Annotated in this window: 54 protein-coding genes (2 of these 54 cut by a window edge); 32 read left to right on the top strand and 22 right to left on the bottom strand. The window is 70.8% G+C overall.

The features are described 5' to 3' along the window. Positions 1-2,104: the 5' portion of a sigma-70 family RNA polymerase sigma factor gene (locus B0I32_RS61115; RefSeq protein WP_106247594.1), read on the bottom strand. The gene continues 263 nt to the left of window position 1, outside the view; the window shows 2,104 of its 2,367 coding nt (coding positions 1-2,104); its start codon is at positions 2,102-2,104; its stop codon lies off the left edge, out of view. 163 nt (positions 2,105-2,267) lie between these two features. Between B0I32_RS61115 and pyrE the strand changes: the two genes are divergently transcribed. Continuing rightward, positions 2,268-2,801 carry an orotate phosphoribosyltransferase gene (gene pyrE, locus B0I32_RS36720; RefSeq protein WP_106247592.1) on the top strand — a complete coding sequence of 178 codons (534 nt, stop codon included), beginning with the start codon at positions 2,268-2,270 and terminating at the stop codon, positions 2,799-2,801. A 106-nt stretch (positions 2,802-2,907) separates the two neighbouring features. Here pyrE and B0I32_RS36715 read toward each other — a convergent pair whose 3' ends face one another. The 3 genes from B0I32_RS36715 to B0I32_RS36705 all read right to left on the bottom strand — a co-directional run bounded on the left by B0I32_RS36715 (position 2,908) and on the right by B0I32_RS36705 (position 5,427). Beyond that, positions 2,908-3,393 carry a hypothetical protein gene (locus B0I32_RS36715; protein WP_146178452.1) on the bottom strand — a complete coding sequence of 162 codons (486 nt, stop codon included), beginning with the start codon at positions 3,391-3,393 and terminating at the stop codon, positions 2,908-2,910. A gap of 53 nt (positions 3,394-3,446) precedes the next feature. Beyond that, a complete protein-coding gene (locus B0I32_RS36710; RefSeq protein ID WP_245956243.1) occupies positions 3,447-4,160 on the bottom strand; it encodes a DedA family protein in 714 nt (237 codons plus the stop codon). A gap of 67 nt (positions 4,161-4,227) precedes the next feature. After that, positions 4,228-5,427, bottom strand: a complete 1,200-nt coding sequence (locus B0I32_RS36705) for an RNA-guided endonuclease InsQ/TnpB family protein (RefSeq protein WP_106247589.1) — start codon at positions 5,425-5,427, stop codon at positions 4,228-4,230. A gap of 91 nt (positions 5,428-5,518) precedes the next feature. On the opposite strand from B0I32_RS36705, the gene B0I32_RS36700 reads away from it, so the two are divergent. The 4 genes from B0I32_RS36700 to B0I32_RS36685 all read left to right on the top strand — a co-directional run bounded on the left by B0I32_RS36700 (position 5,519) and on the right by B0I32_RS36685 (position 8,767). Beyond that, positions 5,519-5,695: a hypothetical protein gene (locus tag B0I32_RS36700; RefSeq protein ID WP_425438127.1), complete on the top strand. Its 177-nt coding sequence runs from the start codon at positions 5,519-5,521 to the stop codon at positions 5,693-5,695. A gap of 221 nt (positions 5,696-5,916) precedes the next feature. Then, positions 5,917-6,939 (top strand): class II fructose-bisphosphate aldolase, encoded by a 1,023-nt coding sequence (fbaA, locus tag B0I32_RS36695; protein WP_106247585.1) that lies wholly within the window; start codon positions 5,917-5,919, stop codon positions 6,937-6,939. 34 nt (positions 6,940-6,973) lie between these two features. After that, positions 6,974-7,384: a DUF3151 domain-containing protein gene (locus tag B0I32_RS36690; protein WP_219912189.1), complete on the top strand. Its 411-nt coding sequence runs from the start codon at positions 6,974-6,976 to the stop codon at positions 7,382-7,384. 99 nt (positions 7,385-7,483) lie between these two features. After that, positions 7,484-8,767, top strand: a complete 1,284-nt coding sequence (locus tag B0I32_RS36685) for an adenylosuccinate synthase (RefSeq protein WP_106247582.1) — start codon at positions 7,484-7,486, stop codon at positions 8,765-8,767. Between the two features lie 43 nt (positions 8,768-8,810). Here B0I32_RS36685 and B0I32_RS36680 read toward each other — a convergent pair whose 3' ends face one another. Further along, a complete protein-coding gene (locus B0I32_RS36680) occupies positions 8,811-9,455 on the bottom strand; it encodes a GNAT family N-acetyltransferase (RefSeq protein WP_146178451.1) in 645 nt (214 codons plus the stop codon). Between the two features lie 109 nt (positions 9,456-9,564). On the opposite strand from B0I32_RS36680, the gene B0I32_RS36675 reads away from it, so the two are divergent. Beyond that, the gene (locus tag B0I32_RS36675) at positions 9,565-10,470 is read left to right on the top strand and encodes a glycerophosphodiester phosphodiesterase family protein (RefSeq protein ID WP_106247578.1); all 906 of its coding nucleotides are present in this window, start codon (positions 9,565-9,567) and stop codon (positions 10,468-10,470) included. 41 nt (positions 10,471-10,511) lie between these two features. On the opposite strand, the gene corA is transcribed toward B0I32_RS36675, so the two are convergent. Beyond that, on the bottom strand, positions 10,512-11,621 hold the full coding sequence (corA, locus tag B0I32_RS36670; protein WP_106247576.1) for a magnesium/cobalt transporter CorA: 1,110 nt from the start codon (positions 11,619-11,621) through the stop codon (positions 10,512-10,514). Positions 11,622-12,004: 383 nt separating this feature from the next. Here corA and purD point away from each other — a divergent pair, with 383 nt between their 5' ends. From purD to B0I32_RS36645, 5 genes are all read left to right on the top strand, one after another. Then, positions 12,005-13,219, top strand: coding sequence for a phosphoribosylamine--glycine ligase (gene purD / locus B0I32_RS36665; RefSeq protein WP_106247720.1), 1,215 nt, complete (start codon positions 12,005-12,007; stop codon positions 13,217-13,219). After that, entirely contained in the window at positions 13,216-14,052 is an 837-nt protein-coding gene (locus B0I32_RS36660; RefSeq protein WP_106247575.1) for a phosphoribosylaminoimidazolesuccinocarboxamide synthase, read from the top strand. Before purD ends, B0I32_RS36660 begins: the two co-directional genes overlap by 4 nt. Positions 14,053-14,130: 78 nt before the next feature. Continuing rightward, positions 14,131-15,396 carry a UDP-N-acetylglucosamine 1-carboxyvinyltransferase gene (gene murA, locus B0I32_RS36655; protein ID WP_106247573.1) on the top strand — a complete coding sequence of 422 codons (1,266 nt, stop codon included), beginning with the start codon at positions 14,131-14,133 and terminating at the stop codon, positions 15,394-15,396. A 201-nt stretch (positions 15,397-15,597) separates the two neighbouring features. Then, on the top strand, positions 15,598-16,887 hold the full coding sequence (locus tag B0I32_RS36650; protein ID WP_106247572.1) for a GTP cyclohydrolase IIa: 1,290 nt from the start codon (positions 15,598-15,600) through the stop codon (positions 16,885-16,887). Between the two features lie 482 nt (positions 16,888-17,369). Further along, a complete protein-coding gene (locus B0I32_RS36645; protein ID WP_106247570.1) occupies positions 17,370-18,335 on the top strand; it encodes an EamA family transporter in 966 nt (321 codons plus the stop codon). Positions 18,336-18,439: 104 nt separating this feature from the next. Here the strand turns inward: B0I32_RS36645 and hisC are convergent, their stop codons facing one another. The 6 genes from hisC to B0I32_RS36615 form a co-directional block, all read right to left on the bottom strand. Then, positions 18,440-19,495, bottom strand: coding sequence for a histidinol-phosphate transaminase (gene hisC / locus B0I32_RS36640; RefSeq protein ID WP_181308175.1), 1,056 nt, complete (start codon positions 19,493-19,495; stop codon positions 18,440-18,442). 50 nt (positions 19,496-19,545) lie between these two features. Beyond that, positions 19,546-20,211: an NUDIX hydrolase gene (locus tag B0I32_RS36635; RefSeq protein WP_106247568.1), complete on the bottom strand. Its 666-nt coding sequence runs from the start codon at positions 20,209-20,211 to the stop codon at positions 19,546-19,548. Between the two features lie 168 nt (positions 20,212-20,379). Beyond that, complete coding sequence (locus B0I32_RS36630) at positions 20,380-22,182, bottom strand: DUF4434 domain-containing protein (RefSeq protein WP_106247567.1); 1,803 nt, start codon at positions 22,180-22,182, stop codon at positions 20,380-20,382. 37 nt (positions 22,183-22,219) lie between these two features. After that, complete coding sequence (locus tag B0I32_RS36625) at positions 22,220-23,308, bottom strand: glycosyltransferase (protein WP_106247565.1); 1,089 nt, start codon at positions 23,306-23,308, stop codon at positions 22,220-22,222. Between the two features lie 19 nt (positions 23,309-23,327). Then, entirely contained in the window at positions 23,328-24,575 is a 1,248-nt protein-coding gene (locus B0I32_RS36620) for a nucleotide sugar dehydrogenase (RefSeq protein WP_281262642.1), read from the bottom strand. A gap of 133 nt (positions 24,576-24,708) precedes the next feature. Continuing rightward, positions 24,709-26,391, bottom strand: coding sequence for a glycosyltransferase family 4 protein (locus B0I32_RS36615; RefSeq protein WP_106247562.1), 1,683 nt, complete (start codon positions 26,389-26,391; stop codon positions 24,709-24,711). 56 nt (positions 26,392-26,447) lie between these two features. On the opposite strand from B0I32_RS36615, the gene wecB reads away from it, so the two are divergent. After that, on the top strand, positions 26,448-27,578 hold the full coding sequence (wecB, locus tag B0I32_RS36610) for a non-hydrolyzing UDP-N-acetylglucosamine 2-epimerase (protein WP_106247560.1): 1,131 nt from the start codon (positions 26,448-26,450) through the stop codon (positions 27,576-27,578). Positions 27,579-27,632: 54 nt separating this feature from the next. Then, entirely contained in the window at positions 27,633-29,669 is a 2,037-nt protein-coding gene (locus tag B0I32_RS36605; protein ID WP_106247558.1) for a glycosyltransferase family protein, read from the top strand. Between the two features lie 62 nt (positions 29,670-29,731). On the opposite strand, the gene B0I32_RS36600 is transcribed toward B0I32_RS36605, so the two are convergent. Next, on the bottom strand, positions 29,732-30,412 hold the full coding sequence (locus B0I32_RS36600; protein WP_106247556.1) for a hypothetical protein: 681 nt from the start codon (positions 30,410-30,412) through the stop codon (positions 29,732-29,734). Between the two features lie 348 nt (positions 30,413-30,760). On the opposite strand from B0I32_RS36600, the gene B0I32_RS36595 reads away from it, so the two are divergent. The 6 genes from B0I32_RS36595 (at position 30,761) to B0I32_RS36570 (ending at position 36,738) form a co-directional block, all read left to right on the top strand. Continuing rightward, positions 30,761-32,287, top strand: a complete 1,527-nt coding sequence (locus tag B0I32_RS36595; protein WP_245956241.1) for an FAD-dependent oxidoreductase — start codon at positions 30,761-30,763, stop codon at positions 32,285-32,287. After that, the gene (locus tag B0I32_RS36590) at positions 32,284-33,147 is read left to right on the top strand and encodes a PrsW family intramembrane metalloprotease (protein WP_106247554.1); all 864 of its coding nucleotides are present in this window, start codon (positions 32,284-32,286) and stop codon (positions 33,145-33,147) included. The genes B0I32_RS36595 and B0I32_RS36590 overlap by 4 nt, the downstream gene beginning before the upstream one ends. A gap of 164 nt (positions 33,148-33,311) precedes the next feature. Continuing rightward, positions 33,312-35,405 carry a sensor histidine kinase gene (locus tag B0I32_RS36585; RefSeq protein ID WP_181308173.1) on the top strand — a complete coding sequence of 698 codons (2,094 nt, stop codon included), beginning with the start codon at positions 33,312-33,314 and terminating at the stop codon, positions 35,403-35,405. Positions 35,406-35,418: 13 nt separating this feature from the next. Next, positions 35,419-35,826 carry a roadblock/LC7 domain-containing protein gene (locus B0I32_RS36580; protein WP_106247552.1) on the top strand — a complete coding sequence of 136 codons (408 nt, stop codon included), beginning with the start codon at positions 35,419-35,421 and terminating at the stop codon, positions 35,824-35,826. Beyond that, positions 35,823-36,185 carry a DUF742 domain-containing protein gene (locus B0I32_RS36575; protein ID WP_106247551.1) on the top strand — a complete coding sequence of 121 codons (363 nt, stop codon included), beginning with the start codon at positions 35,823-35,825 and terminating at the stop codon, positions 36,183-36,185. Before B0I32_RS36580 ends, B0I32_RS36575 begins: the two co-directional genes overlap by 4 nt. Continuing rightward, on the top strand, positions 36,166-36,738 hold the full coding sequence (locus B0I32_RS36570) for a GTP-binding protein (protein WP_106247550.1): 573 nt from the start codon (positions 36,166-36,168) through the stop codon (positions 36,736-36,738). The genes B0I32_RS36575 and B0I32_RS36570 overlap by 20 nt, the downstream gene beginning before the upstream one ends. 17 nt (positions 36,739-36,755) lie before the next feature. On the opposite strand, the gene B0I32_RS36565 is transcribed toward B0I32_RS36570, so the two are convergent. The 6 genes from B0I32_RS36565 to B0I32_RS36540 form a co-directional block, all read right to left on the bottom strand. Next, positions 36,756-37,130, bottom strand: coding sequence for a DUF742 domain-containing protein (locus B0I32_RS36565; RefSeq protein ID WP_106247549.1), 375 nt, complete (start codon positions 37,128-37,130; stop codon positions 36,756-36,758). After that, positions 37,127-39,499: a sensor histidine kinase gene (locus B0I32_RS36560; protein ID WP_106247548.1), complete on the bottom strand. Its 2,373-nt coding sequence runs from the start codon at positions 39,497-39,499 to the stop codon at positions 37,127-37,129. The genes B0I32_RS36565 and B0I32_RS36560 overlap by 4 nt, the downstream gene beginning before the upstream one ends. Before the next feature lie 57 nt (positions 39,500-39,556). Beyond that, a complete protein-coding gene (locus B0I32_RS36555) occupies positions 39,557-40,231 on the bottom strand; it encodes a DUF998 domain-containing protein (protein WP_106247547.1) in 675 nt (224 codons plus the stop codon). A 166-nt stretch (positions 40,232-40,397) separates the two neighbouring features. Next, positions 40,398-41,822, bottom strand: coding sequence for a xylulokinase (locus B0I32_RS36550; protein ID WP_106247546.1), 1,425 nt, complete (start codon positions 41,820-41,822; stop codon positions 40,398-40,400). Continuing rightward, on the bottom strand, positions 41,819-42,964 hold the full coding sequence (xylA, locus tag B0I32_RS36545; RefSeq protein ID WP_106247545.1) for a xylose isomerase: 1,146 nt from the start codon (positions 42,962-42,964) through the stop codon (positions 41,819-41,821). The genes B0I32_RS36550 and xylA overlap by 4 nt, the downstream gene beginning before the upstream one ends. Before the next feature lie 57 nt (positions 42,965-43,021). Further along, positions 43,022-43,210, bottom strand: a complete 189-nt coding sequence (locus B0I32_RS36540) for a hypothetical protein (protein WP_106247716.1) — start codon at positions 43,208-43,210, stop codon at positions 43,022-43,024. Between the two features lie 167 nt (positions 43,211-43,377). Here B0I32_RS36540 and B0I32_RS36535 point away from each other — a divergent pair, with 167 nt between their 5' ends. Then, positions 43,378-43,887, top strand: a complete 510-nt coding sequence (locus B0I32_RS36535; protein WP_106247543.1) for a VOC family protein — start codon at positions 43,378-43,380, stop codon at positions 43,885-43,887. 68 nt (positions 43,888-43,955) lie between these two features. Beyond that, positions 43,956-44,198, top strand: coding sequence for a hypothetical protein (locus B0I32_RS36530; RefSeq protein ID WP_146178450.1), 243 nt, complete (start codon positions 43,956-43,958; stop codon positions 44,196-44,198). A gap of 6 nt (positions 44,199-44,204) precedes the next feature. On the opposite strand, the gene B0I32_RS36525 is transcribed toward B0I32_RS36530, so the two are convergent. Next, positions 44,205-45,482, bottom strand: a complete 1,278-nt coding sequence (locus B0I32_RS36525; RefSeq protein ID WP_245956240.1) for a TIGR04013 family B12-binding domain/radical SAM domain-containing protein — start codon at positions 45,480-45,482, stop codon at positions 44,205-44,207. A 69-nt stretch (positions 45,483-45,551) separates the two neighbouring features. Continuing rightward, positions 45,552-46,130, bottom strand: coding sequence for an NADPH-dependent FMN reductase (locus B0I32_RS36520; protein WP_106247539.1), 579 nt, complete (start codon positions 46,128-46,130; stop codon positions 45,552-45,554). An 86-nt stretch (positions 46,131-46,216) separates the two neighbouring features. Here B0I32_RS36520 and B0I32_RS36515 point away from each other — a divergent pair, with 86 nt between their 5' ends. After that, complete coding sequence (locus tag B0I32_RS36515; protein ID WP_106247537.1) at positions 46,217-46,552, top strand: winged helix-turn-helix transcriptional regulator; 336 nt, start codon at positions 46,217-46,219, stop codon at positions 46,550-46,552. A 173-nt stretch (positions 46,553-46,725) separates the two neighbouring features. Beyond that, positions 46,726-47,859, top strand: a complete 1,134-nt coding sequence (locus B0I32_RS36510) for an MFS transporter (protein ID WP_106247535.1) — start codon at positions 46,726-46,728, stop codon at positions 47,857-47,859. Here B0I32_RS36510 and B0I32_RS36505 read toward each other — a convergent pair. Further along, on the bottom strand, positions 47,853-48,308 hold the full coding sequence (locus B0I32_RS36505) for a hypothetical protein (RefSeq protein WP_106247534.1): 456 nt from the start codon (positions 48,306-48,308) through the stop codon (positions 47,853-47,855). The genes B0I32_RS36510 and B0I32_RS36505 overlap by 7 nt on opposite strands. A gap of 205 nt (positions 48,309-48,513) precedes the next feature. On the opposite strand from B0I32_RS36505, the gene B0I32_RS36500 reads away from it, so the two are divergent. The 9 genes from B0I32_RS36500 to B0I32_RS36460 all read left to right on the top strand — a co-directional run. After that, positions 48,514-49,626: a S1 family peptidase gene (locus B0I32_RS36500; RefSeq protein ID WP_106247532.1), complete on the top strand. Its 1,113-nt coding sequence runs from the start codon at positions 48,514-48,516 to the stop codon at positions 49,624-49,626. Positions 49,627-49,880: 254 nt separating this feature from the next. Beyond that, positions 49,881-50,285, top strand: coding sequence for an ATP-binding protein (locus B0I32_RS36495; RefSeq protein WP_106247531.1), 405 nt, complete (start codon positions 49,881-49,883; stop codon positions 50,283-50,285). A 61-nt stretch (positions 50,286-50,346) separates the two neighbouring features. Beyond that, a complete protein-coding gene (locus tag B0I32_RS36490) occupies positions 50,347-52,518 on the top strand; it encodes an NACHT domain-containing protein (RefSeq protein WP_146178448.1) in 2,172 nt (723 codons plus the stop codon). 145 nt (positions 52,519-52,663) lie between these two features. After that, entirely contained in the window at positions 52,664-53,026 is a 363-nt protein-coding gene (locus tag B0I32_RS36485) for a hypothetical protein (protein WP_106247528.1), read from the top strand. 111 nt (positions 53,027-53,137) lie between these two features. After that, positions 53,138-53,638, top strand: a complete 501-nt coding sequence (locus B0I32_RS36480; RefSeq protein WP_106247526.1) for an SRPBCC family protein — start codon at positions 53,138-53,140, stop codon at positions 53,636-53,638. Between the two features lie 163 nt (positions 53,639-53,801). Beyond that, complete coding sequence (locus B0I32_RS36475) at positions 53,802-54,806, top strand: sensor histidine kinase (protein ID WP_146178447.1); 1,005 nt, start codon at positions 53,802-53,804, stop codon at positions 54,804-54,806. Continuing rightward, on the top strand, positions 54,803-55,954 hold the full coding sequence (locus B0I32_RS36470) for a sensor histidine kinase (RefSeq protein ID WP_106247522.1): 1,152 nt from the start codon (positions 54,803-54,805) through the stop codon (positions 55,952-55,954). The genes B0I32_RS36475 and B0I32_RS36470 overlap by 4 nt, the downstream gene beginning before the upstream one ends. Further along, on the top strand, positions 55,951-56,556 hold the full coding sequence (locus tag B0I32_RS36465) for a response regulator transcription factor (protein ID WP_106247520.1): 606 nt from the start codon (positions 55,951-55,953) through the stop codon (positions 56,554-56,556). Before B0I32_RS36470 ends, B0I32_RS36465 begins: the two co-directional genes overlap by 4 nt. An 84-nt stretch (positions 56,557-56,640) precedes the next feature. Further along, positions 56,641-56,752, top strand: partial view of a TetR/AcrR family transcriptional regulator gene (locus B0I32_RS36460; protein ID WP_106247518.1) — the beginning only. It continues 461 nt past the right edge of the window; only the first 112 of its 573 coding nucleotides appear in the window; the start codon lies at positions 56,641-56,643; its stop codon lies off the right edge, out of view.

Below are 56,752 nucleotides of genomic sequence, written 5' to 3'. Positions count from 1 at the left end.
CGACCCGCGCGGGCGCGGCCGCCGGGCGCAGCCCGCCGAGCGGGATCCGCAGCCGCCGCGCGCCGCCGCCGACGACGGCCGCCGTGTCCAGCACCACGGCCTGGCTGTACGACTCCGCCGGATCGGTCACGATCAGCACCAGGCTCCATCCCGCATGGCGTGACACCCCTTCCTTCATGGGGGCGTCGGCCGCCCACCAGGTGCCGTTCGCGCGTGCGTCGCCGACCAGCTCGCTCACGTCGGCGAACGCCTGGTAGACGGGCCCCAGCGGCAGCTCGCGCACCGTCACCTGGCCGGGCCGCACGGTGAGGTACTTCTTGCGCCCCGGCGGCCTGAGCTTGATCGGCCCGCCCTGCTCGCCCGTCGCCGACCAGTAGAGCCCGGCCCACACGACCTCGCCGCCCTTCGGCACGGACAGCTCCGCCCCGCTGGAGGCGGCGGTGTCGGAGCGGTCGTCCTGGTCGAGCGCGGTCATCGGCCACAGGTCGTTGTCGCGCTGGGCTCCCTCGCGCCGCCTGGCCTCCAGGCAGCCCGCGCGCTCCTGCGGGCAGCTCAGCAGCGCGTTGCCGATCGCGCGCACGGTCACCTTGCCGTCGGTGGCGAACCTGGCGGGCGCGCCCGACCCGCGTACCCCCGTCTCGGCCTTGGCCAGCACCCGCAGCGGGCCCGCCGCGATCCGGACGGCCGGCCCCGGGCCCTGCGGCGCCTCGTCGGCCACCAGCACCCGCAGGAACACCGTGGTGCCCTGCCCGGCCGCCAGGGCCTTTCTGGCGCACCGCGCGCCGCCCTCCGCCGGGCGGCAGGCCCAGCCGTCCACCGTGCCCACCGTGCCTCCGGTGCCCGCGAGCGCCGCACTGTGGCCGCGTCGCGCGGAGGGCACGAGGGTGACGCCGGGCGGGAGGTCCACCTGCGCGGCCAGCTCCGCGCTGGGGGCGTCGCCGTAGTTGCGCAGGCGCAGGGCGAGGATGCCGGGCTGGGCGCGGACGAGAGAGCCCAGCGCGTCGATCGTGGCCCGCAGCCGGGCCCGTCCCGGCCGGTCCTTCCTGGCGGGGGGCGGCACCTGGGCCGGACGCTCGCTCGGCGGCGGCACCCGCACGCGTACCCGCGCCGGGTCGTCCTTCGCGGGAGGCTGCGCGACCCGCGGCGCCTCGGAGGAGCGCACGACCGGCCGCTCGCCGGAGACCGGCAGCAGCACGGCGGCCGCCGCCACCGCGGCCGCCACGCCCATCGTGAGGCCGGCCGCCGCCGCCTGCCGCCCCTTCGGCGCCCGCCGCAGCCACCCGAGCGCCCGCAGCACGCCACCCGCTCGGCCGCCCGCGAGGGACGTCCTGGCCAGCGCCGCGGCGTAGCCGCCGAACAGCGGCCCGGCGATGAGGGGCCCGACCATGACGCGCAGCCCGCGGTTGACGTCGGTCAGCTCCAGCAGGACGCCGTGGCACTCCTCACAGCCGTCCACGTGCTCGTCGATCGCCTTGGAGTCGCGCCTGGCCAGCCCGCCGCGCACGTAGGCGCCCATCTTGGCCAGCATCGGGCGGCACTCGTGCTCCGGCAGCGTCCCCAGGTGCAGCTGCAGGTACGCCTGCCGCAGCCCCTCCCTGGCCCGGTAGGCCAGCGCCGCCACGCCGTTGGCCGACAGCCCCAGCAGCGGCGCCACCCCGGCCGGCTTGAGCCGCTCGACCTCGGTATGCCACAACACCGCCCGCCAGCGCTCGGGCAGCGACAGGAAGGCCCTGGCGATCAGCGACTTCTCCAGGCCGACGAGCGCGGGGTCGACGAAGGGCACGCCCGGGTCGTACAGCTCGATCTCGCCCGTGGTCACCTGGCGGCTCTCGACCCTGGAGCGGTCGTAGACCGTGCGCCGCACGACGGTGAGCAGGTAGGTGCGGAACCCGGAGTCGGGGCCGCCGCCCCTGCCCACGAGATCGAGGATCTTCGTGAACGACTCCGCGACCACGTCCTCCACCTCGGCGCCCCTGACGAGCTGCCGGGCCAGCGCGCGGGCGGCGGCGACGTGGCGCTCGTAGAGCTCCCCGTACGCGGCGGCGTTACCCGCCCTTACCGCCTGAAGCAGCTCTGCATCGCTCTGCGGCGTTTCGACACCCATAGTGACCTCACGATTACGCGGGGTTGCCCCGCGCAATCATTCCGCATTCCCCGTCATGACTAAACCGCGTCGGCGGCTTTACTCGCGGAGCGGCCGGGGACGGCCTGGCCGGAGGCGGCAGGGGGCGGGCGTCGGCGCTGATCAGGACCATAAGCTTGGACCCATGACGGATCGCGACAACCTCCTGGCCGAGATCAAGCGCAAGGCCATCGTGCACGGCAAGGTCATCCTGTCCTCGGGCAAGGAGGCCGACTTCTACCTCGACCTGCGGCGGATCACGCTCGACGGGGTGGCCGCGCCGCTCGTCGGCAACGTGATGCTCGACCTGACGGCCGACCTCGACTACGAGGCGGTGGGCGGGCTCACGATGGGGGCCGACCCGGTGGCCGCCGCGATGCTGCACGCCGCGGCGGCGCGGGGGCGTGCGCTGGACGCGTTCGTGGTGCGCAAGGCGCAGAAGGCGCACGGCATGCAGCGCCGCATCGAGGGGCCCGAGGTCAAGGGGCGGCGGGTGCTGGCCGTCGAGGACACCTCGACGACGGGCTCGTCACCGCTGACGGCCGTGGAGGCGCTGCGTGAGGCGGGCGCCGAGGTGGTGGCCGTGGCGACCATCGTCGACCGGGGGGCCAGGGAGCGGGTCAACGCCGAGGGCCTCGACTACCGCACCGCCTACACCCTGACCGACCTCGGCCTCTGACCTCGGCCTCTGACCTCGGCCTCTGACCACGGGCTCTGACCACGGGCTCTGACCACGGGGACTCGCCGACCCGGAGGGCCGGCCGGCAGGGGCGGCCGGACGGCGATCAGCCGGAGTCGGAGTCGGACTCGGCCGGGGTGGCGGACTTCTTCGGGCCCCGGACGGTGAAGGCTTCCCGGGCGCCCGGCTTGCCTGGTTCGCGTAGTTCGCCGTTCTCCGTGACGCGCACCGTACCGGCGTCGCTGAGCACCACGTCGAGCTCCGGCTCGAAGTAGCTGACCTCCTCGCCCCTGCCCATCTCCCGGTACTGCAGCACGTCGCCGCCGGGCACCCGGACGGTGACGAGGGGGCAGGTCTCCGCGAGGCATTCGATCCGGACGGTCGGCGCCTGCGCGGTGGCAGCCGGTTCCGCGGCCTCGGTGGTGGTGTCCGTGGCCGGGGCTGAGGCGGGCTCACGCTCGGGCGGTGCCGTGGCGTCCGAGCCGACCAGCGCGACACCGCCGATGACCAGCAGTGTCACCACGACCCCCGCCCCCACCAGGAGGAGCGCTAATCGGGCGATGCCCATCGGTTCTGAGCTGTGGCGTCCCACAGTGGGCAGCGTACCCGCTGATGATCCCCCGCCCCACCGCCGTCGGCGCCGGCTCAGAGCTGGTTGTCGCCCGCCTGCCCCACGCGGTGGTGCTTGCCGTTGGGCACGGGGAGCGACCTGGCCGCTCTGCGGTGCTTGATCGCCTCCACGAAGATCGGGATCAGCGAGATGAACACGATCACGAACACGCCCGGCAGGATGTACTTGTCGATCTGCTTGGGGTCGACCTGGCCGCCGAGGAAATGGCCGAGCAGGATGAGGCCCTCGACCCAGACGACGCCGCCGACCACGTTCCAGATGAAGAATCGCCTGGAGCTCATCTCCAGCACGCCCGCGACCGGATTCATGAACGTGCGGACGATCGGCACGAACCTGGCCAGGATCACCGCCTTGGCGGGCCCGAACTTCTCGAAGAACTCCTCCGCCCGCAGCACGTGCTCCTTCTTGAACAACCGCGAATCGGGTTTGTCGAAGAGCCGGCGGCCGAACCGGGCGCCCAGGAAATGCCCGAGCTGGGCGCCGGCGACGGCGCACAGCGGTGTGCCGATCAGCAGCACGGGCAGGGACAGGGGGGCGATGTTCATTCCCGCCGCCACCGAGGCCGAGCTGAAAATCCCCGCGGCCACGAGCAGCGAGTCGCCGGGCAGGAAGAACCCGAGCAGCAAACCCGTTTCGGCGAAGATGATCGCGAGAACGCCGATGGTGGCGAATGCACCGAGAATGGTGAGCCACCATGTCGGGTCGAGGAGATTCAAGAGCCAGTCCACGCCGAGAGCCTACTATTGACGAGCTCTCCTGGCTGAAGCCCGAAGATTCTGGCCCGTGCCGCCCCGTTCACGCGGCGGCACTGCCGTGGCTTCCTGCTTCGCGGGGCTGTGCCATCCCGAAGGATGGTCTGACCGGCCCTCCACAGGCGTTTAGCCTGTCCGCCCGTCCGGCGGCCAGGATGTTGATCGCAGCGTTGATGTCGCGGTCGTGAACCGCGCCACACCCGCAGGTCCATTCCCGGACCTGCAGAGGCATCGCCTCGGTTACGGCTCCACACGCTGAACACAGCTTGGAGGAAGGAAACCATCGGCTGACCTTGGCGAAGGTCCTGCCGTACAGTTTCGCTTTGTACTCCAGCATGTTCACGAACGCCGACCACCCGGCATCGTGCACACTCTTGGCCAGCCTCGTGCGCGCCAGTCCGCCCACCGCCAGGTCCTCCACGAACACCGCTTGGTTCTCGCGGATGATCTGCGTGGAGAGCTGGTGGTGGAACTCGCGGCGGGCGTCGGCGACCCGTGCGTGCGCGCGGGCGACCTTGTGCCGGGCCTTGTCGCGGTTCTTGCTGCCCTCCTCTTTCCGGGAGAGGACGCGTTGAGCTTTCTTCAGCCGTTTCTCCGCGCGGCGCAGGAAGCGCGGAGAGTCGATCTTCGTTCCGTCCGGGAGGACGGCGAAGTGCCCGAGCCCGAGGTCGATCCCGGTCTCGGCTTCGATGCCGGGCAGCCGTTGCGCGGTGACCTCGACCACGAAGCTGGCGAAATACCGGCCCGCCGCGTCCTTGATGACCGTGACCGAGGACGGGTCGGCAGGCAGGTCCCGTGACCAGCGCACCGCGACCTTCCCGACCTTCGGCAGGACGAGTTTCCCGTCCTGGCTCACCTTGAACCGGGCATTCTTGGTGAACCGGATCGCCTGCCGGTTGTCCTTGCGGGACCGAAACCGGGGCGGGGCGAGTTTCGGGCCCCTGCGCTTGCCCGACACCGATGCGAAGAAGTTCCGGAACGCAGTCGTGCAGTCGGCGAGCGCCTGCTGCAACACCACGGCTGACACCTCGCCCAGCCACGCCCGATCGGGGCGTTTCTTGGCCTCGGTGATGACCTGGCGCGACAGCTCAGCGTCGCTCACGAACGGGAACCCGTTGTCATGGGCGTCGTTGCGCATGCGCAGTGCGTCGTTGAACACCGTCCGGGCGCACCCGAACGCCCGGCTCAGCGCGAAACGCTGGGTGGGAGTCGGGTCGATCCGGTAGGCGTACCGCAACTGCACCCGATCACCCTACAGTTGGGCTATGGCCGGGTACGGCGATATCAGAACCGGCAGACACTGCGTTCTCGCGCTCCACACTCAATCGGTTTTCGTGCCGAAGTTCCGGCCTCGGGTGTTCACCGACGCGCACCTGACCCGCCTGGAAGAGATCATGCGGGCCGTCCGCGCCGACTTCGAAACCGGCCTGGCCGAGTTCGCCGACTCGGTGGGCAGCGCGCCGACCAGTGTCCTGCGCCAGTACATCGAGCAGCGGAACCGACCCGTCTGAGCGGGTGGCCGCCGGTCCGCCCGGCGGCGAATCGGCTGATCTTACCCGCTACGCGGGACGGTCGGCTTCACCCCCGGGCTGAAGCCCGGAGCACTGCCGACAATTCTGGTAGCGGGCATGCGCGACATGACCATCCGAGGGGCGTTGTCACTACCACAGCGGGTAGTGAGCCGGGATACTGGGCCCTGGCGCGAAGCCGTAACTTCTCAGGGAGATGAATCATGCCTATTGCGACTCCAGAGGTCTACGCTGAGATGCTCGACCGGGCGAAGGCCGGCGGATTCGCCTACCCGGCGATCAACGTGACCTCCTCGCAGACCCTGAACGCCGCCCTGCGCGGCTTCGCCGAGGCCGAGAGCGACGGCATCGTGCAGGTCTCGACGGGCGGCGCCGAATTCCTCTCGGGCGCGACGGTCAAGGACATGGTCACGGGCGCGACGGCGCTGGCCGAGTACGCGCGGGTCGTGGCCGCCAAATATCCCGTGACGGTCGCCCTGCACACCGACCACTGCCCGAAGAACAAGCTCGACGGCTTCATGCGGCCGTTGATCGACATCTCGCTGGAGCGGGTGGCCAAGGGCCTCGACCCCCTGTTCCAGTCGCACATGTGGGACGGCTCCGCCGTACCGCTGGACGAGAACCTGGAGATCGCCAAGGAGCTCATCGACAAGTGCGCCAGGGCGCGGATCATCATGGAGATGGAGATCGGCGTCGTCGGCGGCGAGGAGGACGGCGTCGTCGGCGAGATCAACGAGAAGCTCTACACCACGGCCGAAGACGCGCTGGCCACCGCCGAGGCCGTGGGCATCGGCGAGAAGGGCCGCTACATGCTGGCGGCCACGTTCGGCAACGTGCACGGCGTCTACAAGCCCGGCCACGTCAAGCTGCGGCCGAGCGTGCTCAAGGAGATCCAGGACGCGGTGGGCGCCAAGTACGGCAAGGACAAGCCGTTCGACCTGGTCTTCCACGGCGGCTCCGGCTCGCTGCTGGAGGAGATCCAGGAGGCCATCTCCTACGGTGTGGTCAAGATGAACGTCGACACCGACACCCAGTACGCCTTCACCCGCCCGATCGCGGACCACATGTTCAAGAACTACGACGGCGTGCTCAAGGTCGACGGTGACGTCGGCAACAAGAAGGCCTACGACCCGCGCGCGTACGGCAAGTCCGCGGAGGCCGGGATGGCCGCCCGCGTCGTCGAGGCGTGCCAGAGCCTCAAGAGCAGTGGGACGAAGATCTCCTAGCCAGTTCAGCGGCTCGGCGGGTATGACTTGTCCTATGGATAACCTTCTCGCCGGGCCGCCCCCGACTCACCTGCCGGACCTGCCCGAGGCCAGGGAGGCGCTGGAGTCCGGGGTCAAAGCCTCCGACATCGCCGCTCGTTTCCCCGCCTACCCGGCGGCGTGGGCCGCGCTCGCGGAGGAATACTTCGCGCAGGGCCACGCCGTCACCTCCTACGCCTTCGCCCGTACGGGCTACCATCGCGGGCTCGACGCGCTGCGCCGCAGCGGCTGGAAGGGTCATGGGCCCATCCCGTGGGAGCACGAACCCAACAGGGGCTTCCTGCGCTGCCTGTACGCGTTGTCCCGCGCCGCGCAGGCGATCGGTGAGAAGGACGAGGCCGAACGGTGTCTGCAGTTCCTCAAGGACAGCACGGAAACGGGGTTCGACGCGCTGACCAAGGGATAGCTCTTGGGACGAATAGACACGTTCGGGTAGTCTCTCTACGCAAGAGCCCCTGCCGCGCTTGCGTCAGGGGTTTTCGTTTTGTGCTCGGGAGACTGAACCATGCCGGCTGCCGTTCTCGTTGGTGCCCAGTGGGGCGATGAGGGCAAGGGCAAGGCCACCGACCTGCTCGGTGGCGACGTCGACTACGTCGTCCGCTATCAGGGTGGCAACAACGCGGGACACACCGTGGTCATCGGTGACCAGAAGTACGCGCTGCACCTGCTGCCCACCGGGATCCTGTCGCCGGAGGTGGTCCCCGTCATCGGCAACGGGGTGGTGATCGACCCCGGCGTGCTGCTGAGCGAGATCGACGGGCTGGCCGAGCGGGGCATCTCCGCCGAACGCCTGTTGATCTCGTCGAACGCGCACCTGATCATGCCGCACCACAAGGCCCTCGACAAGGTCACCGAGCGCTACCTCGGCAAGGCCAAGATCGGCACCACCGGGCGCGGCATCGGTCCCGCGTACGGTGACAAGATCGCCCGGATGGGCGTGCGGGTGCAGGACCTGCTCGACCCGGGCATCCTGGCCAAGAAGATCGAGGTCGCCCTGACCGAGAAGAACCAGGTGCTGACCAAGGTCTACAACCGGCGCGGGATCGACCCGGCGGCCGTCCTGGAGGAGTACCTCGCCTACGCCGAGCGGCTCAAGCCGCACATCGCCGACACCTCGCTGGTGCTGGCCAAGGCACTGGACGAGGAGAAGTTCGTGCTGCTGGAGGGCGGGCAGGGCACGCTGCTCGACATCGACCACGGCACGTACCCGTTCGTCACGTCGTCCTCGCCCACGTCGGGCGGGGCGTGCGCGGGCGCGGGCATCCCGCCGAACCGGCTGACGAAGATCATCGGCATCCTGAAGGCGTACACCACCCGCGTCGGCTCCGGCCCGTTCCCGACCGAACTGACCGACGAGATGGGCGAGTGGCTGCGCCAGACCGGCGGCGAGTACGGCGTCACGACCGGCCGCAACCGCCGCTGCGGCTGGTTCGACGCGGTGATCGCCCGGTACGCGACCCGGATCAACGGCGTCACCGACTACTTCCTGACCAAGCTCGACGTGCTGTCGGGCCTGGAGCGGATCCCGGTGTGCGTGGCGTACGAGGTGGACGGGGTCCGGCACGACGAGATCCCGATGACGCAGACCGACTTCCACCACGCCAAGCCGATCTACGAGGAGTTCCCGGGCTGGCAGGAGGACATCACCAGCGCCAAGTCGTTCGACGACCTGCCGCCGAACGCGCAGGCGTACGTGCGGACGCTGGAGGAGATGAGCGGCGCTCCGATCTCCGCCATCGGCGTCGGCCCCGGCCGCGACCAGACCGTCGTGGTCCGCCCCCTGGTCTGAGCGCTCCCCTGGCCGCCGGTGATCCCGGCGGCGGGTGGGAGGGTCAGGTCAGGACGGCGGCGGTTACCGGGGTGTGCAGGTGCCAGCCGAGGGTTTCGTACAGGGCCTGGCCCTGGCCGGTGGCGACCAGGACGCCGGTGCGGGCGCCTCTGAGGGCCGCCGTGGCCGCGAGCGTCTTCATCACGATCGTGCCGAGGCCGCGGCGGCGGTGGCCGGCCGCCGTCTCCACCTGGTCCACGACCGCCGTCGTGCCCGCGACCGCGAACTGGCCCCGCGCCGCGACCTCCCCCGCCTCCGTGAGCAGGCGGGCGGCGGTGACGCCTGAGCGGGTGGTGACGGCCAGGGTGTAGCCGGGGGGAACGGCGGGGGCGTCCCGGACGAGCGGGGTGGTCATCATGAACTCGGGGTCCTGCACGGCCCAGCCGGGCGGCAGGTGCGGGGCGACGGACTCGACCGGGGCGCACAGTTTGAGCCAGGTGCCCGGCACGGTGAGGGTGCCCGTCAGGTGGCGGAGGATCTCGGGCGTCGGGGTGGCCAGGACGTGGCGGGCCACGTGACCGGGCAGGCCGACGTCCACGCGCAGGCCCCACGGCTCGCGGACGGGCCGGGGGACGTTGCGGGAGATGACCCACCCTTCAACCCATGCCCGAACTAGGGGGAAATGGGCCTGTTTGAGAACCTCCGTCATAGAGAACAGCCTATTGTCTGCCCAGATTCATCCGACCGGGCGTAGCAGGATAAAAAGGACACGGCGTGGCGGCGCCTGGTCATGCCCCGAGCCAGGTAGGGTCCCGGTTGTGCGCGTTGAGATACATGGTCACCGGGGGGCTCGCGGCCTCTGGCCGGAGAACACCCTGCCGGGCATGAGCCGCACGATGGAGCTGGGCGTTCATGCGCTCGAGCTCGACGTCGCGCTCACCGCCGATCGGCGCCTCGTGCTCACGCACGACCTCACGGTGTCCGCCGTGACCAGTGCCGACCGGCGCCCGGTCTACGCCGGCGACCCGCTCTACCCGTACGTCGGCAAGCCCATCAACGCGCTGACCCTGGCGCAGTTGCGCACGCTCGACGTCGGCGTACGGCTGCCGCGCCACCCCGACGACCCGTTCGCCCTGACCCAGGTCCCCATGCCCGAGACCCGGATGCCGACGCTCGGCGCGGTGCTGGGGCTGGTCAACGCCTACGAGGCGGAGAGCGTACGGCTGCACGTCGAGCTGAAGTCCGACCCGACGCGGCCGGAGCTCACCGCCGACCCCGAGCAGTTCACCGAGCTGGTCGTCGAGGAGCTCGACCGGCACGGCCGGCTCGACAACGTTGCCATCCTCAGCTTCGACTGGCGGATCATCAGGCACGCCGCCGAGCTGGCGCCGGGCACGCGGCGCTTCGCGCTGATCGAGCTGGACACCCTGCACTGGAACGACGGCGTGGGCGACGACGTGCCCGCCGCGGCGCGCGCGGCCGGGGCGACCACGCTCTCGCCCGAGCACATCATGGTGGACGAGAGCCTGATGGCCCAGGCCGAGGCGGCCGGGCTCGACGTGGCGGTCTGGACGGTCAACCAGCCCGAGCTGGCGGCCAGGATGCTGGACCTGGGGGCGGCCGGGATCGTCACCGACTATCCCGACCGGATGCGGGAGTTGTGGCGGGAGCGGGGGCTGGAGCTGCCCCAGCCGGTCGCCCCGCTCAGACCCGTGAGTGTCTGAGGCTCCGCCCGGTTCATGGAGGTAGGCGCGAAGCCCCGGGGTCAGAGCCAGCCGTTGCGGCGGAAGCCGCGGTGCAGCAGGACGCAGGCCGTGATCATGACCGCGAGCACGGCCGGATAGCCCCAGATCTGCTTGGTCTCCGGCATGAAGTCGAAGTTCATCCCGTAGATGCCGGCGATCATCGTGGGCACGGCCAGGATGGCCACCCAGGAGGAGATCTTGCGCATGTCCTCGTTGGCCAGCGCGTTCGAGCGGGCCAGCGCGGCCTGGAGGATCGAGCTGCACAGCTCGTTGGAGGCTTCGACCTGCTCGCACACACGCGACAGGTGGTCGCCGACGTCGCGGAAGTATTCGCGCATGGCGGAGGGGACGACCCGGCGCTGGGGCAGCGCCGACAGCGGGGCCTGGAGCGGGGTGACGGCCCGCTTCATCTCCAGCATCTCGCGCTTGAGCTGGTAGATCCGGTTGATGTCACGGGAGCTGACGTCGGCGAACACGGTCGCCTCGACCTCTTCGAGCTCCAGCTGCATCAGGTCGGCCACCTGGAGGTACTGGTCGACCACGTGGTCGGAGATGGCGTGCAGGACGCCGGCCGGGCCCCGGTCCATCAGCTTGGGCTCGTCTTCGAGGCGCTCGCGGACGCCGGTGAGCGGGCAGTGCTCGCCGTGCCGCACCGTGACCACGAAGTCCACGCCGAGGAACACCATGATCTCGCCGGTGGCGATGATCTCGCTGTTGGCGGTCAGCTCGTCGTGGTCGAGGTAGGCGATGGTCTTGAGCACCATGAACAGCGACTCGCCGTACCGCTCGACCTTCGGCCGCTGGTGGGCCTTGACGGCGTCCTCGACGGCCAGCGGGTGCAGCCCGAAGACCTCGGCCAGCCACTCCACCTCGGGAGCCTCGGGCTCGTGCAATCCGACCCAGACGAACGCGTTGACGCCGTCGGAGCTCTTGTTGTGCTCGCGGACGAGGTCGAGCGCCTCGACGATGCCGGTGGCGGCGATCTTCTCGCCCTCTACGTAGGCGCCGAACTCGACTATCGAGTCGACGGGGGGCACGCACACCTCGCGTACGGTCTTGCCGAGCTGGTGCGGAACCCGCGAAGGCACGGGGTGCCGGTTGATGCGACGGAAAAGGGTGGACGAGCGCATGGCAGTCCCTTTCCGCCCGACCAGGGACGCTCCACGCGCGATGAAGTCACCTCAATCAACACGGATTGCGTGGAGGCACGATCAGGCTGCCGAATTGGAGTGGTCGGGGGTAAGCACGTCGTACGTGTGCGAGCACGTACTGCTGGGATCACCAGGATTCATCCCGGACCACCTCCAATCACACGGGGACGCCGCGAAGCCGCCTCAAGCTACCACAGGCGGGTGAACCTCAATGACGATACCCGCCAGGAGCGGTTCCGCTCAGGTAGAACTCCACAAAGTTTCTTACCTATTCCGGCAGATGCCGTCATCGGCTTCCGGCGGCGGGCCGTCCTCGGCGACCGGAGCGTGCGTCAGGTGGCGGGCCTGCGACAATGGAGCGCGTGCGCGTTCTAGTCATTGGATCCGGTGGGCGTGAGCACGCCCTGTGCCGTTCTCTCAAGCTCGATCCCCAGGTCAGCGAGCTTCACTGTGCGCCAGGCAATCCTGGCATCGAGGAGGTCGCGACCGTCCATCCGATCGATCCGCTGGACCCCGGGCAGGTGGCCGGGCTGGCGGCGCGGCTGCGGGTCGATCTCGTCGTGGTGGGGCCTGAGGCCCCGCTCGTGGCGGGGGTGAGCGACGCGGTCCGCGAGGCGGGCTTCGCCTGCTTCGGGCCCTCGCGGGACGCGGCCATGATCGAGGGGTCGAAGGCGTTCGCCAAGGAGATCATGCGGGCGGCCGACGTGCCGACCGCGCGGGCCAGGACGTGCGAGACCGAGGAGGAGGCCGCCGCGGCGCTCGACGAGTTCGGCGCCCCCTACGTGGTCAAGGAGGACGGGCTGGCCGCGGGCAAGGGCGTGGTCGTCACGGACGACCGGGACAAGGCGCTCGCCCACGCGCGGGCCTGCGAGCGGGTGGTGATCGAGGAGTTCCTCGACGGGCCCGAGGTGTCGCTGTTCGCGCTGTGCGACGGGAGCACGGCGGTGCCGCTGCAACTGGCGCAGGACTTCAAGCGGGCCTACGACGGCGACGCGGGCCCCAACACCGGCGGCATGGGCGCCTACACGCCGCTGCCGTGGGCGCCCGAGGGGCTGACCGAGCAGGTCATGCGGGAGGTCGTGCATCCGACGATCGGCGAGCTGGCCCGGCGCGGGCTGCCGTACCAGGGGGTGCTCTACGTGGGGCTGGCGCTGACGGCGAAGGGGCCGAAGGTGGTCGAGTTCAACGCGCGCTTCGGCGACCCGGAGACGCAGGTGCTGCTCGACCGGCTGGAGACGCCGCTGGCCGGGCTGCTGATGGCGAGCGCGACCGGTGAGCTGGGGCTCGACCCGGTCTTCCGCGACGGCGCGGCCGTGACCGTGGTGATCGCCGCCGAGGGCTACCCGGAGTCGCCGGTCAAGGGCGACGTGATCACGGGGCTGCGGGAGACCGGGAACGCGTACGTCATCCACGCCGGCACGAAACGGGCGGGCGACGACATCGTCTCCAGTGGCGGGCGGGTGCTCAACGTGGTGGGCCACGGGCCCGACCAGGAGAGCGCGCGCCGGGCGGCCTACGACCTGGTCGCCGGGATCGAACTGCGCGGCTCCTTCCACAGAACGGACATCGCCCGATGAAGCGTGTGCACTCCGGCAAGGTACGCGACCTCTACGAGACCGACGAGGGCCTGCTCCTCATGGTCGCCTCCGACCGGATCTCGGCCTTCGACCACATCATGGAGCCCGACATCCCCGACAAGGGGGCCATCCTCACGCAGATGTCGCTGTGGTGGTTCGACCAGCTCAAGGACGTCGTGCCCAACCACGTCGCGGGCCGCGGCGACGACTCCCGCAGTGTGCTGTGCAGGCCGCTGAGGATGGTCCAGGTCGAGTGCGTGGCCAGGGGTTATCTGGCGGGCGGCGGGCTGAGCGAGTACCGCGCGGGCGGCACGGTGTCCGGGGTGGCCCTGCCGGCCGGGCTGGAGGACGGCTCGCGGCTGCCCGAGCCGATCTTCACGCCCTCGACGAAGGCGCCCCAGGGCGAGCACGACGAGCCGATCTCGTACGAGCAGGTCGTGGCGCAGGTCGGCGCGGAGACGGCCGCGGAGCTGCGGCGGATCACGCTGGCCGTCTACACGCGCGGCGCGGAGATCGCCCGCGAGCGGGGCATCATCGTGGCCGACACGAAGATCGAGCTGGGCTGGGACGCAGACGGCGTGCTGACGCTGGGCGACGAGGTGCTGACGCCCGACTCGTCGCGATTCTGGCCGGTCGACGAATGGAAACCCGGCCGTTCCCAGCCGTCTTTTGACAAGCAATTTGTACGCGATTGGCTAGTATCGCCCGAATCAGGATGGGACAAAGACTCCGGAAACCCCCCACCTCGGCTGCCCGACCACATCGTCGAGCTGACCAGGCAGCGATACCTAGAAGCGTATGAGCGCATCACGGGGGCTTCCTTTAGCGGATGATTCGGCTGGGTCATGTGGTGTGAGCGACTACTGTTGGCCCGATCGAGCCTCACCGCCGGAAATCAAGGAGCCGCACGAATGGTCCGTTACCGCGTGCGCGGTGGCAACGCACTGCGTGGAACCGCGTTCATCCAGGGCGCGAAAAACGCCGTGCTTCCCATGATCGGCGCGGCTCTGCTCGCCCCGAAGGGCCGCACCGTCCTGCGCAACGTGCCGATCATCGAGGACGTCCGTCGCGCGGTCGAGCTGGCCGAGGCGATCGGCGCGTACGTCGAGCTGCACGAGTCTGAGCGCACGCTGGTCATCGACGCCTCCAAGGTGAACAGCCCGATCCTGCCCGCCGAGATCGCCCGGCGCTTCCGCGGGTCCGTGCTGTTCACCCCCGCCCTGCTCCACCGCCTCGGCGAGGCGATCGTGGAGGGGGTCGGCGGCTGCAACCTCGGCAGCCGCAACCTCGACTTCCACTATCTCGGCTACAAGCGGCTGGGCGCGATCGTGGACGAGGGCGAGACCGTCATCCACGTCAAGGCCTCCGGCCTGACCGGCGCCACCCTCTACCTCGACACCCCCTCGCACACCGGCACCGAGAACCTCATCATGGCCGCCGCCCTGGCCAAGGGCACCACCGTGATCGAGAACGCCGCGCTGGAGCCCGAGGTGCTCGACGTCATCGACATGCTCACCAAAATGGGCGCGCGCATCAGCGGCGGCGGCACCGGCTTCATCACCGTGGAGGGCGTCGAGGAACTGCACGCGGTCGAGCACACGGTCATGCCCGACCGCCTCGACGCCGGCGTCTTCGCGATGGCGGCGGCGATCACCGGGGGCGAGGTCAGCCTCGTGGGCACCGGCCTCGACCTCGGCGTGGTCCGCTACAAGCTGGAGCAGATGGGCGTGGAGTTCCACCGCCAGGGGGCCGTGCTGCACGTGGGCTGCGAGGGCCCGCTGCGGCCGATCAACATCATCACCGACACCTATCCGGGGTTCGCCACCGACCTGCAGTCCCCGATGATGACCGTCGCGGCGCTCGCCGACGGCACCAGCTACATCCATGAGCGCATCTTCGACGGCCGCTTCGCGCTGGCCGGCGAGCTGAACAAGATGGGCGCCAACGTGGAGGTCGAGGGAAGCAGGGCCGTCGTCCGCGGCCGCACCCCGCTCACCGGCACCCAGGTGACCGCGCACGACCTGCGTTCGGGGATCGCACTGGTGCTCGCCGGACTGGCCGCCGAAGGGGAGACCCAGATCGACTCGGGATACCTGATCGATCGCGGCCACGCGCATCTCGCCGCGCGAATGCGCGCACTCGGCGCGGACATTACACGAGAGATTTCAGAGCGCTAAAAAACGCGAGAAAAACCGCTTTGAGCTGCCAGAACATCATGTCGGGCGGTCAACCAGAACGGCTTTCCGGAAAAGTCGGGCGTGACATTACGGCCCCCGCGAGCGATCGTTCCAAAAGAGAGCACTGCAACGGACGGCAGGATGGGACGAACATTGGTCGAGAGGGCCGAAGAAACTCCCCGAGTGTCACGCCCGGGCGCTATGACACCGGACCTCACCATCGGCGTGGTCGGACCCCACGACCTGGTCGAGCGAGTCATGCTGATGGGTCACGCCGCGGCGCCGCTGCCGTGTCGCCTGGTCGCGGCCGCGTACCGCGATGAACAGGAGGCGCCCGACAAGGTGACGCGGCTCGGTCCCGGTGTCGACGCATGTCTGTTCGCCAGCCCGGTCCCCTACGACCTGGCCAGGCGATCCGGCGTGCTGACGATGCCCGCGACGTACGTGCAACTCGGCGGAGCCGCACTGGTGGCGGCGTTGGCCAAGGCCGCGCTGGACACCCGCATGGATCCCCAGAAGGTCAGCATCGACGTGGTCAGCAGGGCCGATGTCGAGGAGGCGTACACCGACCTCGGCATCCCCGCCGCGGACGTGCACAGCCGCGACGAGCCGGGAGCCACCGGCACGATCGCGGCATACCACGAACGCCTGGCCCGTCAGGGAGCCACCACGGGAGCGCTGACGTGCCTGCCCGCGGTGGCCGAACGCCTGCACGCCGCGGGCGTACCGGTCATCAGGATCAGGCCGACGTCGGCCGCGGTCCGTACGGCGCTGCACACCGCGGCGCTGCTCGGGGCGCATCACCGGCTGGAGGAGTCACAGCTCACGGTCGTGCTGGTGGAGGTGCCGACGCTGCGCGAACCCGTGCGCCGCGCCGCGCCCCGCTACTGGCGGGACGAGCTGCGGCTGTCGCTGCACCGGCTCCTGGTCCAGGAGGCGAACCGGATCAACGCCACCGTCTGGCCCATCGACGATCACAGTTACCTGGTGACCGCCACCAGGGGCTCGATCGCGGCGGCGACGGACGGGTTCAGGGTGTTGCCGTTCGCGGCCAGGATCAGGGACGAGCTGGGGCTGGCGGTCGAGGTCGGCGTGGGCATGGGGCGGACGACGCACGACGCGGAGTCACACGCCAGGGCCGCGCTCGCGCGGACCCAGGCGGGCAAACAAGCACAGGGATTCGCGGTGGATCGCGAGGGGCGGGCGCTCATCCCGGCCCCCCGGATGCCCCCTACCGGGGCCACCGCGCTCAAGCCGAAAGGAGTGGAGGTACTGGCCAGGCTGGCGGCGAAGCTCGAAGGCGGCGACACCGTGGTCGATGCCGAGGGCGCGGGCAAGATGCTCGGCGTCACGCCCCGTACGGCCAGGCGGTTGCTGCGCACGTTGGTTGACGAGGGACTCGCGTGGCCGCTTCCGCCGAACCGTACGCCGCAACCCGGGCGTCCCAGGCAGCTGTACCGGCTGATCGTGGAGAAGCTCGGGCCGCGCTGATCTTGGGGCTGACCTGGGATGGAACGATGGCCCGCCGTGTCGCGGCACGGCGGGCCCGCACCTTCGCGTGACCACCGCATTGACGGAAGGTGTCAGGAGAGCCGACAAGCACGTTGACTCTTGTGAACTAATTGGTTGACGCGGGTGGATGGGGGGTATGTTCTCCCACGCCCCCGATCGACGCGATTCGGACGGGGGCACCAAATCCTCTCTTCCACGCGCGCTCGCCGGTGCCGGAGCACGGCCGGGCGACCGCCTTCGGCGGCATTTCGGGCCTTTCCGGCCACCTCTCCTCGGTGAAGGGCTGCTGCGCGGGGCTGTGAGGGAGCTGGGAGCGCTTCCGTGGCGGCAGTGGCTCCAGGTTCTGCGGACGCATCGAAGGCTCGCCGTCGAGGCTGTCAGCCCTCGCGGAGACGGCTCTTTTATGCCGGGTCCGATACCCACTGGGTTTCTGTCGGAGGCACTCGATAGAGTCACGAGCCATGAGTGCAAACGCTACTGACAGCCGGTCTCCACTCCTTGTCTGGGGCGCGCTGGCGATCGTCTACGTGGTGTGGGGCTCGACCTACCTCGGCATCCGGATCTCCATCGAGACCCTGCCGCCGATGCTCCAGGGCACCCTGCGATTCGTGACGGCCGGGCTGCTGCTCGGCGGGTTCCTGCTGGTCAAGAGAGGCCGGGCGGCGTTCAGGATGTCCTGGCGCCAGGCCGGCGGCGCCGCACTCGTCGGATTGCTGCTGCTCACCGGCGGCAACGGCATGGTCGCCGTGGCCGAGCAGCACATCTCCTCCGGCCTGGCCGCGCTGCTCGTGGCCGCCGTGCCGCTGTGGCTGGTCGTGCTGCGGCTCGCCTTCAGAGACCGGCCGGCCGTGCTGACGCTGGCCGGGGTGCTGGTCGGGTTCTGCGGGGTCGCGGCCCTGTCGCTGAACGGCGGCGGCGAGGCGGCCGACACCAGCGGGATCGTGGTGATCCTGCTGGCGTCCCTGTCGTGGTCGGTCGGCTCGTTCCTGTCCGGCCGGATCCCGATGCCCGGCGACGCCTGGACCGCCAGCACGATCGAGATGCTGGCCGGCGGCATCGGGCTGGCCGTGGCCGGTCTCTCGCTCGGCGAGCGGCTCGACCTGGCCGCCGTCTCCGGGCGGTCGTGGCTGGCGCTGACCTACCTGGTGCTGGTGGGCTCGCTGGTCGGCTTCACCGCCTACACCTGGCTGCTCGGCAACGCGCCGATCTCGCTCGTCTCGACGTACGCCTACGTCAACCCGATCGTGGCCGTCGTCCTCGGCGTGCTGGTGGTCGACGAGCACGTGACGACGCAGATCCTGATCGGCGGCCTGGTGATCCTGGTCGGCGTCGCCCTGGTGGTCTCCACCGAGCGACGCGGACGATCCAGGGCTCGCGCCGTCACCACGACGGAACCCGCGCCCGTGAGCAGCCCGACCTCCCCTTGACGGCGGGCGGCCGCCACGACACGGGCGGCCGCCTCAGCAGGGCCCAGCAGCGGCGGCCAGCAGCGGCAGCACGGCTCAGCGGCAGCGGAGCCCAGCGGCGGGGCTCAGCGGAACGCCTGGGCCGCGGCGAGGAAGGCGTCGTTCGCCTCCGGTGAGCCGATCGACACCCGCACCCCCTCCGGCTGGAACGGGCGCACCGCCACGCCCTCCACCGCGCAGGCGGCGGCGAAGTCGAGCGTGCGCTCGCCGAGGCGCAGCCAGACGAAGTTCGCCTCGGTGGGCGGCACCGTCCAGCCCTGCGCGATGAGCGCCTCGCGGACTCGGGTGCGCTCCTTGACCACCCGCTCGACCCGGTCGAGCAGCTCGTCCTCGGCCTTGAGCGAGGCGATGGCGGCGACCTGGGCGAGGTGGTTGACGGCGAACGGGATGATCGTCTTGCGTACCGCCGTGGCCACCGGCTCGGGCGCGATCAGGTAGCCGACGCGCAGCCCGGCCAGCCCGTACGCCTTGGAGAACGTGCGCAGCACGCAGACGTTGGGCCGGTCGCGGTAGACGGTGAGCCCGTCGGGCACGTCATCGTCGCGCACGTATTCGTGGTAGGCCTCGTCGAGGACCACCAGCACGTCCTCGGGCACCCGGGCCAGGAACGACTCCAGCCCGTCGCGGCGGATGGCGGTGCTGGTCGGGTTGTTGGGGTTGCACAGGAACACCATGCGGGTGCGGTCGTTGATCGCCGCGGCCATGGCGTCGAGGTCGTGGTCCTCGCCCGCCAGCGGCACGGTGACCGAGGTGACCCCGGCCAGGTCGGCGAGCAGCGGGTAGGCCTCGAAGGAGCGCCACGCGTAGACGACCTCGGCCCCGGGCTCGCCCACCGCCTCGAACAGCTGCTGCGCCACGGTGACCGACCCCGCGCCGAGCGCGATGTGGTCGAAGGGCACGCCGAACCGCTCCGCGATGGCCTCGGTCAGCTCGACCGCGCCGGGGTCGGGGTAGCGGTTGATCTCCCGCGCCGCCTCGGCGATGGCCTCGACCACGGAGGGCAGCGGGTCGTACGGAGATTCGTTGGAGGACAGCTTGTAGGACCGCCCGTCGGGAGCGACGACCGCTTTGCCCGCCTTGTAGGCAGCCATGGAGTCCAGGATCTGGCGGAAACGAGGCATGCCCTCACCTTAGAAGGCAGGAGGCGATGCGGCATCCTCCGGCCCGCCGCTCACTCTTTGAGGCTGCGCAGCATGGGCGGATGCAGCAGCTCGGCGGGGCCGCGGCGGTAGAGCTTGGCGGGCCGGCCGCCGTCTCTGGTCGTCGTGCCGCCGGTCTCCAGCAGGAAGTCCTTCGCCTTGGTGACCTTGCGGTGGAAGTTGCGCGGGTCGAGCGCGCGGCCCCAGACGATCTCGTAGACCCGCCGCAGATCGGCCACCGTGAACTCCGGCGGGCAGAACGCCGCCCCCAGCGAGGTGTACTCCAGCTTGGCCCGCGCCCGCTCGACCCCGTCGAGCATGATGCGCCGGTGGTCGAAGGCCATCACCGCGAGCGAGCCGACCGCCTGCCAGCTCATGTGGGCCTTCTCCGAGGCCGGCAGGTCGGGGGCCAGGCCCAGGTAGGCGACGCTCAGCACACGCTGGCGGGGGTCGCGGTCGGGGTAGCCGTAGGTCTGGAGCTGCTCCAGGTGCACCGGCGCGCCGGGGAGACCGGCCCGCTCGGCGAGCACGCGGTGGGCGGCGGCGGGCAGATCCTCGTCGAGCTGGATGAAGCCGCCGGGCAGCGACCAGCGGCGCAGGAACGGCGGATTGTCGCGCCGCCACACGAGGGCGCTCAACGCCTGGTTACGCACGGTGAGCACGACCAGGTCGACACTGACCGGGATGCTCGGGACCATGGCAGGCACGTTACACGCAGTCGTGGGCGGGCAGCGAACCGTGCGCCGCGCGGCCCGCCAGGTGCCTCGACCCGCCGACTACACGGCCGGCTACACGGCCGTCAGGTGCCGCGACCCGCCGGGTGCCGTGACCGTCAGGTGCCGTGCCCCGCCAGGTGAACGCGGCCGCTAGGTGACGATGCGTACGTGCAGCGGCTCAGTGGCCGCGCGCCCCGACGGCACCTTGACCCCGATCCTGACCCACTCCCCGCCGGGCACCTGGCTCCAGTCGAACGGCACCCACGCCGTCGCCATGCCCTCGGGCAGCTCCTCCTCGAACGGGTCCTCGTCCAGCCAGCCCACGGCCGAGACCACCATCTCCTTGGTGCCGCCCGACCAGGTGAGGGTGATCGTGCTGTCCTTGAGGTTGTAGCCGCGTACCTCCACGCCGTCCTGGACGTCGCGCGAGCGCCTGATCGCGTCCACCGCGATCGGCCGCTCCCAGTCCTGCGCGATCTCCTCTTCCAGCGACGGCCGGCCGCAGGTCATGAAGTCGCTCCACATGTAGGAGACGACTTTCTGGACATAACGCCCGGCCATCGTGACCGCCTGGTCCAGGCGTTTCTTGTCGGTCTTGCCGCGGGTGCCCTGCGGGGCGCAGGGTTCCTTGCCCGAGGGCTCGAAGGCCTCCACGTTCGCCCAGAGCTGCACGTGGTAGCCGGAGTCGATCATCTCCTGGCGGGCCGCGGCCATCTCGCGGTAGTAGTCGCGGGTGGACCCGTGGTACGCCTCGTCGTACGTCGCCTCGCCCACCCCGCGCACCGGCCGCAGCCGCTCGTCCACCTCGTCGTCGCGCTCGTCGGGCCAGAACAGCCCCACCTTGCCCGTGCCCCGGCTGTCCTGCGGCGCGATGATGCCGACCCCGGCCTTCACCAGCGCCTTGAAGCCCTCGGCCACCTGCTTGGGCGTCTGCCCGAAGGCGACGTCCTTGCGCGCGTCGAGATAGGGGCTGATCAGGATGGGTTTGCCGGACAACTCCTGCTCGACGATCATGTGCTGGTCGGCGTACACCTCCAGCGTCGGGTTCGTCGCCAGGGTGGACGACATCTGGACCTCGAACGGCTGATAGACGCCGCCCAGCGCGTCGCGCTCGCCGAAGCGCGCGCCGTAGTCCTGGAGGATGCGCCGGGTCAGCGTGGTGAGCGTGCCGAGGTGCCGCTTCTCGGCCCTGATCTGCGACTTGGAGTCGCGCGGGGCCAGCGGCAGGGCGGGGAAGACCCGCATGCCGAACTGGTCGGCCAGGTCGAGCAGCTTGGTCAGGCTGTCGGTGGTGGAGCCGGCGATCAGGATCATGTCGTACGAGCCGGGCTTGTTGGTGAAGTCGCAGGTGGCGTCGTCGGAACCGTCGGCCTGGGTGATGAGCCGGTAGTAGATGCGCTTGCCGGCCACGATGGGGTGCTCGATCTGGGGGCAGCGGAACAGGTCGGGGCCGAACGACTCGTCGGTGCGGTAGACGTACATGCGGCCGATCCGGTTGTCCGGGTTGGCCTGCTGCAGGTCGTGCAGCGCGGCGTCGTAGCAGGTCAGCTCGTCCTCGACGCAGCCCTTGTAGAGCGAGTCGACGGAGCCGTCCTTGGCCTTGACCTGCCCGGTGTCGGTGACGGTGCGGAACTGCAGGCCGTAGCCGATCCTGATGATCGTGTCGCCGCCGACGCGGTGGATCTCCTGCAGCTGCTTGCGCCACGTGCAGGGGTTGGACTTGGGGGTGATCCAGTAGCCGGTGACGGCGTAGGGGGCCTTCTCACCGGTGTCGAACGTTCCACAGTCGTCGGTGAACGCGCTCACCGCCGGCGTCGGCGCGGCCGTCGTCTTGACCGGCTTCGACGCGACGGCCGTGGGGGTCGTCTGCTCCGCGGAGTCCGGCAGCACGATGATCACCGCCGCGACCACGGCCAGGATGGCGGCGCCCACGACCAGGAAGAGCCAGCGCACGTTCAGGAACCTACCCGCCCTAGTGAGTTCTCGTGGGTTACGGCTTGACCCCGGCCCAGGACTCCAGCTGCGTCACGAACCGCTTGGCGGAGTTGGGCCAGTGGTGGTTGGCCCGGGCCGCCGCGTAGCCCCGCGCGCCCTGCGCCCGCCGCTCCCTGACGTCGTCGCGCAGGGTCAGCACGGCCTGCGCGACCGCCTTGGGGTCCTCCCACGGCACCACGACGCCGCTGTCATAGCGCTCGACCAGCTCGACCGCCCGCGGTGACGGGGTGGTGATGACCGGGATGCCGTGCGCCATGTACTCCACGATCTTCGTGGGCATCGAGTGCCGGTAGTTGGGCTCGTCGTGCAGCAGCGACAGCCCGGCCAGCGCCCCGTCGAGCCGCTTGAGCGCCTCGTCGTTGGGCATGAAGTCACGCCATTCGAGCAGGCCCTCGGTGACGGCCTGGTTGAGCACCGGGCGGCTCTGCGGATCGGCGTATCCGATCAGCTCCACCGTCACCCGGTACGGCTGCAGCAGCTTGGCCACCTCGATGGCCTCGAACACGCCGCGCGCCCTGGACAGCCAGCCGAGGTAGACCACGCGGTCCTCGCCCGGCGGCGTCACGGAGTCGGGCACCCAGGTCTCGTTCGGCACGATCAGGTGGGCGTCCTTGAACCTGCCCGCGTAGGCCGTCTCGGCCAGCAGCAGGTGCATGTGCCGCTCCGCGGTGCCCTCCAGCATGCGGGCCAGGAAGCGCACCGGTGGCCGCAGCGGCGCGGGCAGCCACGGCTTCAGCGAGAGCGTGGCGGGGGTGTCCTCGTGCACGTCCCACACCACGGGCGGGCTGTGCCGCATGCCCCACACCGCGAACAGCAGCTCGGGGTCGTGGATGAGGACGAGGTCGACCTTGTCGCGCATGCGCTTGAACAGCCGCCGCGCGGCCCACACCGCAGCCATCCGCTTGCGCTGGGCGGCCCTGGGCAGATCCACACCGGTGACCCACGGTCGGGGCACGACGCCGTGCGCGGTGAACGACGCGGCGTACGTGACCTCATGACCGGCATCCACAAGGGCACGGATCTGCCGATGCAGAATTCTCGCGTCCTCGGGGTTATGCACCACCGTCATGACGAGCACGTGCACTGCGCGCAACCCTCCGTCGCTACAGCCGCTCGACGCGTTCACCCTCGGCGAGGACGCCGCGGGTGTCCAGCACGAGCCTGGCCTTGGCCTCGACCATGTCGAGGTCGAACGCGGCGTGCTGCTGAAGCAGCAGCGTCACGTCCGCGTTGATCACGGCCTCGGCCAGATCCTCCTCACGCGGCACCGGGGTGCCGTCCACCGACCACTCCTTGACGTACGGGTCCGCGAACGAGAGCTCGGCGCCCAGCTCCAGCAGCGCACGCGCCACGGGGAGGGCCGGAGTCTCACGCTCGTCGGCGATATCCGGTTTGTAGGTGACGCCGAGCATAACGACTTTGGCGCCGTTGACGGCCTTTTTATGCCGGTTGAGCAAGCGTTGTGCGCGGGCGACCACGTACGAGGGCATCCGCTCGTTGATCTCCTGCGCCAGCTCCACGAACCGGAACGGGTAGCCGAGCTTGCGCACCGTGTACGACAGGTACGACGGGTCGACCGGGATGCAGTGCCCGCCGACCCCGGGCCCCGGCAGGAACTTGTGGAAGCCGAACGGCTTGGTGGCCGCCGCCTCGATGGACTCCCACAGGTCGATGCCGAGCTCGTCGCAGAAGATCGCCATCTCGTTGACGAGGGCGATGTTGACGTGCCGGTAGGTGTTCTCCAGCAGCTTGGCCATCTCGGCCTCGCGGGTGCCGCTGACCGGCACCACCTGCTCGATGAACTGCCCGTAGAAGGCCGTGGCCCGGTCGCGGCAGGCCGGAGTGAAGCCGCCGACGACCTTGGGGGTGTTGCGCAGCCCGAACTTGGGGTTGCCCGGGTCGATCCGCTCGGGCGAGAAGGCGAGCTGGAAGTCCTCGCCGGCGACGAGCCCCGACTTCTCCAGCAGCGGCCTGGCCACCTCGTCGGTGGTGCCGGGCCACGTGGTGGACTCCAGGACGACCAGCGTGCCCTTGCTCAGGTTGCGGGCGACGGCCATGGTCGCCCCCTCCACCGCGGACAGGTCCGGGCGGTGGTCCTCGTCGAGCGGGGTCGGGACGCAGATGACGATCGTGTTGCTCCCGGCCAGGACGCTCTCGTCGAGCGTGGCGCTGAACCCGTTGGCCAGCATGTGCTCAAGGTCGGCGTCCGTCAGGTCGTCGATGTAGGACTGCCCGGCGTTGAGCGCGTCGACCTTGGCCGGGTCCACGTCCACGCCGACGACCCGCAGGCCGGCGGCCACTGCCTCCTTGGCGAGAGGCATGCCGACGTAGCCCAGACCGATGACAGCCAAGTCGATTTCTGTCACAGCAGTGCCTTGGGGAGCCGGAAACAACACTTCATGGTCGCAAAGGTTATCTCAAGTCCACCTAGCTCACGCCTAATGCGACCGAACCCGTCGTAAGAGACAGCCAACACGAAGGTCATCATTCGGCAAGGGACCGGTATAGAGCTTGATAAGTCTCGGCAACGCGGCTCCAAGTCCGCTTCGCCGCCACTTCCGCACGTCCCGCCTCACCCATCTCAGCCCGCCGCGCCGGGTCCTCCCGGAGCCCGGCGATGGCCTTGGCCAGCTCGGCGGGATCTCCGGGCGGGACGAGCAGGCCGGCTCCGTCGGAGCCGACGAGCTCCGACAGCGCGGGCAGATCGCTGAGCACGACGGGCTTGCCGAGCGCCATCGCCTCGACGGGTTTCAATGGCGTAACAAGTCGGCAGACGCGCAGATCCTCCCGCGGGCAGGCGAAGATGTCGATCGCGTCCTGCGCCTGCAGCGCCTCGTCCGGGCCGACCCGGCCGGGCAGGATGGCGTCGCGCAGGCCCAGCTCCCCGACGAGTTCGAGCAGGGTGTCGCGCTCGGTGCCGTCGCCGACGATCAGCACGCGCACGGGGGTGTTCTGGTCGCGCAGCAGCGCGGCGGCGCGCAGCAGGGTGGCGAAGCCCTCGTAGGCCACGATGCTGGACACCGAGCCCACGACGATCTCGCCGTCGGCGATGCCGTAGGCGTTCCTGAACGAGGCCCCGTCGTAGTGAGCCGACAGCAGCTCGTCGTCCACGGCGTTGGGCGCCAGGTGGATCCGCTCGCGCGGCACGCCGCGCTCGACGATCTCGGTGGCCATCGTCTCGGCCAGCGTGACGACCGCGTCGGCCTCCCGCATGAGGAACGACTCCCGCTCGCGCTGGAGCACGTGCCGCTGGCTGCCGACCCGGACCGGGTCGCGCGAGGCCCACGTCTCCTCCAGGAAGCCGCGCACCTCGTAGACGAAGGGGGTGCCGGTCCTGTCGCGCACGGCGTGGGCGACGGAGCCGTTGCGGTGGTCGGTGGCGGCGTGCAGGACCTGCGGCCGCAGCTCGGTGACCAGCTTGGTGACCCGGTCGGCGCCCTTGATCATGCGCCCCTGCATCTCGAACGGCATCTCGCCGTGAGCGCCCGGCAGCAGCCGGTAGTAGGGGATGCCGTCGATCTCGTCGTACGGCGGCGCGTCCGCGTGCCCCTGCAGCATGGGCCAGCCCCAGCTGGTGACCACGTGCGGGTCGATGCCCGCGGCCTTCTGCGCGGTGACGATGCGGTGGGTCCTGACGGTGTAGCCGGCCTGCGTGTACGGCAGCGCGTTCGTGACCAGGTGCAGCACGCGCCCCTTGACCCGCTCCAGGATGGCCACCTTGGGCCCCGGCGGGATCGGGTCGGGACTGATCGCGGCCAGCTCGCCGCGGTAGTAGGCGGCCCTGCGCTTGACGAACGGGTATTTGGCGTGGGCGTCCAGCACGGTGGAGGCCTCGCTGACCCGGCCGGCGTCCCAGAGTTCCTTGGCCTCGTTCCACGGCCCCTTGACCACGCGCATGCCGAACTTGCGCACGATGCGCCTGGCCCTGCGGGCGGCCGGCCAGGCGACGCTGCCGACGATGGGGCGCAGCGCCGGCGGCAGCGAGTCGGCGGCGGCCTGCGCCACGCGGACGGGGTCGGACTTGACCTTCGTCACGACCACACGGGAGACGATGATCGGGTGCTGGACGAAGCCCTTGAGAAGTCCACCGACGCCGGCACGGGCGGACTTCGCGGAGACCCCGTCAGATCTGCGGGAGGAGTCTTGACGACTGGCGTCGGATGCCACGCAGGGACCGTACCATAGGCAGCGTTTTTTCCCTTCCGCTATGAAAGGCGAGGTCAATGAGGGAAAACCCCCTGGTCCTGCACGTATTGGGCGCTCGTCCCAATTTCGTGAAAGCGGCCCCGGTGGTGCGGGCACTCGGCGAGCTCGGCGTGCGGCAGGGCATCATCCACACTGGTCAGCACTACGACGCGCTGATGTCCGACGTCTTCTTCGCCGATCTCGGCCTGCCCGAGCCGGTGGCCAATCTCGGGGTGGGCTCGGGCAGCCACGCCAAGCAGACCGCCGCCCTGCTCGTCGGCCTTGAGGAGGTCGTCCAGGAGCAGGAGCCCGACCTGGTCGTCGTCTACGGCGACGTGAACTCCACGCTGGCCGCGATCCTGGTCTGCGCCAAGCTGGGCGTGCCGACCGCGCACGTCGAGGCGGGGCTGCGCTCCTACGACCGCGGCATGCCGGAGGAGGTCAACCGGGTCGTCACCGACGCGCTGGCCGACCTGCTGTTCGCCACCTCGCCGGAGGCGCTGTCGTACCTGGCGGGCGAGGGCGTGCCCGCCTCCAAGGTGCACCTGGTGGGCAACCCCATGATCGACAGCCTGTACGCGGCGCTGCCCTCGCTGGACCCGGCCCCGGTGGTCGAGCGGCTGGCGCTGCCCGCGCGCTACGCGGTGGCCACGCTGCACCGCCCGGCCAACGTGGACACCCCTGAGGCCGCCAAGGAGCTGGTGGACGCGGTGCTGGAGGTCTCGCGCCAGCTCCCGATCGTGGTGCCGATCCATCCGCGCGGCAAGGCCCGGCTGGCCGAGGCGGGCCTGGTCGACGGCGACTCGATCAAGGTGGTCGACCCGCTGGGCTATGTGGACTTCCTCTCACTCGTCCGCGGCGCCGCGCTGGTCGTCACCGACTCCGGCGGCGTCCAGGAGGAGACGACCATGCTCGGCGTCCCCTGCCTGACCGTCCGGCCCAACACCGAGCGGCCGATCACGATCACCCACGGGACGAACCGCCTGGTCACCCCCGCGCTGCTGCCCGCGGCGGCGGAGAAGGCGCTGGCCGACGGCGCGGCCACGCCGGCCGGTGAGCTGCCGGTGCTGTGGGACGGCAAGGCCGGGCCGCGCATCGCCACGGTGATCGCCGCCTGGCTGAAGGGGGACAACCTCGCCCCTGCCTCTCAGGGCAAACGCCGCGAATAGCGGCATTGTCCGCCGTACTATGAGTTCCCTCCGCTAAGCGATAGGCGTACCACCATGGCCGATACTCCAGAAGAGCCCACCTACCAGCGTCTCGGCCCCGTCAACTGGCTGCCCGAGGAGCGCAAGCTCGTCGAGCGGTACGAGGCGGAGGTCACGGAGCTGCGCCGGCGGCTGGAGATCGCCGAGGCGAAGGCGGCGTACGCGACCTGGAAGCTGGAGGCGACCCAGGCCAAGCGGACGTTCAAGCTGGGCGAGGCGCTGGGCTCGAAGAGCCCGGGGCGGATCGTCGAGGCGGTCCGCTCGAAGGAGCGGGCGCCCAAGCCGCCGCTTCCGGTCAGCGAGGCCGCCGCACTGGCCGGGAACCGCCCGCCCATGGTCGAGGTGCCCGCGGTGAAGTGGCCGAGCGGCCCGGTGGCCCGGCCGGACCTGAAGGTCGCGGTGATTCTCGACGACTTCTCCAGGATGGCCTTCCGCTACGAGTGGGACCAGATCGAGTTCGGGCTCAAGGACTGGCCGGAGATCTTCGCCGACAAGCGGCCCGACCTGCTGTTCTGTGAGTCGGCCTGGCACGGGAACCAGGGCCGCTGGCGCTATCAGATGACCGGCACGAACGCTCCGAAGGAGCCGCTGCGCGAGCTGGTGGCGTGGTGCCGGCAGGAGGGCATCCCGACGGTCTTCTGGAACAAGGAGGACCCGCCGAACTTCGACTTCTTCATCGACACGGCCAAGCTGTTCGACTACGTGTTCACCTGCGACGGTGACATGCTGCCGAAATATCGGGAAATTTTGGGACATGATCGGGTGGACGTGCTGCAGTTCGCCGCCCAGCCCCGCGTGCACAACCCGATCCAGCAGCCCAAGGGCCGCCTGCACGACGTGGTCTTCGCCGGGATGTACTTCAGGGACAAGCATCCCGAGCGCCGCGAGCAGATGGAGACCGTGCTCGACCCGGTCAGGGAGCTGGGCCTGCACATCTTCGCGCGCAACGGCGAGGTGGACGAGAAGTACGCCTGGCCGGAGAAGTACCGGCCGCACATCGTGGGCGAGCTGCCCTATGACCAGATGCTGGCCGCGTACCGGATGTACAAGGTCTTCCTCAACGTCAACTCCGTGCTCGACTCCCCGACCATGTGCGCGCGGCGCGTCTTCGAGCTGTCGGCCTGCTCGACCCCCGTCGTGTCGGGGTGGTCGCGGGCGATCGAGGAGACCTTCGGCGACCTCGTGCCGATCGCGCGCGAGCCGATCGAGTCCTACAACCAGGTGCTGCACCTGATGAACAGCCCCGAGCTGCGGGCCAGGATGGGTCACCTGGCGATGCGCGAGGTCTTCGACAAGCACCTCTTCTCGCACCGCGTGGACCAGATCCTCCAGGACCTCGGGCACCACGTGGAGCCCAGGTCGCGCTCGATCTCGGTCGTGCTGCCCACCAACCGCGCCGCGCAGATCGAGCACGCGATCTCCTCGGTCGCCCGGCAGCGCCACCGGCCGCTCCAGCTGATCATGGTGCTGCACGGCCTGGACATCGACCCGGTCGTGGTGGCCGACAAGGCTCGCATGGCGGGCATCTCGGACGTCGTGGTGCTGCCCGCCGCCGCCGAACTGTCGCTCGGCGCCTGCATGAACCTGGGCATCGACGCCGCCGAGGGCGAGCTGATCGCCAAGATGGACGACGACAACCTGTACGGCGAGCACTACCTGTCGGACCTGGTCAGGGCCTTCGACTACTCCGACGCGGAGCTCACGGGCAAGGGCGCGCACTACGCGTACTTCGAGGGCGGCAACACCACGATGCTGCGCCTGCCCGGCCTGGAGCACCGCTACTCGTGGCTGGTCCAGGGCGGCACGTTCCTCGGCAAGGCGGACCTGTTCCGCACGTACCGCTTCGCCGACATCACCAGGGGCGAGGACACCCATCTGGTACGGCGCCTCAAGGAGGACTCCGTCAAGATCTACTCGGCGGACCGCTTCAACTTCGTCTACTGGCGCAGCGCCGACACCGCGATGCACACCTGGCAGGCCGACCACATCAAGCTGACCAGGAACGCCCAGTTCTCCTTCGTCGGCCGCCCGGACGATCACGTGCTGATCTGACCGCGCCGGGGAGTCCATGGGCGTCCCGGCAAGGTCCGGCACGCCCTCGGCGGATGCGCCCGCTATCTGGTCACGCGCGCCAGGTTCTGGTCGGCGAGGTCGGCCAGCTCGTACAGGCCCTGCGGCTTGACCCGCTGGCCGACGACGAGCATCGACATGATCAGCGTGCCGCGCCTGATCATGACGGAGCCGATCTGCGCGTTCTTCTTGTCCCCCGACGCCGTGGTGAGGTAGGCCCGCGACTGGTCGCCCTTGGCCGGCATGCCGAGCGTGCGCGTCTTGTAGCTGACCTGCGTGCCGGCGACGTCGGCGGTGTAGGAGACGCACTGCTTGGGCAGCGGCTCGGGGAAGGCTTCGGCCGGCAGCGACACCACCGCCTGCGTGATCGAGCCCCGGTCGGCCGAGAACGCGATCACGGCGGCGGGCGACTTGGCGACGTCGGGCCGGTCGGCGTCGAGCTGGGCGGCTCCCGCGCACTCGGGGTGCTGCAGCTTGGCCTGGCGCACGGCGGCCAGGCCCTGCTGGGTGGACTTGAGCGAGCCGAACGCGCCCAGCTCGGGCCCGTAGGCGATGCGCATGCCCTTCGGCACCGGCAGCAGGGCGGCCCGGAGCCTGGCGTCGGCCGCCGACGACGGCGTCGCGGCGGCGGGCGCGGGGGCGGCGGCCTTCGGGCTCGCCTCCGTGGATGAGCATCCGGCGATGACCAGTGTGCTCAGAAATATGCCGGGAATTGCTTTGTGCATGGGATCTCCATTTCACTCCGTCAGCATTTCTGGAAACGCTAGAGGAAGCGGCGAGTAAGGGGCCGAGTAACGTCGCTATTCGCGGTAATCAGCGGCTTCACGAATGATTTCCGGTTCGCCCGTGGCGGGGTTCCGCCCTCCGGCGCCCGCCCGGCCGGGTGCCCGTGGTGATGATCTTCCTCGTTCGCGCAGCTTGAGCGGGGTCTCCCGGGGGCGGGCGAGGATCCTCACACCACGGCCGGCGCGAGGGTGCAAACGGGCATTCGCCGTAATAGGGCACGCAAAATGTTTCTCGAGGCGCTGCGCGCCTGGGCGCGGCTTTTCTCCTGACCTGCCGATGATCGCGCCATGAGCTTGACTCCGCGCGATCTCGGGATGGATGTCACCATTTCCCGCAGGGACCTCTTCGACGGCATGGCCCTGGGATGCGTGATCTCGGGCGGCGCGCCGGGGCGGGCAGAGGCGGCCCAGAAGGCCCTGAGTGAGCCGGCGGGCTTCGTGGTGCGCGGGGACACCAGTGCGGCGCTCAGCGTGCCGCACGCGCTGCGGGACGGGCGGTTCTGGGAGCATGCGGGCCCCTTCGTCCCCACAGGGGAGCGGCACGACCTCGTCGTGGTCGGCGGCGGGCGCGGCGGGATCAGCGCCGCCTCCGAGTGGCTGCGCCGCCGTCCGCACGACCGGGTCCTCGTCCTCGACAACCACGACGGCATCGGCGGGCACGCGCCGCTGTGCCGGCGGGCCGGGGCCGACGCGGTGATGTGCGACGAGGAGAGCTTCGGCGCCGACACCCTCGTCCGGCTCACGTCCCCCGGCTGGATCGGCCGGCTGCCGATCTCCGTGCGGGCCCGGCGGGACCTGCTCATGCTGCACGACGACCCGCCCGACTGGCTGCCGGGCCTCCCCGCCCAGGCCAAGCAGGAGCGGCTGGCGGAGCTGACGTACGCGCAGTTCCTGCGCGAGGTGTGCGGGGTGCACCGGGACGTGGAGCGCTTCTCGCGGACGATGTCCTGCTCCGGCTGGGGGTACGACACCCGGGCGTTCGGGGCGATCGACGCCTGGGGGACCGGGTATCCGGGGTTCGCCGGGCTCGGGCTCGACCGTGACCAGCCCTCCCGGTTCAACTCGCCCACCGTACGCAGGGAGTGGCACGGACCCGCGCCGGCCGCCGCACCCTCGCGTGACGAGCGGATCTCGGTGCGGACGTCCAGCCCCGTGGTGTCGGTGCGCGACGGGGTCGTGGGCTACTTCGACGGCCACCGGGTGCTGACCGTCGAGGCAGGGGCGGTGATCCTCGCCTGCCCGAGCGCGGTCGTCCCCTACCTGGTTCCCGACCTGCCCGCGGGGCGGCGGGCCGCGCTCAGCAGGGCCGTACGGGTGCCGCTGCTGGAGGCCGTGGTCCGCTTGCGCGATCCCGGCGCGTGGCGGCGGCTGGGCGTCGGGCGGGTGCGGTGGACCGGCGCGTACTGGAACGAGTCGGCGTTCGTGCCGCCCGACGGCGTCCGGCTGCTGGCCACGCCGTGCCGGTCGGAGCTGGGGCCCGGCGCCGGGTCGGCGGCGGGGCGGCGTGAGCTGTTCGCGACGCCGTACGAGGTGCTGGAGCGGACCGTACGCGACCAGTTGGCCCGGCTGCTCGGCCCGGTCGGCTTCGACCCCGGCCAGGGCATCGAGGCCATCGAGGTACGCCGATGGGGGCACGCGCTGTCGCCGGAGTACTGTCGGCCGTGGGACGCGTTCTACCCCGACGGCCCCTTCCCCTCCGACGCGGCGCGGGGGCCGTTCGGCCGGATCGCCATCGCGGGGTCCGACAGTGAGCCGGCCGCGCGCGGCGAGGCCGCCGTGGTGGCCGCGATCAGGGCTGTGGAGGAGCTGACGTGATCAGGACACTCTGGCTGCGGATCTTCCTGACCGGTTTCGTGCTCTGGCTGGCCACGGTGGCCGTCACCGCCTGGACCGGGAACTCCAACCTGGTGCCGACCGTGGTGCTGTTCGGCAGCTTCCTGGTGCCGGTGACGTTCGTGGTCTGGGCGTACGGGCGGGGCCGCTCGCCGGGGGTGACGGTCGAGCTGCTGTTCCAGGCGTTCGTGGTGGGCGGCGTGCTGGGCGTGCTCGGCGCCTCGCTGCTGGAGAGCTGGCTGCTGCGCCCGTCGATCCTCATGTACGTGCTGGTCGGCCTGATCGAGGAGGGCGTCAAGCTGGCCGCCCTGATCATCGTCACCCGGCACATGACCCGGCATTTCACCAGGGACGGCCTGGTGCTGGGCGCGACCGTCGGCTTCGGCTTCGCCGCCTTCGAGAGCGCGGGTTACGCCTTCAACTCCCTGTTCACCACCTCGGGGCTGTCGCTGGCCCAGCTCGTGGAGACCGAGGTGCTGCGGGGCATCCTGACGCCCGTCGGCCACGGCCTGTGGACCGCCATCGCCGGCGGCGCGCTGTTCGCGGCGCGCGGGCGGCTGACCGGCACGGTCCTGCTGAGCTACCTGGGCGTCTCGCTGCTGCACGCGCTGTGGGACTCGATGAGCGCCATCGCCATCGCGATCACGCTGGTGCTGACCGGGCGGCCGTGGCAGTTCGAGCTGCTGCGGATCGGACGTGTGCCGAACGTGACGCAGTGGCAGGTACACGTCTACGCGGTGCTCAACTGGGCGGGGCTCATCGCGATTTCGCTGGTAGCGCTCCTGTGGCTGTGGACGATCGCCGTCGCATCCCGCCGCGAACGCCCGATCTTGTCCCAATAATCACGGTAATGAACGCCTTGCTCCCACTGCGCCAGGAGCATAATCGGTGCTAGTCTCCTGTGCGATCTTCCGGAGGTGTATTTACACAAGGTGTGGAAATGCCCCCGACTCGAGGTTGGGACATGGGCTCGCGAAACCGGTCAATTCGGTTCAAGATCTTCTTATTGCTACTGCTACCCCTCCTGTCTCTGAGCGCGCTCTGGGGTTTCGTCCTCAACCTCACCATGGGCGACGCCCGATCACTACTCCGCGCGAACACCCTCTACCGGACCATCGGCGTCACCTCCACCGACCTGGGCCTACAGCTCCAGGCCGAACGCGCACGCTCCTCCGAGTCGCTCACTACGCGTGAGCTGACCGAGGCGCTCGGCGCGCAGCGCGCCCGCACCGACAGGTCGGTGACCGAGTTCCGCCAGGCCGTCACCGAGGCCGGCGACTCCGCCGACGGCAACCTGCGCCAGCCGCTGCGCGGCCTCCAGGCGGCGCTCGACCGCCTCGGCTCGATCCGCTCCGACATCGACCGCGGCGTCAGCTCGCGCCTGACCGGGCTGAACGAGTACAACCACATGCTCGACTCGCTCTTCCTCGTGTACGACCACCTGGTCTCCGTCCCCGACCTGACGATCTTCCAGCAGGCGTCCTCGCTGCAGGCCATGGGCATGGCCAGGGAGTACATCGCCAGGGAGCACGCGCTCGTCATCGGCGCCCTGTCCGACAAGCGGCTCACCGCGCCCGAGACGGCCGCCTTCACCGAGTACGCGGCCTCCAGGCGGTTCCTGCACTCGCGCGGCATGGCCGGGCTCGACGTGGCGCTGCGCAGGCCGTACGAGCAGATCTTCGCCACCGAGCCGTTCCTGAGCTTCGCCACCATGGAGGCGCGGGTCGTCAAGACGGGCACGCCGCCGCCTGACGGCGACGCCTGGCACGAGGCCGTCGACCGGCTCACCGCGCGCCTCGACGTCCTCGGCGCGAGCGCCACCAGCACCCTGGCGACCCGTACGTCGGAGGCCGCCACCTCCACCGTGGTCAAGATCTCCGTCGCGGGCGGTCTCGGGTTGATCGCCGTGCTCGCGTCGATCATCATCTCTGTACGCTTCGGGCGCCGACTGGCCGGAGAGCTGGCCGGGCTGCGTACCGCCGCGGTCGAGCTGTCGCAGCGCCGGCTGCCCGACATCGTGGCCCGGCTGCGCAGGGGCGACGACGTCGACGTACGGAAGGAGACCAAGGCCATCAAGGTGAGCGGTTCCGCCGAGATCACCGACGTGGCCAGGGCGTTCGGCTCCCTGCAGCGCACGGCCGTGCGCGCCGCCGTCGGCCAGGCCGCGCTGCGCCACGGGGTCGGCCAGGTCTTCCTCAACCTCGCCCGGCGCAAGCAGGGCCTGCTGCACCGCCAGCTCGCGCTGCTCGACGGCATGCAGCGCCGTACGCACGATCCCGACAGGCTGGAGGAGCTCTTCCGCCTGGACCACCTGACCACCCGCATGCGGCGGCACGCCGAGAGCCTCATCGTCCTGTCGGGCGCCGCTCCCGGACGCGCCTGGCGCAAGCCGGTGCCCGTGATCGACATCGTCCGGGCCGCGGTCGCCGAGGTCGAGGACTACACCAGGATCGCCGTGGAGGCGATGCCGGTCAGCGCCATCGACGGGACCGTCGCGGCCGACCTGACCCACCTCGTGGCCGAACTGGTCGAGAACGCCACCATCTACTCGCCCCCCGACACCATCGTGCAGGTGCGCGGCGACCTGGTGAGCAACGGCTACGCCATCGAGGTGGAGGACAAGGGGCTCGGGCTGCCGCCCGCCGACTACGCCAGGGTCAACGCGCTGCTGGCCGATCCGCCCGAGTTCGACCTGGCCGACAGCGACCAGCTCGGCCTGTTCGTGGTGGCCAAGCTGGCTCAGCGGCACGGCATCAGGGTGCTGCTGCGCCGCTCTCCGTTCGGCGGCACCACCGCCATCGTGCTCGCGCCCCGCTCGATCGTGACCGAGCAGAGCGCGCTGGAGGCGGCCGGCGGGGACGGCAGGGCCGACCTGCCCAGCCGTACGCGCAAGAAGGCGCTCGCGGTCGTGTCGTCGGGGACGCACGCCGGACTGCCCAGGCGGGTGCGTCAGACCCACCTGGCACCGCAGCTCAAGGAGGCGCCGCCCGAGCCTGAGCCGCAGCCGGAACGCTCTCCCGACGAGGTACGCGACCTGTTCTCCGCGTTCCAGCGGGGAACGCAACGCGCCCGAGAAGAAGCCTCTGAGGAGGGGCCATGAGTAAGGGGGAAGCATGAGTGCGCCTACGACCAACACCGGTGAGCTGAACTGGCTGCTGGACGACCTCGCCACCAGGGTCGCCGCCGTGCGCCAGGCGGTCATCCTGTCGACCGACGGCCTGGCCGTGGGTTACTCCAAGGGGCTGACCCGCGAGGACGCCGAGCACCTGTCGGCGGTGGCGGCCGGCTTCCAGAGCCTGGCCCGCGGCACCGGCCGCCATTTCGGCGGCGGCGACGTGCGGCAGACCATCGTGGAGATGGAGTCGGCGTTCCTGTTCGTGACCGCGGCCGGCCAGGGCACCTGCCTGGCCGTGATCGCCGAGGCGAACGTGGACGTCGGCCAGATCGCCTACGAGATGGCGATGCTGGTCAAGCGGGTGGGCCAGCACATCACCACCAACCCGCGCGCTGGAGCGTCATGAGCGATAGCCCGCAGTGGTTCGATGAGGAGGCGGGTCCGGTCGTCCGGCCCTATGCTCTCATCCGCGGTCGCACCCGCTCCTCCGGTGACGGGTTCGACCTCGTGGCCACCGTGCGCGCCGTGGGTGACTCCCCCGGCGAGCTGGGGCCGGAACAGCAGCTCATCCTGCGGGCAGCCCGTAGTCCGATCTCGGTGGCCGACCTGGCCGTCGAGCTCGACCTGCCCGTCGGCGTCATCCGGGTGCTGCTCGGTGACATGCGTGACCACGGCCTCATCTCGGTGACGTCGCCCTCCGCCGGAGGGTCGCGGTCGAATGAGCGCATTCTCAAGGAAGTGATCAATGGACTCCGTGCTCTCTGACGACCCTGTCGCGCTCAAGATCCTGATCGCGGGAGGGTTCGGCGTCGGCAAGACCACGCTGGTCGGGTCGATCAGCGAGATCAGGCCGCTACGCACGGAAGAGGTGCTCTCCGACCGCGGCATCGGCGTGGACGATCTCGACGGCGTCGAGGCCAAGACCACCACCACCGTGGCGATGGACTTCGGCCGGATCACCATCCGCGAGGGGCTGGTCGTCTACCTGTTCGGCACTCCCGGGCAGGAGCGGTTCTGGTTCATGTGGGACGAGCTGTCCTACGGCGCGCTGGGCGCGGTCGTGATCGCCGACACCCGGCGGCTCACCGACTGCTTCCCGTCCGTCGACTACTTCGAGCAGCGCGGCACGCCGTTCGTGGTGGCCGTCAACTGCTTCGACGGCGCGGACCGGCACAGCGTGGACGACGTGCGCATCGCGCTCGACCTGGACGAGGACGTGCCGGTCATGCTGTGCGACGTGCGGCGCAGGACCTCCGCCAAGGAAGTCATGATCACGCTGGTGGAGCACTCCCTGCGGACGCTCACCTCGGCGAACTAGCCTTCCTGACGCGCGGCCTAGAGCGCGCGCAGGCCGTTGATCACCTCGCGGAGCAGGCTCTCCGACGGGGTGGCGGCCTTGTCGCGCGGCGGCCTGATCGTCACCAGGCCGTGCTCAAGCAGGTCCCCCAGCAGCACGCGGACGACGCCGACGGGCAGGCCGAGATCCGAGGCAACCTCGACGACCGGCCTGTTCTGCCCCGACACCAGGGACAGCAGCCGGCGGTGCTGTGTGCTCAGCTCGGCCTTGGACGGGGCGGGCAGCCCCGTGGAGACGACCGTCGCCAGCAGGTCGACCTCGGAGGAGGCGGACCTGGTGCGCCCGCGCGCGACCGCGTACGGCCGGACGACCGGCCCCGCCTCCTCGTCGACCCACTCGTGCTCGCGGCTCACGACTCAGATCCCCCATCCTGCTCACTCTCCTGCCGCCCGCGCTGCCAGCCGGACTGGAGCGAGGAGAGCAGCGCCCTGGTCTCCTCGGGTGAACGCTCCTCGGCCGGCTGCACGGGCGGCGGCGCCTGCTTGAGCCGCGGCGGCAGACCGGCCTGCCGCTCCCGTTGCGGCAGCCCCCCGGACCGCTCGCGCTGGGGCAGCCCCCCGCTCCCGTCACGCTGCGGCGGCTCTCCGGCCCTGTCCCGTTGCTGGGGCAGCTCCCCTGGCCGCTCCTGAGGCGTCTCAGCGGGCCGCTGAGGCGCGTCCTGGGTGCGCTCGCGGCGCGGCAGCTGCTGCGGCGGCCTGATCGCGTCGTCCTGCGGCGAGCTCTGCTGCGGAACGGAGGGAGTGGCGGCCCGCCTGCTGGTCCGCACGCGCCGCGGCAGCTCGCCCGGCCCGGTGTCCTCCCTGACGACCGACACGGACACGGGCTCGAACTCCACCGGCCGCACCGGGGCCGTCATCGGCTCGACCAGCGAGGCGGGGATGAGCACGATGGCGGTGGTGCCGCCGTACGGGGAGGGCTTGACCGTGACCTTCACCCCGTGCCTGCCGGCGAGCATGCCCACCACCGAGAACCCCAGCCGCTCGGTCTGCGAGGGGTCGAACTCGGGCGGGCTGGCCAGGCGGTCGTTGATGGCCCTGCGGGTGGCCTCGTCCATGCCCAGGCCGCGGTCCTCCACCTCGACGGCGAAGCCCCTGCCGACCATCTCGCCGCGGACGGAGACCTCGTTGCCGGGCGAGGAGAAGGTGGTGGCGTTCTCGATCAGCTCGGCGAACAGGTGCATGAGGTCGGCCACGGCCGCGCCGGAGACGCCGCACTCGGGCATCGGGTAGACGCGGACCCGCGTGTACTCCTCCACCTGCGCCGCCGCGCCGCTCAGCACGTCCTCGGCCGGGATGACCCCGCGCCACCTGCGGCCCGCGGTGCCGCCGGAGAGCAGCACCAGGCCCTCGGCGTGGCGGCGCATGCGGGTGGTCAGGTGGTCGAGCCGGAACAGCCGCTCCAGCGCCTCCGGCTCCTCCGTCTGGCGCTGCATCTCGTCGAGCAGCCGCAGCTGGCGCTGCAGCAGCGACTGGCTGCGCCGGGCCAGGTTGCGCAGCGCCTCGGAGACGCCCTCGCGCATCCTGGCCTGCTCGACGGCCGCGTCCACGGCCGTGCTCTGCACGCTGTCGAACGCCGAGGCCAGGTCCCTGACCTCGCTGGTGGACTTCTGGTCGACGGGGATGCGCGGCGCCTCGGTGGCGAGGTCCACGCTCTGGCCCTTGCGCAGCTTCTCCACCACGTCGGGCAGCCTGATCTCCGCCAGGTCCAGCGTCGTACGGCGCAGCGCCCCCAGCTCGCGGGTGAGCTTGCGGCCGACCCGGACCGAGATGAAGATCGAGAACACGACCGCGATCAGGCCGAGCGCGCCGGCCACGCCGGCCCGGACCACGACGGCGACGCCTTCTGGCTCCATCCTGGCCAGCAGCTTGTCACCGGTGCGGGAGACCGCCTCGCGGTACTGCTGCTGCACCTGGCCGTAGACGCCCCGCCACAGGTCCACGTCGAGCGGCTGGCCGCCGATGTAGCTCTCGACCAGGTTCTCCATCGTGACGTAGCGCGGCGAGTAGAACAGCTTCTCGAACGGGGCCCGCAGCTCGGTGTCGAGGTTGGCCAGGGCCTTCGGGAACAGGTACGTCCTGGATCCGTCGATGGCGGACAGCATGTGGACGTCGTGCATGTTCGCCCGGCCGTTCGAGGCGATGATCAGGGCGTGCTCGCGGGCCAGCAGCTCGCGGACCTCGTCGGCGGCGATCAGACCCTGCGCCTGGAGCGCCAGCTGGAGGTCCGTGCTGATGGTCAGGCGGGAGTAGAGGAGGTGCACCTCGTCGGCGACCTTGGCGTACTCGGTGATGAGGGCGCTGGGGGTGAGCCGGCGGCCGTCGACCTTGCCGCGGATGTCCGGCAGCCGGTCGATGGTCTCGAACACCGTCTGGAGCTGCGTCTTCATGTCCTGCGTCAGCGCGGACTGGGTGTCCTCGGCCAGCGCGTGCGTGCGCAGCAGCTTGACGCTGTCGTCCACCTTGGCCCGGGCCTTGGCCAGCGCGTCGGGGTCGCTCACGTCGCCGGCGATCCGCTCGGCGGAGGCCAGGCGCTCGGTCTGGACGTCGGACACCAGGCGGTCGGTGTTGTTGATGACCCCGGTCCAGATGGTCTCGACCTTGAACAGGCTGAGCGCCTCTCCCGTCGTGGTGCCCGCGGCGAAGCCCCACAGTGCGATCAGGGAGATCAAGGGGATGACGAGCAGCGTCGAGATCTTGAACCTGATGGATCTGCCCGATGCCATGACAACCCGCTCCCGGATAGAAGATCGCGGGAGAGAATAGCACCGAAACAGATGGTTTTAAGATCGATTAGCGATAAATCTGTGGTATGTCGGGAAATTGAGCGCCGCTGAGGTGGCCCGTCCCCACGTCAGCCGCATGAGCCAGACGGCCAGCACCGCCAGCAACGCCACCTCGGCGCCGAGGAGCAACCGCTCGACGAGCCCGATCATCACCCGCTCGCCGGGCATCGCCACGTACGTGATCGCCAGCAGCCCGAACCCGCCGGCCAGGGCCACCCACTCCACGGTACGCGCCACGGGCTTCCAGGCGGCGTCGGTGTTCAGTCTGGGGACCAGCAGCGCGCCGGCGGCGGGCAGGCTCACGAAGGCGGCGACGGAGACGTACCGGTGGATCTGGGCCGCGAGGTCGAGGTCGTGGCCGATGGGTGTGGTCGGGATCACCGCGGCCACGACCAGGGCGCCCGACCACACCATCAGCAACCGCTCCGGCAGCCCCCGCACCGGAGCCCCCGCCGACCGCAGCCCCAGGAGCAGCGCCAGGGACCCGATCCCGAGCACCGCCATCGCGATCTCCGTGACGCCCCCGCGGTCGGACACGGCGTACTCGCTGACGGTGACGTTCATGGGGTCGAGGTAGGGGTCGGGGCCGAACTGGCCCGCCACCACGGCGACCACCGAGAACAGGATCGAGGCACAGGCGATCAGGGGGTAGAGCCTCTTCGCTGCGGTCATGGGGCCTACTCTCCCCGTGCGGGGGGATGTCTCACATCCGGCCACTGCCCCGATACGTCCCTGACCCGACCCTTAGATCCCTGAGGCGGTGCCCTGAGGAGGGGCGCGCGGGAACGAGCGCACCCCTGGGAGCCGGGGCTCTCAGGGGTGCGTCAGAAGGCGCGGATCAGTCGAGGATGTGACCGGTGGCGCGGGCGTAGCGCTCGCGGATGGCCGGGACCGCCTCGCCCTCGTAGGTGGCCGTGTCGCCGGAGCGCCAGTCGGGCGCGCTCGTCACCAGCGTCGCCGCCTGGTAGGCGGCCCCGTCGGCGACGTATTCGGCCGGCGGCGGGACCGTGATCGGCACGCCGAAGATCGTGGGGGCGATCCGCCGCACCGCCTCAGAGCGCGCGGCGCCGCCGATCAGCAGCACCCGCTCGGGCCGCAGGTCCAGCGCGTCGAGCGCGTCGGCCAGCCCGCACAGCATGCCCTCGACCGCCGCCCTGGCCAGGTGCGCCGGGGTCGAGGTGGCCAGGGTCAGCCCGTGGATCGAACCGGTGGCCGTGGGCCGGTTGGGCGTGCGCTCGCCCTCCAGGTACGGCACCAGTGTCAGCCCGCCGGCCCCCGCGGGAGCCTCCAGCGCCAGGGCACCGAGCTCGTCGAGCCCGACCCCGGTCATGCGCGCGGCCGCGTCCAGGACGCGGGCGGCGTTGAGCGTGCACACCAGCGGCAGGAAGCGCCCGGTCGCGTCGGCGAATCCGGCGACCGCCCCCGTGGGGTCGGCGCTGGGCCGCTCCGCGACCGCGAACACGGTGCCCGACGTGCCGAGGGAGACCACGACGTCGCCGGAGCGGGCCCCCACGCCGAGCGCGGCGGCCATGTTGTCGCCGGTGCCGGGACCGATCAGCACCGGCCCCGCGACGTCGGGGACGGCCTGCGCGGGCTCCAGCACCCTGGGCAGCAGCGGCAGCGCGCCGATGGCCGCCTTGAGCAGGTCGGGACGGTACGCGCCCGTCGCCGGCGACCAGTAGCCGGTGCCCGAGGCGTCACCCCGGTCGGTGACGAGCCGGTCGAGGGGCGGCAGCGGCGCGTCCTCCCAGGCCGCGACGCCGAACGGGACGCCGGACCCGAGCGCGCCCGCCAGGCGCCACGTCAGCCAGTCGTGCGGCAGGCAGACGGCGGCCGTGCGCCGCGCGTGGTCCGGCTCGTGCTCGGCCAGCCAGCGCAGCTTGGTGACGGTGAAGGAGGCGACCGGCACCGAGCCGACGGCGTCGGCCCACGCCTGCGGCCCGCCCAGCTCGGCCGTCAGATCGGCGGCGGCCTGCGCGGAACGGGTGTCGTTCCACAGCAGGGCGTCGCGGACGACCTCTCCCGACTCGTCGAGGCAGACCATGCCGTGCTGCTGCCCGCCCACGCTGATGGCGGCCACGCCGTCCAGCCCGCCGGCCTGCTCCAGGGCCCGCAGCAGCGCGCTCCACCAATGGGACGGATGCACCTCGGTGCCGTCGGGATGCGCGGCGCGGCCCTGCCGAACCAGCTCTCCCGTCTCCGCTTCTCGAATGACGACCTTGCAACTCTGCGTGGAGGAATCGACCCCAGCGACCAGCGTCACCCACGAACTCCTAACAAGTGCTCCAGCGCAAGCTGGTTCAGATGGGTGAAATGGTATCCGCGCCGCGAGGCCACGTCAGGATCGAAGTCGTCCGAGGCGAGGTCGGCCAGCGTCTCGCCGCGGTTGAGGGTGGGCAGGCCCAGCTCGTCGACGCGGGCGGCGCGCAGTGCCTCGCGCACCTCCGGATCAGCCCGGAAATTTCGGGCTTTTTCGCGAAGGATCAGGTATGTGCGCATATTGGCGGCTGCTGAGACCCAGACGTCGCCGGAGTCCTCCGTACGCAGCGGCTTGTAGTCGAAGTGGCGCGGCCCGTCGTAACCCCCGTGTTCCAGCAGGTCCACCAGGAAGAACGCGCTCATGACGTCGCCGTGGCCGAAGACGAGGTCCTGGTCGAACCGGGGGCCGTGCTGGCCGTTGAGGTCGATGTGGAACAGCTTGCCGTGCCACAGCGCCTGCGCGATGCCGTGCACGAAGTTGAGCCCGGCCATCTGCTCGTGGCCGACCTCCGGGTTGAGACCCACCATCTCCGGATGTTCCAACTCGCCGATGAAGGCCAGCGCGTGCCCGATCGTCGGCAGCAGGATGTCGCCTCGGGGCTCGTTCGGCTTGGGCTCCAGGGCGAAGCGGATGTCGTAGCCGCGCCCGCGTACGTACCCGCAGAGCAGGTCGATGGCCTCCTTGTAGCGGCCGAGCGCGGCCCGCACGTCCTTGGCCGCGTCCGACTCGGCCCCCTCGCGGCCGCCCCAGCACACGTAGGTGGAGGCGCCCAGCGAGGCGGCCAGGTCGAGGTTGCGGGTGACCTTGCGCAGCGCGTAACGCCGCACGTCGCGGTCGTTGCTGGTGAAGGCCCCGTCGCGGAAGACGGGATGCGTGAACAGGTTCGTGGTGGCCATGGGCACTTTCAGCCCGGTCTCGGCGAGTGCTTTCCTGAACGACGCGATCGCCCGTTCGCGATCGGGTTCGACGGCGAGCAGGTCGTCATCGTGGAAAGTGACACCGTAGGCCCCCAGTTCGGCCAGACGGTGCACGCTCTCGACGGGATCGAGGGGCGCCCGGGAGGCGTCCCCGAACGGATCGCGCGCCTGCCAGCCGACCGTCCACAGACCGAACGTGAATCGATCGTCAGGGGTTGGCTCGTACATGATTCGATGCTCCCCTGGCGATCAGTTGTCCACAAGCACTTGTTCACAAGCACTCGTTCACAACCCTGAGGGATCACGCCCCACGCTGATCTCCTCCGCGATCTTGCGAATCTCCGTCACCTCGAGGCCGGGAGCCTTGGGCAGGTCGCGCAGCAACGCGTCCATCACCACCGGAACGGGCTGGCCGGCGAACCTGCCGGCGATGCCGTGAACCGTCCTGAACAGCGCCTCTTCGGTGTCGCGCATCGGCCTCTCCTCGGTCGGGGTCAGATACCCGGAGAACGCTACGGCCTGGGCCCGACACTTCGCGCGCTCCCCCTCCAGCGTGTTGCCACGGCGGCCGGCCACGCGCCCCCGGAATTTAGTTGAAGGCTCATATACTTACGCTGGGACACCGCTGAAAGGGGCTGACCATGCCGGTCCAGCGACTCAACCACGCCGTCCTTTACGTCCGCGACGTGGAGCGCAGCGTCGCCTTCTACCGGGAGGCCCTCGGCTTCGAGGTCGTCATGGGCATGCGCGGAGCCGCCTTCCTCCAGGCCCCCGGCTCCTCCAACGATCACGACCTGGGCCTGTTCCAGGTCGGCGCGAACGCGGCTCCCTCGCCCGCGGGGCGCACCTCCGTCGGCCTCTACCACCTGGCGTGGGAGGTCGACACCCTCGACGAGCTCGAACGCGTCCAGGCCAAGCTCGCCGAGCTGGACGCGCTCGTCGGCGCCTCCGACCACAGCACCACCAAGGCCCTGTACGCCCGCGACCCCGACGGCCTGGAGTTCGAGGTGTCCTGGCTCGTCCCCGCCGCGCTGCTGACCGAGGAACTGCTGGCCGGCCGCACGAGCATCCGTCCCCTCGACCTGGAGGCCGAGAAGCGGCGTTACGGCGCACAGACCCGGGGCGGCGTGGGCGTGTCCGTCCCGGTCTGACGTACCGTGGAGGTATCGACCCCTCCCGCGGCGGAGGACCTCCACGGCTGACTCCACGGAGAACGGTCATGCCAAGCGATCCTGACCATGTGCTCGACGCCATCGACGGTGTCGTCGACGAGTGGGAGACGCTGAGCGCGGACGCCATGCGCTGGGCACCTCCCGAGAGCAAGACCCCTGATCTGATCACCGAGGTGAGCGAGATCTTCGGCCCGCTCGTCAACGCGTTCTCCCAGGCGCTGCGCCCGGTGGGCGACGCGCTCGAACGCGTGCTCAACTCCCTGGAGGAGCCCGACGGCCCCCGCGAATGAGGCCTTTCAGGTGGTGCGGCGGCGACGGGTCCTGCGGGGGTAGGCCTTGGCCGTCTCGGCCAGCCGTACGGCGTGCTCGGCCTGCTTGCGCCAGTGGCCGTAGGCGTCGCCGCGCTGGGCCAGCCGGTCGAGCTCGGCCATCGTCGCGAGCGGGATGAAGGCGGGCTCGGCGTCGCGCCACGGCGTGCCGGGCAGCGGCATGAACGTGTGGGTGTGGATGCGCGCCCCGAGGTCGGCCAGGTCGGCGGCCAGCGTCAGCGACCGCACCTGGTCCTCCTCCGACTCGCCGGGCATGCCGAAGATGAAGTCGACGTTGGGCCGGAACCCGTGCTCGACCGCGATCCTGACCGCGTCGCGCACGGGCGAGGTGTCGTGGCCGCGCCCCGAGGCGGCCAGCACCCGGTCGGAGCCCGACTGGGCGCCGATGATCAGGTTGTCGTTGGCCACGTAGCGCTTGAGCAGCCGCATCGCCTCCGGGCTGACGTGCTCGGGCCGCACCTCCGAGGGAAAGCTGCCGAAGAAGACCCGGCCGTGCGGCGGCAGCTCCTCCTTGACCCCGGCCAGCAGCTCCTCCACCGCGCCGAGGTCGGGGTCGGGGCCCGAGGAGCCGTAGGACAGCGAGGTCGGCGTGATGAACCGCACGTCGCGCATGCCGCGCCCGGCCATCTCGCGTACGTGCTCGCGCACGCTCGCCACCGACCGGTGCCGGAACTGCCCGCCGAACATGAACGGGGTCTGGCAGAAGCGGCAGGTGTAGCGGCAGCCACGGGTGATCTCGATGGGCCCGTTGCGGCCGGTGAACGAGGGGAAGGCGTCGAGCGGCAGCTGCGGCGCCGGGGCCGTGCGCAGCGCGACGCCGTCGGCGTCCCTGACCGCCAGCCCGGGAACCGAGGTGAGCGGCCGGTCCTCGCGCAGCGCCCGGACGAGGGCGATGATCGTGCTCTCGCCCTCACCGATGCCGGCCAGGTCCCAGCCGGCGTCGATGACCTGCTGCGGCTCGGCGGTGGCGTGCACGCCGCCCGCGATGTGCAGCCCCCTGCCGCCGCTCAGCGACCTGACCGTGGCCAGCTCGGCCGCCATGGCCTCGGCGTCGGGGGAGTAGAACGACCAGAGCACCAGCACCCGGTCTGCTTCGCTGTCGCGGATGTGCCGGGCGGTCTCCTCGGGGGTGGTGCCGAGCCGCAGGTCGTGCTCGACCCGCGCGCCCAGGGCGGCGAGCAGCGCGTGCACGCCGTAGGTCACCGCCTTGCGGTATCGGACCACCACGCTCACTGCCAGTGCCACGTCCGGCAGCGTAGCCCAGGCCCCCGACATCACGCCCCCGAGTCACGACGCCGCGTCATGCCCCCGGCATCACGCCGCCGACAGCCGCATCGCGCGCAGCGCGCCGGTGAGCTTGGCCAGCTCGGCCAGCATGTCGGCGGCGGCCGTCTCGGAGATCTGGTTCGGCCGCAGCACGCCGTCCTCGACCGGCAACTGCCACACGAACGGGATGTTCACCGCCTCCAGCACCGGGACCATCTTCAGCGTGCTGACCACCTGGCGCAGCCCCTGCACGGCGCGGGTGCCGCCGGACAGGCCGCCGTAGCTGACGAACCCGGCCGGCTTGTGGTGCCACTCGTGGTGCAGGTAGTCCAGGGCGTTCTTCAGCGGGGCGGAGAAGCTGTGGTTGTACTCGGGCGTGACGAACACGAACGCGTCCGAGCGGTCCACGATGGCGCTCCACTCCTTGGTGTGCGCGTTCTCGTACTGCCGCAGACTGGGGTGGTTCGGCTCGTCCATGAACGGCAGGTTCAGCTCCGCCAGGTCGGTGAACTCCACCTTGAACGCGCCGAACGCCTCGGCGCTGCCGCGGAACCAGTCGGCGACCGCTCGCCCGACGCGGCCCTTCCTGGTGCTTCCGACGATGATCTGCAGAACGGGTTCTGTCATGACTGCTCCTAGCGTTGTGCCAAGCGGTTGAATCCTCAACATTATTGAGTAACTACACAATGTTTAGCAAACGCTAGGATGTCCTCATGAGCCTCGACCAGGTCTGCACCCGCTTCCACATCGCCTTAGAGCTGATCGGCGCCCGCTGGTCCGGAGCCGTGATCCACATGATCTTCAAGGGCGCCCACCGCTACGCCGACCTCAAGGCGGCCATCCCCGGCATCAACGACACGATGCTGGCCAGGCGTCTGCGCGAGCTCGAAGCGGCCGGCCTGGTCGAGCGGCGGGTGCTGGCCACCTCGCCGGTGCGGGTCGAATACCACCTGACCGAGATGGGCCAGGAGCTGCGACCCGCGCTCGACCAGCTGGTGGACTGGTCGCACAAGTGGATCCCGCTGCCCGAGGCGGCCGAGTCCGCCTGACCGCTGCGGGAGGCGGAGCGCCGCGATTCTCGGAAGCGCGCCGGGGACGTCTCCCCGTAGACTTCATCGCATGACCTGGCGACATTGATCCATAACCAGGGGCCGGCGCGCGACGCGCGGGCCTCCGGGGCGACACGCCCCCGGAGTCCCTGCTCGTCCCCCTGGAAGGCCTCATGCTCGTCATCACGCTCTACGCGTACGCGTTCCTCAGCGAATTCGTGCTGCTCTATCCGGTGTACGCGCTGCTGTTCGCCGACACCGGTCTCTCCGTCGCCCAGACCTCCACCCTGTTCGTCATCTGGTCGGTGACGGGCATGGTGCTGGAGATCCCGTCGGGCGCCTGGGCCGACACCGTCTCCCGGCGGCTGCTGCTGTGCCTCGGGCCGCTGCTGATCGGTCTCGGCTTCGCGATGTGGACCCTGTTCCCTGCCTACTGGGTGTTCGCCGCCGGCTTCGTGTTGTGGGGGGCCGGGGAGGCGCTCGTCTCGGGCTCGTACGAGGCGCTCGCGTACGAGGAGCTGGCCCGGAGCGGCCAGGAGGGCCGCTACGCCGGCGTGATGGGCCGGGCCACCTCGCTCGGCCTGGCCGGCAGCGCGACCGCGATCGCCCTCGCCTCCCCCGCCCTCGCGGTGGGCGGCTACCCCCTCGTGGGCGCGGCCAGCGTGCTGGCCTGTGTCCTGTGCGCCGCGACGGCCCTGACGCTGCCCGAGCACAGGACGCGTGGCGAGGCGCCCGGTTACCTGGCGGTCCTGCGGGAGGGGCTGGCCCTGGCCCGCGGGGATCGGCGTGTGCTGCGCGCGGTCCTGCTGGTCGCGTTCGTGACGGCGGTCTGGGGGGCGCTGGAGGAGTACGTGCCGTACCTGGCGGTCGAGACGGGCGTGGCCAGGGCCGCCGTTCCGGTGGTCATCCTGCTCGTCTGGGTCGGCGCCACCGTCGGCGGCCTGCTGGCGGGTCCCGCCGAGCGCCTGCCGGCCCGCGCGTACGGCCCGCTGCTCGTCCTGGCGGCGCTCGCCATGGCCGGCGGCGCGCTCAGCGGCAGTCCCGCCGGGTTCGTCGCCGTCGCGCTGGCCTTCGGGGCGTTCCAGCTCGCCCAGGTGCTGGCCGACGTGCGGTTGCAGGCCCGCATCAGCGGCCCGGCGCGGGCCACCGTCACCTCGGTCGCGGGGCTGGGCACGAACGTGGTGACGGTCGGGGTCTTCGCCGCGTACGGGGCGGCGTCGTCGTACGTGCCGCACGGGGTGACGTTCGCCCTGCTGACCCTGCCGTACGTGCTCGTCGCGCTGCTGACCAGGAGCGCCGATCAGTAACGGGACGGGATCCGCTTGGGCAGCGGCGGCGGCTCCTGGACCTTCACCTCCTCCTGCGGCGCGGGCGGCTCGGCCGGCTCAGGCGGCTCGGCCGGCCGTGGGGCGCCTCGCCAGCGGGAGGGGAAGAGCGAGGCGACCACCAGCACGCACGCCACCGGCAGGGCCCAGCCGGCGAGCAGCGCCCGATACCCCGCCTCGTACGGGAGCGGCACCACCCCGGGCGGCGTCACCCAGGGCGCGCCGGCCAGGAAACCCCCGGCCAGCACCCCGAGCACGAGTCCAGGCAGCAGCGAGGCGAGCGGCGAGATCCTGGACCCCGCCAGCGCGCCGATGACGACCATGAGCCCCGCGAGCAGGCTCGTGGCGATCCAGCCGTCCAGGCTCGCATGAGAGACGAAACCCGCCGCGATCAGCGGCGTGGCCAGCAGTCCTGCGCCGGCGCCGAGCATATGACGAACACCATTACGCACAGAGAACACCTCCAGCCTCGGGACACTACTCACCTCTCACCGCCTTCGCCTTATAGGCGGCGAATCCGGCATGAAGGACTAGGGCCAAAACAGCCCCATAACACCGAAATAGGGCCTTATTGGTATCTGAGCAGGACCCCCTACCAACCGTTAGCTTGACAGCACCCCCACCCGAGGAGTGCACATGTTGAGTAAACGCTGTGCGCTGACAGGCGCGATCATCCTCGCCGCCTGTGTGGCCACCCCCCTCAGCCCAGCAGCAGCCGACCCCACACCCAAGGCGCCACCCGCCATGGTGGACGCACTCGAACGCGACCTCGGCCTGTCCGAGGAGCAGGTGCACACCCGCCTGGCCAACGAGGAGCGCGCCACCGCCGTCGAAGCGAACCTGACCACCGCACTGGGCGGGTCGTTCGGCGGCGCCTGGCTGAACGACGACGCCTCCAAGCTCATGGTCGCCACCACCGACCCGGCGGCCACGAAGACCATCGAGGCGCAGGGCGCGCAGCCCGTCGTCGTCGCCCGCTCCATGGACCAGCTCAACGGAGTCATGCGCCGGCTCGACCAGGCCCCGCAGGGCGCCAAGGCCGGCGCCGCCCTCTGGTTCGTCGACGTGACGACCAACCTCGTCTCCGTCCAGGCGCCGACCGTGGAGGCCGCGCAGGCCCTCGTCGCCGCGGCGGGCGTGGACAAGAGCGCCGTCACCGTCTCGGCCACGGCCGAGCGTCCGTCGACGTTCATCAACATCATCGGCGGCGCGGCCTACTACATCGGCGGCAGCCGGTGCAGCGTCGGCTTCGCCGTCACCAGGGGCAGCACTCCCGGCTTCACCACGGCGGGGCACTGCGGCCGGGCCGGCTCCAGGACCACCAGCCCGACCGGCACCTTCCAGGGCTCGTCCTTCCCGGGCAACGACTACGCCTGGGTCGCCGCGCCCAACAACACCGCCACGCCGTACGTACGCGGCTCCGGCGGCGCGAACGTGACCGTCCGCGGCTCCACCCAGGCCGCCGTGGGCGCGTCCATCTGCCGCTCCGGTTCGACCACCGGATGGCGCTGCGGCGTCATCAGGCAGCACGGCGCCAGCGTCACCTACCAGCAGGGCACCGTCTCCGGCCTGACCCGCACCACCGCGTGCGCCGAGCCCGGCGACTCCGGCGGCTCGTTCATCTCGGGCAACCAGGCCCAGGGCATGACGTCCGGCGGCTCCGGCAACTGCTCGGTCGGCGGCACGACGTACCACCAGCCGGTCAACGAGGCCTTGAGCGTGTACGGCCTCACGCTCAGGACCGGCTGACCCCCGCACCCCCCGCGGCGCCCCTCCACCCGGAGGGGCGCCGCTCCCTCGCCCGCCGCCCTTCGTTGTGCCTCCCCGCTCCTCGATCACCTGCACCGTACGTCCCGTGCCCGCGCCGTCGCGGAATCGAAAAAGGGTAAAATTTCGCCTTTCGCCTCGCCAAGACATGGCCATTCCACCCGGTCAATCTTGATTGTGTATCCACACAAATACAGTTGAGCTATGCACGCTCCGAGGCGACCATGCGAATAACGGTGTCCGATCCCCTGCACGAATGCGTCAAGGTGTGGGCCACCCGCGAGGTGGGACCGGAACGCGTGCCCTCGCTCGCCCGCAAGGAGCTCGCGAAGTGGCTGGGCGCCGGCCATCCGGCCCTGCCCGATCTCCAGGAGATCGCCTCGGAGCTGATCACCAACGCGATCCTGCACGCCGACGCCGACTGGGTCCGGATGAGCCTGTCGCGGGAGCCGTACTCCTGGCAGCTCACCGTGACGGACCCCGGCGCCGCCGGCAAGGCAGCGCCGCCCTCGCGCCAGTCCCGGTCGAGCGACGAGAGGGGCCGCGGCCTGCTGATCGTGGACGCGCTGACCGAAGGACGCTGGGACACCACCGTCAACGCGGTGGGCGAACGCGTCGTCTGGACCCAGGTCCGCCGCTGACCATGACCGTACGGAATCAAATCATTACCTACCGCACACGAAGTGCGGCATCCTTGGGTGCGTGCGAAGCCGACGTGACCGTTCCCCGCTCACCGTGGCGGCGGTGGCCGTCATGGCCGGCGCCGGCCTGCTCGGGCTCGGCGTGGTGCTCCTGCTGCGCGGCCCCGGGGCGGCCGACGAGTGGGCGGGCGTGGCGTCGGCGTGCGTCGCCGTCGTGGGCGGCGCGGCGACGCTGATCGGCTGGCTGCGCCGCGACGACGGCGCCGGCGACGACCGCGACGCGGCACGACGGGAGCGCCGGCTCGACTGCCTGGCCGAAAGGATGGCCGGCCACTGCACCACCGAGGAGGAGCAGCGGCGGCTGCTCGATCCCTATCCGCTGCCGGTGACCTGGCACACCCTCGGCCCTCCGTCCGCCGACCACTGGTCGGTGATCCGCCAGGGGGCCGGCGACACGCCGCTGCGGCTCGACGGCACCCTCGACGACCTGCACCGGGTCGTGCGCACGACGGTGCCGACCGGGCGGCTGGTCATGCTAGGCGGGCCCGGCTCCGGCAAGACCAGCCTGGTCGTCCGGCTCGCCCGCGCCTGCCTGACCGCCCGTGCGTCCGGCGCGGGGCCCGTACCGGTGATCCTGCGGTTGTCCACCTGGGACCCGGCCGCCCGCTCGCTGCGGCGGTGGATCACCGAGCAGGTGGAGCGCGACTACGGCGTCGCCGGCGTCACCTGGGACGCCGGGCTGCTGCCGGTGCTGGACGGGCTCGACGAGATGCCGCCCGCGGCCCGCGGCGCGGCGCTGCGGGCCGTCAACACCACGTTCGCGCCCGGTCTGTCGCTCGTGGTGACCAGTCGCGGCGAGGAATACCACGAGGCGGTACGCGACGCCGACGTGCTCACCGGGGCCGCCGTGATCGAGCTCGACCCGCTCACCCCGGGCGTGATCCGCGACTACCTGACCACCGCCACCCGCTCCGACCGGGGCGCGGCCTGGAACGAGGTCTTCGACCGGATGAGCGGCGAGCCGGCGGGCCTGCTGGCCCGGACGCTCTCGACCCCGCTCCACCTGTCGCTGACCCGCCTCACCTACGCCGACGGCCCCGGGGACCCCGGCCTGCTGCTGCGCCTGCCCGGCACCGCCGCCCTGCGCGGCCACCTGCTCGACCAGCTCATCCGCGTCCTCTATCCTGACCTGCCCGATCCCGCCGGTGGGCGCGCCTGGAACCGCCGCGACGCGCACCGCTGGCTCTCCTTCCTGGCCCGTCACCTGCACCGCCGCGACGCCTACGACCTGCCCTGGTGGGAGCTGGCCAGGGCGGTGCCGCTGCGGGCCAGGACGCCGATCTGGGCCGTCGTGGTCGCGGTGGTGTTCGGCGCCGCGAACGTGCTCGCCGGCCTGCCGTGGCACCTGGCCGGGCCAGATCCCGTCGCCGGCATGGCCGCCGACCTGCGCTGGGGTGTGGGTGGGGGGCTGCTGCTCGGCGCGGTCAACAGCCTGTGGACGCCGCTGTTCCCCAGGGCGCCGCGGCTGCGCCGCCACACCGTCCGCCGCACGGGCCGGCCGCTGTGGTGGCGGCTGTGCCGCGCCCTGGGCAACGGGCTGTGGCGCGGCGTGACCCACGGGGCGAAGAGCGGCGTGCCCGTCGCGTTCATCGTCCTCGCGATCGTCGCTGTGGCCGTGCCCACCCCCGGGCCTGGCGGGCGCGCGCTCTTCCTCGTCTTCACCGCCCTGTACGCCTTCCTGTTCGGCTTCTGCTGCGGCTTCGTGTACGGGCTGGCCGTGGGCTTCGCCGCCGAGTTCGTCACGATGTTCCACGACGTCGAGGCGGGACACGGCCGGCCGCCCGACGAGGTGCTGCGCGCCGACCGGGCCTGGACCGCCGTCACCGCGCTGGCCGGCGGCCTCATCACCGCGGCCGTCACCCCGCTGTTCGTGACGGTCGTCTTCGGCGAGCCGCTGGACTGGCGGCTGCTCCCGCCCGCCGTGCACATGGGCGTCGCGGGCGGGCTCGGCTCGTGCCTGGCCACCGCGTCCACGCAGTTCCTGCTGGCCCGCATGTCATTGTCGGTGGCCGGCCGGATGCCGTGGCACGCGATGGCGTTCCTCCAGGACGGCGTGCGGCGGGGCGCGTTGCGTCAGGTGGGCGGGGCCTTCCAGTTCCGCCACGCGCTGCTGCGCGACCGCCTGGCGGGCGTCCCGGTGGCTCTGGAGAATGGCCAATCATTTCTCAAATAGGCGGCCAAGAATCGCCGGAAACTGTTTTTCCCAGGCGAAACCCGTTCCGTCCTGAAAAAGAAACCCGGCACCGCGCCTTGACGATTCCCGAGAGCAAGGCGGCACGATGAGAATGACGCAGGGAGGAACACCAGCGGGAGGATCCATGCTGAAGGAAGCATGCGCGGCCGGCGTTCTCGCGGCCGCCATATTCGCTCCGACGTCCGCCTCCTCGGCCCCGGTCACGGCGCCGGCCATGACCGCCAGGACCGTCACCACCGGAACCTGCACGTCCGCCGTCTGCAAGTGGATGGAGGAGGGCAAGAAGCGCTGCTACTACTGCAAGCAGAAGAAGAAGCAGGGCGGTGGCTGGAAGCGCCAGTACTGCGAGAAGAAGGCCAAGGAGAAGGCCCCGGTGGAGCTCGAGTGCACCTCGGCCGCGGCGCCGACCACGAGCAACCCGAAGCGCGTCTGCGAGAAGTGCGTGGACCAGAAGACCGGCCGGCTGGTGTCGACCAAGTGCGGCTAGCGCTCCGGCACCCACGCAACTCATCGCCTGTCTCGTGACATTTGCATCTGTTCGCTCCGGGCGCTCACGCGGAGGATCGGGTCCACGTCACCCACCTCAGAGGGAGCATCCATGACCGTCTCACCCGAGACCCAGAGCGTTCGGATCGAACGCACCTACCCGACCACGGCCGAGCACGTCTGGCGCCTGTGGACCACAGGCGCCGGGATCGCGTCCTGGTGGTCGCCAGACGGCTTCACCGTGGAGGTGAACAAGCTGGACCTGCGGCCCGGCGGCGAACTGATCTACACCATGACCGCGACCGCGCCCGAGCAGATCGCGTTCATGGAGGGCGCCGGGCTGCCGCTCCGCACCGAGTCACGCAAGACCTTCGTCGAGGTGGACGAGCCCGCCCGGCTCTCCTACACCTCGCTGGCCGACTTCATCCCTGGCGTGGAGCCGTACGACTTCCTCACCGTGGTCGAGATCCGGCCCTCCGCCGACGGCGTCCACGTCGTCATGACGATGGACGCGATGCACGACGAGGAGTGGACCCAGCGCCTGACGGCCGGTCGCGGCAACGAGCTGGACAACCTCGGCCGGGTGATCGGCGCGGGTTCGGGCCCCGCCTGAGGTTCCTCGCCCTTCCATGGCCACCACGCCGCCGCTGCCGGCCCCCCTCACCCGCCTGCGCGCGGCTCCGGTCCGCGCCGGATCCGGTGCCGGACCACGGCCTCTACTCTGGTCAGCCAGGAGGCTCTGGTCAGCCAGGAAGCGGGGACAGGGGGTGAGCGGGTTGACGGATTTGTGGCGATCCGACCGCGTCGTCCGGCTCGCTCCGGTCGCCGCGGTCGCCTGCAGCGCCCTGCTGCCGCTGGTGCAGGTCGGGCTGGCGTTCAGCTACGTGGGCAACGACGTCGGCACCGGGCTGTGGAGCCTCGCGGCGACCGCGCTCTACCTTCCGCCGCACCTGCGCCACATCTGGTACGTCGCACGGGCGCGACGGCCGCCGCTCGCCGGCTGGTCGCTGGCCGGGATGACCGCGGTCATCGTCGGGGCCACCCCGCTGGCCGGGAACTCGTGGCCGCGGGCGTACACGGCTCTGGGGGTGTCGTTCCTGCTGGTCCTGCCGGCGCCGTGGTCGTACCTGGGGTATGTGGCGGTGGTGGCCGCGGCGGCGCCGGTGGCCCACGCGCTCGGGCTGTCGTGGGCCGCCGCGCCGTGGCTGACGTTCTCGGTGCTGGCCGGCAGCGCCGCGCTGCTGCTGCTGGTGTGGCCGGCCGCGGCACTGACCCGGTTGCGGACCGCCAGGGAGGTGCTGGCCCAGCGCGCCGTCATGCAGGAACGGCGCAGGATCGACGACGACCTGCGACACGGTCTCGGCAGCGCGCTGGAGTCGATCGCGGCCCGCGGCGACCGGGCGGCGAGCAAGGTCGCGAACGGCGATCCGGCGGCCGCGGCGGAGGAGCTGACCGGGCTCGCGGAGGAGTCCCGGCGCACGCTGGCCGAGGCCAGGCGGCGGGTCCGCGGCTACCGCCGGCCGTCACTGCGTACCGAGCTGGAGACCGCCGCGGACCTGCTGACCGCGGCCGGCGTCGCCACCCGGCTGGACCTGCCACGCGGCGGCATCCCGGACACCCTCGCCCCACAGGCGCGAGGCGCGCTGCGCGCGACGGTCACCCGCCTGCTGCGTGCCGGACCCGCCGGGACTTGCACGATCACGGCGACCGTCGCGGACGGCCAGGTGCGATTGCACGTTCGCGCGGGCGACACCACCGAGACGATCGAGGTGCGGGCATGACGACCTCGATACCGCCGCGATGGGTGCTCCGGCACCCGCGCGGGCCGCTGATCGCGCTGCACGTGCCGCTGGCCGCCCAGGTGCCGGTCTACACCAGCCTCGGCACCGACGGTTCGCCTCCCGCCGATCCGCTGCCGGCGATCCTGCTCGCCGCCGTGACGCTCGCGCTGCAACTGCGGCACAGCCTCGCCGACGCCCGGGGCGAACGCCCCGCCGGATGGCGCTGGAGCCTGACCGCGATCCTGCTGCTCTCCTATGCCCCGATCTGGCTGGTGGGCCTGAACTGGATCAGCATCGCCACCCTCACCATGGCCTCGCCGCTCATGCTCCTGCGCGGCCGCCTGCGGATGACGGTCGTCGCCGCCCAGTTGCTGACGTACATGCTCGCCCAGCTGATCGCGATCCTGCGGACGCCGATCTTCAGCGCCTGGCAGATCGTCATCCTGGTCCTGTACGCCCTGGTCGTCCCGAGCCTGTTCGCCGCGGCCCTGGTCGGCGGGGCCCGGCTGGTGCGACTGCTGAACGAGCTGGAGGCCACCCGTACCGAACTGGCCGCGACGGCTGTCGGCGCGGAGCGGATCCGGGTCTCGCGCGACCTGCACGACCTGCTCGGCCAGAGCCTGTCGGCGATCTCCCTCAAGGGCGACCTGGCGCTGCGGCTGCTCGCCAAGGACACCGCCGTCGCCCGCGCCGAGATCCAGAGCCTGACCGGCGTGGCCCGCGACGCGCTGCACGGCGTACGGGCGATCACCCACGGCCAGCACACGGTGTCGCTGCGCACGGAGATCGACGGAGCCGCGGCCCTGCTCGGGGCGGCGGGGGTGGACACCCGGCTCGACGTGTCCGACCTGCCGCCGCTGCCCGCGTCCGCGCGAAGCGCCCTGGCCTGGGCCGTCCGGGAGGGCACCACGAATCTGCTGCGCCACAGCGAGGCCGGCTCCTGCGCCATCACACTGTCCCGGCAGCGGGGAATGATCCGGCTGGACATCGTCAACGACGGCGTTCGGGGCGATCAGGTTTCTGAGCACGGGTTCGGGCTCGCCGGGGTGGCCGAACGGGCCCAGGCCGCCTCCGGCACGTCCGAGGCCGGGGTTTACGACGGCCGGTTCCGACTGTCGGTCGAAGTCCCCGAGGGAGAGACCACATGATCCGGGTGCTCATCGCCGAGGACATGCACATGATCAGATCCGCGCTGGTCGCGTTGCTGTCGATGGAGGACGACATGGAGGTCGTCGCCGAGGTCGAACGCGGCGACGAGGTGCTGGCCGCCGCGCTGCGGGTGCGCCCCGACGTCGCGGTGCTGGACATCGACATGCCCGGCCTGGACGGGTTGTCGGCGGCCGAGCAACTGTCCGGACGGCTGCCCGACTGCCGCACCCTGGTGCTCACCGGGCTCAGCCAGCCCGGCAACCTGCTGCGCGCGCTGAAGGTGCACGTACGAGGCTTCATCGTCAAGGACGCACCGGCCCAGACCCTCACCGACGGGATCCGCCGCATCGCCCGCGGCGAGCGGGTCATCGACCCGGAACTCGTCGCGGCGGCACTCGAAACGGGCAGCAGCCCGCTGACGGCCCGCGAGACCGAGGTGCTGCGCGCGGCGGCGAGCGGCATCCGCACCGCCCAGATCGCCACCCAGATCTCACTGTCGCAGGCCACGGTGCGCAACTACCTGTCGAACGCGATCAGCAAGGTCGGCGGCCGCAACCGCATCGACGCCATCCGCATCTCCCGCGACGCCGGCTGGCTCTGAGGTGCGGGCAGCGGACCCCGCTGGTATGGACCTCGCTTCAGATCCTAGCCTCGACAGAATGCCAAGCATTGCTAGGATGTCGTCATGTCCACCATCAGCGAGCGCCGCGAACGTGAACGCGCCCACCGCCATCAGCTGATCATCACAGCCGCGCGCGAGCTGGCGGAGTCCGAGGGCTGGGAGGCGGTGACGACCC

Origin of the sequence: Nonomuraea fuscirosea (assembly GCF_003001935.1) — a bacterium.
GTDB lineage: Bacteria > Actinomycetota > Actinomycetes > Streptosporangiales > Streptosporangiaceae > Nonomuraea > Nonomuraea fuscirosea.
This window is presented reverse-complemented; position numbering and strand designations above follow the sequence as displayed.

Bases quoted from the DNA above. Each gene is read 5' to 3' on its own strand.
- B0I32_RS36690 (WP_219912189.1), top strand. From the start codon at position 6,974: ATGGATAACCTTCTCGCCGGGCCGCCCCCGACTCACCTGCCGGACCTG.
- B0I32_RS36600 (WP_106247556.1), bottom strand. From the start codon at position 30,412: ATGCACAAAGCAATTCCCGGCATATTTCTGAGCACACTGGTCATCGCC.
- B0I32_RS36515 (WP_106247537.1), top strand. From the start codon at position 46,217: ATGAGCCTCGACCAGGTCTGCACCCGCTTCCACATCGCCTTAGAGCTG.
- B0I32_RS36645 (WP_106247570.1), top strand. From the start codon at position 17,370: ATGAGTGCAAACGCTACTGACAGCCGGTCTCCACTCCTTGTCTGGGGC.
- B0I32_RS36680 (WP_146178451.1), bottom strand. From the start codon at position 9,455: ATGACGGAGGTTCTCAAACAGGCCCATTTCCCCCTAGTTCGGGCATGG.
- B0I32_RS36580 (WP_106247552.1), top strand. From the start codon at position 35,419: ATGAGTGCGCCTACGACCAACACCGGTGAGCTGAACTGGCTGCTGGAC.
- murA (WP_106247573.1), top strand. From the start codon at position 14,131: ATGGTCCGTTACCGCGTGCGCGGTGGCAACGCACTGCGTGGAACCGCG.
- B0I32_RS36470 (WP_106247522.1), top strand. From the start codon at position 54,803: ATGACGACCTCGATACCGCCGCGATGGGTGCTCCGGCACCCGCGCGGG.
- B0I32_RS36685 (WP_106247582.1), top strand. From the start codon at position 7,484: ATGCCGGCTGCCGTTCTCGTTGGTGCCCAGTGGGGCGATGAGGGCAAG.
- B0I32_RS36465 (WP_106247520.1), top strand. From the start codon at position 55,951: ATGATCCGGGTGCTCATCGCCGAGGACATGCACATGATCAGATCCGCG.
- B0I32_RS36535 (WP_106247543.1), top strand. From the start codon at position 43,378: ATGCCGGTCCAGCGACTCAACCACGCCGTCCTTTACGTCCGCGACGTG.
- xylA (WP_106247545.1), bottom strand. From the start codon at position 42,964: ATGTACGAGCCAACCCCTGACGATCGATTCACGTTCGGTCTGTGGACG.
- B0I32_RS36575 (WP_106247551.1), top strand. From the start codon at position 35,823: ATGAGCGATAGCCCGCAGTGGTTCGATGAGGAGGCGGGTCCGGTCGTC.
- B0I32_RS36560 (WP_106247548.1), bottom strand. From the start codon at position 39,499: ATGGCATCGGGCAGATCCATCAGGTTCAAGATCTCGACGCTGCTCGTC.
- B0I32_RS36650 (WP_106247572.1), top strand. From the start codon at position 15,598: ATGACACCGGACCTCACCATCGGCGTGGTCGGACCCCACGACCTGGTC.
- B0I32_RS36555 (WP_106247547.1), bottom strand. From the start codon at position 40,231: ATGACCGCAGCGAAGAGGCTCTACCCCCTGATCGCCTGTGCCTCGATC.
- B0I32_RS36485 (WP_106247528.1), top strand. From the start codon at position 52,664: ATGCTGAAGGAAGCATGCGCGGCCGGCGTTCTCGCGGCCGCCATATTC.
- B0I32_RS36605 (WP_106247558.1), top strand. From the start codon at position 27,633: ATGGCCGATACTCCAGAAGAGCCCACCTACCAGCGTCTCGGCCCCGTC.
- B0I32_RS36510 (WP_106247535.1), top strand. From the start codon at position 46,726: ATGCTCGTCATCACGCTCTACGCGTACGCGTTCCTCAGCGAATTCGTG.
- B0I32_RS36480 (WP_106247526.1), top strand. From the start codon at position 53,138: ATGACCGTCTCACCCGAGACCCAGAGCGTTCGGATCGAACGCACCTAC.
- B0I32_RS36505 (WP_106247534.1), bottom strand. From the start codon at position 48,308: ATGCTCGGCGCCGGCGCAGGACTGCTGGCCACGCCGCTGATCGCGGCG.
- wecB (WP_106247560.1), top strand. From the start codon at position 26,448: ATGAGGGAAAACCCCCTGGTCCTGCACGTATTGGGCGCTCGTCCCAAT.
- B0I32_RS36530 (WP_146178450.1), top strand. From the start codon at position 43,956: ATGCCAAGCGATCCTGACCATGTGCTCGACGCCATCGACGGTGTCGTC.
- B0I32_RS36500 (WP_106247532.1), top strand. From the start codon at position 48,514: ATGTTGAGTAAACGCTGTGCGCTGACAGGCGCGATCATCCTCGCCGCC.
- hisC (WP_181308175.1), bottom strand. From the start codon at position 19,495: ATGCCTCGTTTCCGCCAGATCCTGGACTCCATGGCTGCCTACAAGGCG.
- fbaA (WP_106247585.1), top strand. From the start codon at position 5,917: ATGCCTATTGCGACTCCAGAGGTCTACGCTGAGATGCTCGACCGGGCG.
- B0I32_RS36520 (WP_106247539.1), bottom strand. From the start codon at position 46,130: ATGACAGAACCCGTTCTGCAGATCATCGTCGGAAGCACCAGGAAGGGC.
- B0I32_RS36595 (WP_245956241.1), top strand. From the start codon at position 30,761: ATGAGCTTGACTCCGCGCGATCTCGGGATGGATGTCACCATTTCCCGC.
- B0I32_RS36660 (WP_106247575.1), top strand. From the start codon at position 13,216: ATGAAGCGTGTGCACTCCGGCAAGGTACGCGACCTCTACGAGACCGAC.
- corA (WP_106247576.1), bottom strand. From the start codon at position 11,621: ATGCGCTCGTCCACCCTTTTCCGTCGCATCAACCGGCACCCCGTGCCT.
- B0I32_RS36540 (WP_106247716.1), bottom strand. From the start codon at position 43,210: ATGCGCGACACCGAAGAGGCGCTGTTCAGGACGGTTCACGGCATCGCC.
- B0I32_RS36635 (WP_106247568.1), bottom strand. From the start codon at position 20,211: ATGGTCCCGAGCATCCCGGTCAGTGTCGACCTGGTCGTGCTCACCGTG.
- B0I32_RS36570 (WP_106247550.1), top strand. From the start codon at position 36,166: ATGGACTCCGTGCTCTCTGACGACCCTGTCGCGCTCAAGATCCTGATC.
- pyrE (WP_106247592.1), top strand. From the start codon at position 2,268: ATGACGGATCGCGACAACCTCCTGGCCGAGATCAAGCGCAAGGCCATC.